Raw genomic sequence first — 41,143 nt, 5'->3', positions numbered from 1 at the left:
GACCTACACCACCCTCACCCGAGCAGCCTGATCAACAACACCTGACACATCTATCGGGACTTCCCCTTGACACATGTCTCGGGACACGACAGTCAGCGGCTGACGGAAAGTGTCCAAGATTTCGAAGCTTCGACGGGCGGGTGCCCGTCACTCCTTCTCGATGGTGACCTTGCTGGGCTTCGCGCTGCGCTCGTCGGTGGTCGGCTTGGTGGGACGTTTGCCGTTCTCGCCGGTGCTGGTGATCTTGGTGGGCTTGGCGTCCCGGCCACCCACCCCCGGTACGGCGGCCACTGTCGGCTCCCCGTCCACCCCGGCGCTCGCCGTGCCACCATCCACAGTGGTCACCGGCTCGGCCACCGGCCGCGTCGTGGACTGCCCGGACTCGTCCGCGGCGGCGTTCACCGGCTGCCGGGTGTCGGCGGGCTCCGTCTTCAGCCCGGTGCCCGCGCCCGACCCGGTGCCCGCGCCCGACCCGGTGCCCGCGCCCGACCCGGTGCCCGCGCCCGACCCGGTGCCCGCGCCCGACCCGGAGGCCGCGCCCGACCCGGAGGCCGCGCCGGCGGTAACGCTCGCGCCGTCGTCCCCACCACCGGCTACGCCTTCGCTCGCGCTGGCGTCTCCGGCCGGCGCGGTCGGGCCGTCGATCGGACCGGCGACACTCTGCAACCGCAGCTCGGACATCTGACGCTGGAGCTCGTCGGACTCCTGCCGGGCCTTCCACGTCTCCTGCCGCAGATCCGCCAACTGCTGCTGGGCCTGGGCGATCTCCAACATCACCTGGGCCAACTGCTGACGACCCGCCGCAGACTCCTGCTGGGTCGCCGCCAGGTGCTGCTGGGTGGTGGCCAGGTGCTGCTGCGTGGTGGCCGCGTACTCCTCGAACTGCCGGCGGGACGCCGCGACATGCTCGTCGGCCTTGCGGCGCTTGTCGCTGGCCTCGGCCTCGGCCCGGCTCAGCAGCTCGGCGGCCTCCGCCTCGGAGCGCTGGCGCAGCCCCGCCGCGTCCTGCTCGGCCGCCTGACGGATGCCGGCCGCGCCCTGCTCGATCTCGTTCTTGCGAGCCGTGTACTCGGTCTCCAGCTCGTTCTTCCGGGTGGAGTATTCGGTTTCCAGCTCGTCCCGTCGGGTGGTGAACCCGGTCTCCAGCTCCTGCTGACGGCTGGCGAGCCCGGCCTCCAGCTCCTGCTGGCGCGACGCGTGGTGCTTGTCCAACTCGTCGCGGCGCTTGGCGAACTCCTGCTCGGCCGCGGACCGTCGCTGCGCCAACTCCCGATCGGCCGCCTCCCGACGGGAGTTGACCTCCTGCTCCACCCCGGCCCGCCACGCGCCCAGCTCCTGCTGGGTCTGCGCGCGGGTGTGCTGCACGTACGCCTCGGTCTCGGTGCGCATTCGCTGTACGTACGCCTCGGTCTCGGCGCGGCTACGCTTCGCCGATTCGGTGGCCTGCGTCGTCAGCCGCTCGGCCTCCTGCTGCGCCTTGGCGCGGGTGGCCCGACCGGCCATCGACGCGTCGTCGATGATCTGCTTGGCCTCGTGCTGCGCCTTGGCGTGGGTGGCTCGCCCCGCTTCGGTCGCGGTGTCGGTGAGCCGCTTGGCCTCCTGGAGCGCCTTGGCGTGCACCTCCTTGGCGGCGTCGCGCAGATCGCTGGCTTCCTGCCGGGCGTTGGCCAGCGTCTCGCGGGCCGTCTCGCGCAGCTTGGTGGCCTCCTGCTGGGCCCGAGTGTGGATCTCCTTGGCGGAGTCCCGCAGTTGGGTGGCCTCCTGCTGGGCCTTCGCCAGAGCGTCCTGCGCGGCCTTGCGCAACTGCGCCGACTCGTCCTTCGCCGACCGCAGGGCGGCGTCCGCCTCGGCCCGCTGCGCGGCGCTGTGCCGCTCCTCCTCCGCCCGTCGGGCGGCGAGGGCGAGCTCGAAGTCCTTCAGTGCCCGGTCGGCCTGCTCGCGGGCCTCCTCGATGATGTGCTCGGCAGCGGCCCGCCGGGCCTCGATCTCGCCGTTCGCGTCGCCGAGAATCTCCTCCGCCTGCTCCTCGGCGAGAGCGAGGATCGACTCGACCCGCGGGCCGAGGTGCCGGAACGACGCCCTGTCGACCACGTTCATCTGCTTGCGCACCTGGGTCAGGTCGCGCTGGAGAACCTCGACCTGGCCGGCGAGCTTGTGGATCTGTGTGTACGCCTGTTCCCGTTCGGAGGCGAGGGTCGCGATCTCGTGCTCAGCACGTGCGACATAACGGTCGACCTGTTTCTTCTCGTACCCCCGCAGAGCGGACTCGAAGCTGGGCTCCGTCGTCACGTCCCCGCCGAGAGCGAACAGTTCCTCGCCGTGCGACATGCCCCCATCCTCACACGCAACGGGCCCTGCTGGGGCGATACGGACGGGCCATGTGGGAGCTACTTCACTCCGTCGCGGCCAGCTGATACCAGGGGTGAGGAAACGCATACGGCGCGAGGTGGCACCGGTTACCCGGTGTCACCTCGCGCCGTCGATGCCCCTACCTGACGCCTCGCGTCAGCCGGCGGTCTCCGCGGGCACCCGCTCCTGACCACCATCGGTCTTCTTTGCTGCTTCCGGCTTGGCAGCCGGAGCGGCCTGCGCCGGCATTCCCGGAACGATGCCGGCGAGACCGGAGAGCATCTGACCCAGCTGCGACGTGACAGCGTCCTTCTGCCGGGTGAGGTCCTCGACCTCGCGGCGGGCGGCCTGCGTGGTCAGCTCCGCCTCGGTGCGTGCCTCGGTGAGCAGGCGCTGCGACTCGGCCTTCGCATCGTTGAGGGTCTTCTCCGAGTGGGCCTTGGCCTTGTCGACGGTCTCGGCCGCGTTGCGCTCCGACTCGACCCGTCGAGCCTCGGCGCGCTGCTCGATCTCCTTGGCCCGCTCCTGCGCGGCCCGGGCACGCTGCTCGGCCTCGCTGACCATCTTCTGGGTCTGCGCGACCTGGGCGGCGTGCCGCTCGGACTCCTCGCGCTCGGCCTTCTCCCGCCGCTCGGCCAGCTGGAGCTCCAGGGCCTGCAGGTCCTTGTCGCGCTTGTCCCGCGCGTCGGTGAGCAGCTTGGTCGCCTCGGCGCGCTTCTCCTCAGCCTCGCGGGCGGCCTTCGCCCGCTGCTGGGTGATCTCCCGCTCGGCGGTGGCGCGCAGGGTGGCGACCTCCCGCTCGACTGTCGACTTCAGCTCGGCCACCTCGTGCGCGGTGACCGTACGCAGCTGCTTGGTCTCCCGGTCGGCGTCGGCGCGCAGCGTGTCGGCCTCGCGGCGAGCCTGCACCCGAACCTCGGCGGCCTCGCGCTCGGCGGCCGTGCGCAGGTTGCCCGCCTCGCGCTCGGCGCTCGCCTTCATGGCGGCGGCCTCGGCGCGGGCCTTGTCGGTGATCTCGCGGGCCTCGAGGCGGGCGGCGGAGAGGATGCCCTCCGACTCGCGCTTGGCCTCGTTGCGGTGGTCGTTCGCCTGCTCCTCGGCGAGCCGCAGGATCTGCTCGACGCGCGTGCCGAGCCCGGAGAGGGTGGGTCGGCTGTTCTCTTCGAGCTGCTTGTTCGTGTCGGTGAGCTTCTGCTCCAGCGCACTCATGCGCTGCTCGGCCTGGCGGAGCCGACGCTGGGCGTCGTTCATCCGCTGCTCGGCCTCGGCACGGGCCTGCTCGGACTGGGTCAGCGCGGCGGTCATCCGGCCGAGGAAGTCGTCGACCTGATGGGTGTTGTATCCGCGCAGGCCAACGGTGAAATCTGGCTGCGAGTTCGCGTTATCGAAGAACGCGAGAGGGGAGGACTGCTGCTGGGGCATTGGGACATACTGGCAGACGCCCCAGGGTGCTTCGCAAGAGCGGTGCGAAGCTTTCGTGCCCTCTTTACATGGTCAACACTCGCGACCGGCGAGGTTGGACCAATCGGCGATCTTGGCAGGTCCCGGCCTGTCGGACGCCACGCAGCGTGACGCGGAAAAGGGCCCCGGGGTTACCCCGAGGCCCTTTGTCGATCCGGGTGACTTATCCGCTAATGGGGGCGGAAGAACAATGAGCGATCAGCGCAATGGTCATCCGGCGTTCCACCGTCCGGCCGGGGCCGCCCCGGCGCTCCGGATGTCGGGAGGTCAGTGACCCCGGAACCGGTTGATCGCGTCCTCGTGCCGGGCACGCAACTCTCCGTCACGAACGCCCAGCCCGTCAGTGGGTGCGAGGCAGCGCACGCCCACCTTGCCCTGGTGGGCGTTGCGGTGCACCTCGTACGCGGCCTGGCCGGTCTGCTCCAGCGGATAGGTGCGGGACACCGTCGGGTGCACCTTGCCGAGCGCGACCAGGCGGTTGGCCTGCCACGCCTCGTGATAGTTGGCGAAGTGGCTGCCCACGATCCGCTTGAGGTGCATCCACAGGTAGCGGTTGTCGTACTGGTGCAGGAAGCCGCTCGTGGAGGCGCAGGTGACGATGGTTCCACCGCGTCGGGCCACGTAGACGCTGGCGCCGAACGTCTCCCGGCCCGGGTGCTCGAACACGATGTCCGGGTCCTCGCCGCCGGTCAGCTCGCGAATCCGTTCGCCGAAGCGCCGCCACTCGTCCGGGTCCTGGGTCTCCTCGTCCTTCCAGAAGCGGAAGCCCTCCGCGGCCCGGTCGATGACCAGATCCGCGCCCATCCGGCGGCACAGCTCGGCCTTCTCCGGAGAGGACACCACGCAGATCGGAATCGCGCCGCCGTTGAGCGCCATCTGGGTGGCGTACCCACCGAGGCCGCCGGAGGCGCCCCAGATCAGCACCACGTCACCCTGCTTCATGTTGGCGCCGTGATGCGAGACGAGCTGCCGGTACGCGGTGGAGTTGACCAGCCCGGGACTGGCCGCCTCCTCCCAGCTCAGGTGTCGCGGCTTGGGCATCAGCTGGTTGGCCTTGACCACCGCCAGCTCGGCCAGCCCGCCGAAGTTGGTCTCGAACCCCCAGATCCGCTGTTGCGGGTCGAGCATCGTGTCGTCGTGCCCGGCCGCGTCCTCCAGCTCGACGGAGAGGCAGTGAGCGACCACCTCGTCGCCGGGGGCCCAGCGGGTCACCCCGGGGCCGGTGCGCAGCACCACGCCCGCCGCGTCCGAGCCGACCACGTGGTACGGCAGGTCGTGCCGGCGGGTCAGCTCGGAGACCCGGCCGTAGCGCTCCAGGAACTTGAAGGTGCTCACCGGCTCGAAGATGCTGGTCCACACCGTGTTGTAGTTGATCGCGCTGGCCATCACCGCTATCAGCGCCTCGCCCGGGGCCAGCTCCGGCGTCGGCACCTCCTGCACGTGCAGCGCCTTGCGCGGGTCCTTGTCCCGGGTGGCCATGCCGTCGAACATCCGGGACTCCTCGGCGCGGACCACCACGCCCCGGTAGCTCTCCGGTACGGGCAGCCCGGCGACGCCGGCGAGTTCGCGGTCCGGATCGTTCGATTCCTCCGCCGCCATGATCGCTTCGAGGATGTCCTGCACGGTGACCTCCGGTTCTTCCGCACCCGCACGGGCCCGGGTGCTGCCATCGTCGGCGCCGGTGGGCACGACCGCCATGTCGGCATTCGACACATCCGGCACCGGTCGCGCTCCTGTGGGGCCGGACGTTACTGAACGGTAGCTAGGCCGGGAAGTCCTCTGTGAAAAACTGCATCCGCCGATGCGTGAAGGTGTCCAACCAACCCGCCAACCGCGCACTGACGTGCGCGCACCTCGGCCTCCAACGCTCGCCACCCCTAGTTGATCAAGAGCTTGCGGTCGTCTGCGCGGGGCGGTATGACGCAAACCTCTTGATCAACAGGGGTGGGGCGGGTCAGTGGGGGGTGGGGGCGGGTTGGACCAGTTCGACGAGGACGCCGCCGGCGTCCTTGGGGTGCACGAAGTTGATCCGGCTGTCGGCGGTGCCACGCCTCGGAGTCGCGTAGAGCAGGCGCATGCCGCGCTCGCGTAGCGCCGCGCAGGCCGCGTCGATGTCCACGACTGTGTACGCGACCTGCTGTACGCCCGGCCCGTTGCGATCCAGGAACTTCGCGATCGTCGACTCCGGGGTGAGCGGGGCGAGCAACTGCACGCAGCCGCCCTCGGTGGTCGGTCCCACGGCCAGCATCGCTTCCCGGACGCCCTGCTCGGTGTTGGTCTCCACGTGCACGCAGCGCATCCCGAACGTCCGCTGGTAGAAGTCGATCGCGGCGTCCAGGTCGGCCACGGCGATCCCGACGTGGTCAATCTTGCGAAGCCCGATGTCTGTGACGTAGTCCGCACCGGGCTCGACGGGGGAGTTCTCTGCCATGGCGCTAGTCTGGCCGAACAATCGTTAAGGCGTACAGCTCGGCACCCCTTCGGAGGCAGGCATGGCTTCGGTGATCGTCAGCGGCGCGCGGACCCCGATGGGCCGGCTGCTGGGCAACCTCAAGGACCTCCCGGCCACGAAGCTCGGCGGGATCGCCATCAAGGCCGCGCTGGAGCGTGCCGGCGTCAGCCCGGACCAGGTCCAGTACGTGATCATGGGGCAGGTGTTGCAGGCCGGCACCGGTCAGATCCCGGCTCGGCAGGCGGCGGTCGAGGCCGGTGTGCCGATGTCCGTGCCGGCGCTGACGATCAACAAGGTCTGCCTCTCCGGCCTGGACGCGATCGCCCTGGCCGACCAGCTGATCCGCGCCGGCGAGTTCGACATCGTGGTGGCCGGCGGCATGGAGTCGATGACCAACGCCCCGCACCTGCTGATGGGCCAGCGCACCGGCTACAAGTACGGCGACGTGGTGGTCAAGGACCACATGGCACACGACGGGCTCAGCGACGCCTGGGACTGCTGCTCGATGGGCGAGTCGACCGAGCGGCTCGGTGCCAGGCACGGCATCTCCCGCGCGGAGCAGGACGCCTTCGCCGCCGCCAGCCACCAACGGGCCGCCGCCGCCCAGAAGAACGGTCACTTCGCCGACGAGATCGCCCCGGTGGTCATCCCGCAGCGCAAGGGTGACCCACTGGTGATCACCGAGGACGAGGGCATCCGTCCGGACACCACGGTCGAGTCGCTGGCCAAGCTGCGCCCCGCCTTCGCCAAGGACGGCACCATCACCGCCGGCAGCTCGTCGCCGATCTCCGACGGCGCGGCCGCGGTGCTCGTGATGAGCAAGGCCAAGGCGAAGGAGCTGGGGCTGACCTGGCTGGCCGAGATCGGTGCGCACGGCAACGTGGCGGGCCCGGACAACTCCCTGCACTCGCAGCCGTCCAACGCGATCAACCACGCCCTGAAGAAGGGCGGCCTGAGCGTTGCGGACCTGGACCTCATCGAGATCAACGAGGCTTTCGCGCAGGTCGGTGTCCAGTCCACCCGTGACCTCGGGATCAGCCCGGACAAGGTCAACGTCAACGGCGGCGCGATCGCGCTGGGACACCCGATCGGCATGTCCGGAGCGCGTCTCGTCCTCACCCTCGCCCTGGAGCTGAAGCGGCGGGGCGGTGGCACCGGCGCGGCCGCGCTGTGTGGCGGCGGTGGCCAGGGCGACGCGCTGATCATCCACGTGCCGGGCAAGGCCGAGACGGACCAGTGAGCGAGACTGAGCACGTCCCGGCGGCGGGCACCACGTCGGTGCGCCGCAGCCGGGACGTACCGCTGCTGGTCGAACGGGCCCGCACGGGCGACCCCCGGGCGGTGGCTCGCCTGATCACGTTGGTGGAGAACGGTGACGCGCTGTTGCCGGAGATCGCCGCGGCGCTGGCACCGTACGCCGGGCAGGCCCAGGTGGTCGGGCTGACCGGTTCGCCCGGGGTGGGCAAGTCGACCACCACGAACGAGCTGGTCCGCGCGCTGCGGGCGCGCGGGCACCGGGTGGGCGTGCTGGCGGTCGACCCGTCCAGCCCGTTCACCGGCGGAGCGATCCTCGGTGACCGGGTGCGGATGCAGGACCACGCCACGGATCCGGGCGTCTACATCCGGTCGATGTCCAGCCGGGGGCACCTCGGCGGGCTGGCCGCGGCCACACCGCAGGCGGTCCGCGTGCTGGAGGGCGCCGGCTGCGACGTGGTGTTGGTGGAGACCGTCGGCGTCGGGCAGGCCGAGGTGGAGGTCGCCTCGCTCGCCGACACGACGCTGGTGCTGCTCGCACCCGGGATGGGCGACGCGATCCAGGCGGTCAAGGCCGGCATCCTGGAGATCGCCGACGTGTTCGTGGTCAACAAGGCGGACCGGGACGGCGTCGACGCCACCGTCCGTGACATCCAGGGCATGATCGCCCTCGGCGAGCGCGGGCCGGGGCAGTGGCGGCCCCAGGTGGTCCGCTCTGTCGCCGCGCGGGGCGAGGGCATCGACGACATCGCCGCCGCCATCGACAAGCACCGGGGCTGGCTGGTCGAGCACGGCGAGCTGCGCCGCCGCCAGGAGACGCGGGCCGCCGCCGAGATCGAGGCGATCGCGCTCGGCACCCTCCGCGCCCGGATCGGCTCACTTCGCGACGGTACGGAGTTGGCCACGCTCGCCACCAGGGTCGCCGAGGGCGCGACCGACCCGTACACGGCGGCGGACGAGTTGCTCGCCCAGCTCGCGCGCTGACCCGACGTCGCGCCGGCCGGTGCGTCCAGCCTGGACGAACCCGACCCGCACTGTCCGGTGCGGACCGACGTTGTCGCTCGGGTGGCCGGGCTTCACGCCCACAAGCGAAGGTCGCTCCGGTTTTAGTAGGCTCGCCGCGCGTGGCCGCGAGTGAGGCGCTACGCGGCGGGCTGACGAGACGGTCGGTCCACAATGCGTCGGACCAGGGGAGATGTGATCATGACGGACGCGGTGCAGAACGCCGGAGCGTCGCAGCCCGCGACGGGGGCGGCCCGGGGTGTCACAACGGTTTCCGACGAGGTCGTGGAGAAGATCGCCGGCGTGGCCGCTCGCGCGGTCCCGGGTGTGGCCGACCTCGGCGGTGACGTGGCCCGGTTCTTCAACAGCGTGCTCGACAAGGTCGGCCTCGACGAGGTGGGCGACGCTCGCCGGGGCGTCTCGGCCGACGTGAAGGGCAGCTCCGCCGTCATCAACGTGGTTCTGGTGATCGACGCCGGGCACGTGGTGGCCGACGTGACCGAGGCGGTGCGGGCCGCGGTGATCGAGGCCGTGGAGAAGTACGGCCTGACCGTCACGCAGGTGAACGTCACGGTGGACGACATCGAGCTGAACCAGCCGGGCGCGGCTGCCGGAGCCTGAGGCGTAGGTGCCCAACGGCCTGACGGCTGCCGGACCGCCCATTGGCTGTCCGCCAGGAAAATCCGGGGACGCATCGTCCCAGTAAGCTCACTCCGCGCCCGTCTTCACTGGGTGCCGGACGTGTCCAGACGTGGTGTGCGAGGAGCAGGGGCGACTGTGGACCTGGATGCAACGCAGGAGCTGACCAGGGCGTCGGTGCCGGCCGGCGGGACGACGCAGGTCGCCGACGAGGTGATCGAGAAGATCGCCGTCGCGGCGGCCCGCGCGGTGCCCGGGGTGGCCGACCTCGGAGGGGACGTCGCCCGGTTCTTCAACGCGGTTCTCGACCGGGTCGGGCTGGACCAGGTGGGTGACGCCCGACGGGGTTGCTCGGCCCACGTGACCGGGGAGGCCGCAGTGGTCAACCTGGTGTTGGTGATCCAGGCCGGTCGACAGGTGGCAGAGGTCAGCGGTCAGGTGCGCGCTCGAGTGACCGAAGCGGTCGAGACATTCGGGCTGCGGGTCGACGAGGTCAACATCCGGGTCGATGACCTGGCGATCAGCGAAATCCCCACCACACCCCCAGTCTGACCGCTCCGAGTCTCCCCGCCCCTCCCTCCGCCGATCATGCAGTCGTGGTGGCCGTTTTGGCGCTGGCTGGGGGATTTGCGCACCAGCACAACTCCATGATCGACGCAGGCGCCGCCGTTACCCGTGGGTACGGCCTGACTTAGCGATCGTTCAGGTAGGGGCCTTACACTCGACGTGCAGTCGAGGACCCGAGGAGGAGCCCTGCTCATGGACGCCGACGAGATCGACGCCGGACGGGCGCGCTGGCAGGCCCGGTACGACGCCGCGCGCAAGCGGGACGCGGACTTCACCACGCTCTCCGGCATGCCGGTGGAGCCGGTGTACGGCCCGCCCGAGGGCGCCACCTATCCGGGCTTCGAACGGATCGGATGGCCGGGCGAGTATCCGTACACCCGGGGTTTGTATCCGACCGGCTACCGCGGTCGGACCTGGACCATTCGCCAGTTCGCCGGCTTCGGCAACGCGCAGCAGACGAACGAGCGCTACAAGATGATCCTCGGCGCCGGTGGCGGCGGGCTCTCGGTGGCGTTCGACATGCCGACGCTGATGGGCCGCGACTCGGACGACCCGCAGGCGCTCGGCGAGGTCGGCCACTGCGGCGTCGCCATCGACACCGCCACCGACATGCAGGCGCTCTTCGACGGCATCGACCTGGCCGGCGTCACCACCTCGATGACCATCTCCGGCCCGGCCGTGCCGGTGTTCTGCATGTACCTGGTCGCCGCCGAGCGGCAGGGCGCCGACCTGTCCAAGCTGGACGGCACCCTGCAGACCGACATCTTCAAGGAGTACATCGCGCAGAAGGAGTGGCTCTTCGACCCGGAGCCGCACCTGCGCCTGATCGGCGACCTGATGGAATACTGCGCCGCCGAGATTCCGCGCTACAAGCCGCTGTCGGTCTCCGGCTACCACATCCGCGAGGCCGGCTCGACTGCGGCGCAGGAGCTGGCGTACACCCTGGCGGACGGCTTCGGCTACGTCGAGTTGGGTCTCTCGCGTGGGCTGGACGTGAACGTCTTCGCGCCGGGGCTGAGCTTCTTCTTCGACTCGCACCTCGACTTCTTCGAGGAGATCGCCAAGTTCCGCGCCGCCCGCCGGATCTGGGCCCGCTGGCTGCGTGACGTCTACGGCGCGACCAGCGAGAAGGCGCTGTGGCTGCGGTTCCACACGCAGACCGCCGGGGTGTCGCTGACCGCGCAGCAGCCGGTCAACAACGTCGTACGGACCGCCGTCGAGGCTCTCGCGGCGGTGCTCGGCGGCACGAATTCGCTGCACACCAACGCGCTCGACGAGACCCTGGCGCTGCCCACCGACGAGTCGGCCGAGATCGCCCTGCGTACCCAGCAGGTGTTGATGGAGGAGACCGGTGTGGTCAACGTTGCCGACCCGCTCGGCGGCTCCTGGTACGTCGAGGCGCTGACCGACAAGATCGAGGCCGAGGCGGAGGAGATCTTCGCCCGGATCCGGCAGCTCGGCGGAGACGGGCCACACCAGATCGGCCCGATGACCTCGGGCATCCTGCGCGGCATCGAGGACGGCTGGTTCACCGGGCACATCGCCGAGTCGGCCTTCGTCTACCAGCAGGCCCTCGAAAAGGGCGACAAGAAGATCGTCGGGGTCAACTGCCACACCGGGACGGTCGCCAAGGAGCTGGAGATCCTGCGCATCTCGCACGAGGTGGAGCTGGAGCAGCGCCGGGTGCTCGCCGAGCGCAAGAGCGGGCGGGACGAGGAGGCGGTGCGCGCCGCGGTCACCCGGATGATCGAGGCGAGCCGTACCGACGAGAACATGGTCCCCGCCATGCTCGACGCGGTGCGCGCCGAGGCCACGTTGGGCGAGATCTGCGACGCCCTGCGAGCCGAGTGGGGCACCTACCGGGAGCCAGCCCGCTTCTAACCCCAGCCCCGAACCCCCACCCGCGTCGATCTTGCATTTTCTGCGGTGCCATAAGGCATGAATGCGGCATAGCGGCGACAGAAAGTGCAAGATCGCGGGGGTGGGGCGTGGGGCGTGAGAGTTGCAACGTCGGGGTTGTGGGTGACCTGAGAATCCGGGCTCACGTGCGAGACTAGGTAACCATGAGCGACCCACGGATCACCTCGTCGATCTTCACCCGCGGCGCGGTCGACCTCAGCACGCTGCGTGGCCCCGCACCAGCAAGTACCCGCCCCGGCACGCCCCCGCAGGGCGGCCCGTCCAACGGCGCCCCAGGCGCGCCCACCGCCGGCGGTGACACCGCCATCGTGGACGTCACCGAGGCGACCATCCAGTCCGACGTGCTCGAACGCTCGATGGCCACGCCCGTCGTCGTGTTCTTCGGCGCGGCCGGCTTCCCGGAGAGCGACGAGTTCGCCCCGGTCCTGGAGCGGCTGAACGCCGAGGGCGGCGGCACCTGGGTGCTGGCCCGGGTCGACGTGCAGGAAAATCCCCGAATCGCCCAGATGTTCCGGGTGCAGGGCATCCCCATGGTCTACGCGGTCGTCGGCGGCCAGCCGGTCGACGCCTTCTCCGGAGTGGTGCCCGAGTCCCAGCTGCGGCAGTGGATCCAGGCAGTGCTCAAGGCCGGTGGCGTGGCAGTCGCCGAGCCGGAGGACCCCCGCCTCGACGAGGCGGACGACGCGCTGGTGAGCGGCGATCTGGACGCCGCCGAGCAGGCGTACAAGAAGATCCTGGCCGACGCGCCCGCGGACGCCGCAGCCACCGCGGGGCTGGCCCAGGTCGGGGTGGCCCGCCGGGTGGCCGGCGCAGACCCCGCCACCGCGCTGGCCGCCGCCGAGAGCGCCCCCGACGACGTCGCCGCCCAGCTGCTGGCCGCCGACATCGAGGTGCTCAGCGGCCTGGCCGAGCAGGCGTACGCCCGGCTCGTCGGTCTGGTCCGGCGCACCGCCGGTGAGGACCGTGAGACGGTTCGCCAGCACCTGGTCTCGCTCTTCTCCATTGCCGGCCCGGACGATCCGGCGGTCGCCTCGGCGCGTCGGGCTCTGGCCAGCGCCCTGTTCTGAGTTCGAAGCACGCCAGCGCGGGCCGGCGTTCCGGCCGGCCCGCCCGACCACCGAGGACGGGAGCTCACGATGCGCCGGATCGCCGTCCTCGACGCGCCGACAAATCTCGGTCTACGGCCGCCGACGCCCACGTCGGTCCCGGGTTGCGCCAAGGCGCCCGGGGCGCTGCGCGACCACGACCTGCTGGCCCGGCTCCGCGCCCGCGACGCCGGCTGCGTCACCCCCGCCCGGTACGACCCGGGCGACTGGCGGCCCGGCGACGGGGTGTGCCACGCCCGGGAGATCGCCGACTACTCGTTGGCCCTCGCCGAACGCATCGGCTCGATCATCGACAGGGGCGAGTTCCCGGTGGTGCTCGGCGGCGACTGTTCCGTGCTCCTCGGCTCGGCCCTGGCCATGCACCGCCTCGGCGAGGCCGTCGGCGGGCGGATCGGGCTGGTCTTCGTCGACGGGCACTCCGACTTCCGGCACCCCGGCAACGCCTCCTACGTCGGCGCCGCCGCAGGTGAGGACCTGGCTCTGGTCACCGGGCGAGGGCAGGCCGACCTGGCCGCGCTGGAGGGCCGCCGGCCCTACTTCCGCGACATCGACGTGGTGGTGCTCGGCATCCGGGCCCAGGACGAATACCGGCTCGACCTCCAGGCCGCCGGGATCACCACCCGACCGGTGCCGGCGCTGCGCGCCGAAGGCGCTGCCCGGACGGCCCAGTGGGCGCACGAGCAACTCGCCGACTGCGCGGGCTACTGGGTGCACATCGACGTGGACGTGCTCGACCCGGCGGTGATGCCCGCCGTGGACGCCCCCGACCCGGGTGGAATCGCCTTCGCCGAGTTGGAGATTCTGCTCGCCGGCCTGGTCGACACCCCGCACTGCCTCGGCGTGGAGCTGACCGTCTTCGACCCCGACTACGACCCGGACGGCTCGTACGCGGCCGAGATCGTCAACACAGTGGTCGCCGGTCTGGCGCCGGTGACCGCCCCGGAAGCCGTGCCGCCCCGACTGCTGTCGGCCCGGCCCACGCCCTCCCCGCGACGCGGCAACGGCCGGACCGCGACCACCACCGATCGCTCCGACCGTGCCGAGCGGCTCGACCGTGCCGAGCGTCCCAACCGGGCCGAGCGGCTCGACGGGCTGGTTCGGCTTGACGGGCACGACGGCGTTGAGCGGGTTGCGAGGCTTGAATTCCCCGCTGACATCGACCCTGCGGACATCGACCCCGCGGACATCGACCCCGCCGATGTCGGGCCTGCTGCTCTCGGGCCGGCCGGTGTCGGTGCCCCCGGCGTCGGTCCGTCGGTGAGCACGGTGCCGTACGACGTCCCGGCCGAGGGGGAGTCACCAGGCACCGGCGGACGGGCTCACCCCGAGCCATCGGGCGTCGCGGCCAGTGTCGCGCCCCTGGTCGAACGCGAACCGGTCGGCCCGCCGGCGTCGGCCGGCCCAGGTCTTCTCCGACGGACCACCCCGTCGACCCAGAACACGCCCGAACGGCACGAGGCCGACACCGCCTGACCCGGCCCTCGGCCGCGGGGCCTTGATCGACTCGGTTTCAGGGAATCCGGGGTGTCCGAGTGGCTCGGACACCGCAGTTTTAGCGAAACCGAGTGGATCAAGGCCAGGCGCCGGACGATGGCCCGGCGCCCGGCGGGGCCTCCAGGGGGTGGGGTCAGGGGGTGGGGAGAGCGCGGAGGAAACGCTCGGCCATGGGGACGGCCGAGGCGGTGCTGGCCCCGCCCTTCTCCACGAAGACGGCGAACGCCACGTCGCCCCGCCAGCCGACGAACCAGGCGTGGGTGTGCGCCGGGTTGTCGTCGTACTCGGCGGTGCCGGTCTTGCCGTACACCTCGCCCGGCACGTCCTTGAGCGCGCTGCCGGTGCCGGCGGTGACCACCTCGCGCATCATCGTGCGCAGCGCCGCGACCGACTCCGGCTTGAGCTGCTCGCCCGCCGGGGCCGGCTTGGCCGGTGCCGGGTCGGTCAGCAGCTTCGGTTGCTCGAAGCGGCCGCGGGCGACGGCGGCGGTGGCACCAGCCATGGCGAGCGGGCTGACCAACGTGGTGCCCTGCCCGAACGACGCGGCGGCCTGCTCGGCGAGGCTGCCGCCCGTCGAGACCTTGCCGGTGAAGGCGTCCGTGCCGAGGTCCCACTGACCCTCCAGGCCCAGCGAGCGACCGGCGGCGGCCAGCCCGTCGCCGCCGAGCTTCGGGGCCAGCGCGGCGAACGCCGTGTTGCAGGACTTGGCAAAGTCGGTACGGAACGGCACCGAGCCGAGCTCGAAGTTGTCCGAGTTCTTGAAGGACCTGCCGTCCACGGTGAAGGTCTTCTTGCAGTCCACCGGCCCGTCCAGCGTGACCGCTCCCCGGTCCAGCAGGCCCAGCGTGCTGACCATCTTGAAGGTGGAGCCGGGAGGCACCTGGGCGTCGAAGGCCAGGTTCTGCCCGGCCGGACCGGGGCCGTTCGCGGCGGCGAGCACGGCGCCGTCGCTGATCCGGAGCGCCACCAGGGCGGAGCGGCGCGGCTCGGCGCGCAGTGCCCCGTCGGCCGCGTTCTGGACGGCGACGTCCAGCGTGGTCTTCAGCGCCTGCCCGGGTTGCGGCTCCCGGCGGAACAGCTCGGCGCCGGTGGGTTCGAGTTTGCCGCCCTCGGCCGGACGCTCGACCACCACGGTCAGCCCGGGACCGCCGCGCAGTCGCTCGTCGTAGCGGCCCTGGAGACCGCCGTGCCCGACCAGGTCGCCGACGACGTACCGGTCGGGATGCGCGGCGAGGTCGTCGGCCTGCGCCGGGTCGACGGTGCCGAGCAGCGCACGGGCGAACTCGCGGGTCGGTGCCAGGTCGAGCTTGTCAGTGACGAACTTGGTGCCGGGCAGGTCGTAGATCCGGGGCTTGATCTGCCGGTACGCCTCCTCGCGCAGCGACACCACCTCGACGAAGGCACCCGGCTCGGCCTTGGCCACCCGCTCGGGCAGATCGGCCAGGTCGACGCCGGGGACCAGAGCCGGGCGAATGGCCTTGAACGCCGCGTCGAGGTCCTTGACGAGCTTCTTCAGGTCGGCGACCTCGTTGGGCTGCACACCTACCCGGATCACAGTGCGCGGGGTCACGAGGGGCTTCCCGGCGTTGTCCAGCACGGCGGCGCGGGCACCGGCGTCGCGACGCAGCGCCAACCGGTCACCCTTGGTGAGCTGCTCGTGCACCACCGTCGGCTCCCAGATCACCTGCCACTGGTCGTCGTCGCCGTGGGCGAGCCGGACCTCCCGGTCGTACGCCCAGCGGGTCTGACCGGGCAGGGCCCACTCCACCTGGACGGTGGTGGTCGCGATGTCCTTCGTGATCTTCGGCTCGCCGCGACGCGTCAGCGTGGGCGGGGTGGCCGCCAGCTCACCGGAGAGCTCCTTGATCTCACGTGCGACGTCCGCCGACGGCAGTTTCGAGCCGAGCGGGTCGATCAGACCGACGGCCTGGAGGTCGCCGCTGCGCCAGCCCGCGAGGAAGGCGTCGACGGTGCGTTGCGGCCCGTCGTCACCGGAACAACCGACGAGGACACCCGCCGCGAGCAGCGCCGTGGTGACGCCGGCGGCGAGCCGGCGGGCGGGGTTCGGCCGGTGGGGCCGGGGGTACGACAAGGGCATGAAGCTGGTCCTTCCGATCTCGGACTGCCCTCGCACGGTAGTACGGGAACGCCGTCCCCAACGTCCCGCAGGTGCTCGGCCGCGCTCAAAGACGAGCCGTACCCGTGTGATGAACATCGCGTGGCGGGGTATCCCGCAGCCGGCCAACCTCGGACCCGCAACGGGTGAAAGGACAAAGTCCCGATCCGGACGTCTGGCCAGTGGTCCGCCGACGAAGGCGCACAACGGCAGGGCCTAGGCTGGGCGGCAGAGTGACCCACAACGCGGTGGGTCGAGGGGAGTGGCACCGATGGACCGGCGTCCGGCGATCAAACCGGAACCCGACCTCCGGCAGGATGACTCCGGCCGGGACGATGACAGCTTCGATTCGGCGACCGACGGGGACGGCTACGGCCGACTCGACACGGGAGTCACCGGGCTGACCGGGTCGAGCATCGACACCATCTACGATCTGGGTCTGCCAGCCGAGGCGCTGGCCGACGACGTGGAGGACGCCGAGCTCGACGAACCCGTTCCCAACGCGGAGCGCCTGGTGGCCCAGGCCGTCGCGCTCGCCGGGGACGACCACGACGCGGCGACACTTGTCGGCCGTTTCTGGCGGTTCGCCCCGGACGAGGAGCTGGTCGGCTTCACGGCGGAAGAGATGCTCGACGCGGCCCGGGCACACCGGGATCTCGCCCAGCAGCGGGTGCCGGGCGAGTTGAAGCTGCGGATCCACGAACCGCACGCCGACCAGCACCACACGGTCGTCGAGATCGTCACCGACGACATGCCGTTCCTGGTCGACTCGGTGACGGCGTTGCTCAACTCGTACCACCTCGACGTGCACCTGCTGGTGCACCCGTTGGTGGTGGTGCGGCGGGAGCCGCTGGGCCGGCTCACCGAGGTCTCCGCGGATGTGGAACCGGACGACGCGATCGCCGGCGACATCATCGAGAGCTGGATGCGGATCGAGATCGACCCGGTCCGGGACGCGGCCGAACGGGACCGGTTGCGCCGCGAGTTGCAGCGGGTGCTCACCGACGTGCGGGAGGCGGTCGAGGACTGGCCGAAGATGCGTCAGCGTGCCCTCGCGCTCGCCGACGAGCTGGCGTCCGCCCGTACCTCCGACAACCGCCCACCGGTGCCGGAGAAGGACATCACCGACTCGGTGGAGCTGCTGCGGTGGCTCGCCCAGGACCACTTCACCTTCCTCGGCTACCGCGAGTACCGGTTGGTGGACGCCGACGGCGGCGACGCCGCCGACCCGGTCGACGGCAAGGCGTTGGAGGCGGTGCTCGGCACCGGTCTGGGCATCCTGCGCTCCGATTCGCCGGATGCGCGGTCGCTGTCCTCGATGACGCCCGAGGCGCACGAGAAGGTGCTGGAGAAGCGCCTGTTGATCATCACCAAGGCGAACTCCCGGGCCACCGTGCACCGCTCGGCGTACCTGGACTACATCGGCTTCAAGATCTTCAACTCCGACGGCGACGTGATCGGTGAGCGGCGCTTCCTCGGGCTGTTCTCGACGGCCGCCTACCGGACCAGCGTCCGCGAGCTGCCTGTGGTCCGCCGCAAGGTGGCCGAGGTGCTGGACCGCTCCGGTCTGAGCCAGCGCAGCCACTCGGGCAAGGATCTGATCCAGATCCTGGAGACCTACCCGCGCGACGAGCTGTTCCAGATCAAGACCGACGACCTGTACCACGCGGTGGTCGGCGTGCTGCGGATGGCCGGCCGCCGGCAGCTGCGCGTGTTCCTGCGCCGGGACGCGTACGGGCGGTTCATCTCCTGCCTGATCTACCTTCCCCGGGACCGGTTCACCACCCAGAACCGGCTGCGCATGCAGGACATCCTGCTGCGTGAGCTGAACGGTGTCGGGGTGGACTACACCACCCGGGTCACCGAGTCGATGCTGGCTCGGGTGCACTTCATCGTCCGTACCGACCCGACGCGGCCACCCGGCGACATCGACGCCGACCTGCTCGCCGAGGAGTTGGCCGACGCCACCCGACTGTGGGACGACGACTACCGGTTGGTGCTGGAGCGCAAGCTCGGCGACGAGCAGGCCAAGCACCTGTTCACCCGGTACGCCGACGCGTTCCCGGAGGGCTACAAGGACGGGCACACGCCGTACGAGGCGATGAAGGACCTGGCGAAGCTGGAGCTGCTGGAGGAGCCCGGCCAGCTGGAGATGCACCTGTTCCGCAAGCAGTTGGCGCCGCGGCCGGGCACCCGGGTGCCGGGAGCCGACCTGGCCGAGGCGATGGACGTCCGGTTCAAGGTCTACCGGTACGGCGAGCCGATGATGCTCTCCGCAGTGCTGCCGGTCCTGCACTCGCTCGGCGTACGGGTGGTCGACGAGCACCCGTACGAGGTGGACCGGATCGACGGTCGGGTCTATCTGTACGACTTCGGCCTCATGCTGCCCGAGGGGCATCACGAGCTGGCCGAGGTGCGCCCGCACGTGGAGAACGCCTTCGCGGCCGCCTGGCGCGGCGAGGCCGAGGTGGACCGGTTCAACGAGCTGGTGCTGCGCGGCGGGCTGACCTGGCGGCAGGTGGTGGTGCTGCGGGCGTACGCGAAGTACCTGCGGCAGGCCGGCACGGTCTTCTCGCAGGACTACATGGAGCAGACCTTCATCGCGTACCCGAAGCTCGCCGCGTTGCTGGTGGAGCTCTTCGAGACCCGGTTCGCGCCGGGCGAGTTGAGCGCCGAGCAGCGCCAGCAGCGCAGCGGTGAGCTGGTGGAGACGATCCGGGGCGCGCTGGACGACGTGGCGAGCCTGGACCAGGACCGGATCCTGCGCTCGTACCTGACGCTGATCGAGGCGACCCTGCGGACCAGCTTCTACCAGAAGCGCGCCGGCGGGCGGCCGAAGGCGTACGTGGCGTTCAAGCTCGACCCGCAGGCCATTCCGGACCTGCCCGCGCCGCGACCGAAGTTCGAGATCTTCGTCTACTCGCCGCGGTTCGAGGGTGTGCACCTGCGGTTCGGGCCGGTGGCCCGGGGCGGGTTGCGGTGGTCCGACCGTCGGGAGGACTTCCGGACCGAGGTGCTGGGCCTGGTCAAGGCGCAGATGGTGAAGAACACCGTGATCGTGCCGGTCGGCGCCAAGGGCGGCTTCGTGTTGAAGCAGAAGCCGGGCGACCGCGACGAGGCGGTCGCCTGCTACCAGGAGTTCGTCGGCGCGATGCTGGACGTCACCGACAACATCGTCAGCGGGCAGATCGTGCCGCCCGAGGACGTGGTCCGGCACGACAGCGACGATCCGTACCTGGTCGTGGCGGCCGACAAGGGCACCGCGACGTTCTCCGACATCGCCAACGAGATCTCCAAGGCCCACAACTTCTGGATGGGCGACGCGTTCGCGTCCGGCGGATCCGCCGGCTACGACCACAAGAAGATGGGCATCACCGCCCGGGGCGCCTGGGAGTCGGTCAAGCGCCACTTCCGTGAGCTGGGTCTGGACACCCAGGCCCAGGACTTCACTGTGGTCGGCGTCGGCGACATGTCCGGCGACGTGTTCGGAAACGGGATGCTGCTCTCCGAGCACATCCGGCTGGTGGCCGCCTTCGACCACCGGCACATCTTCCTCGACCCGGAGCCGGACGCCGCCACCTCGTACACGGAGCGTCGACGGCTGTTCGACCTGCCCCGCTCCTCCTGGGAGGACTACAACCCGGAGCTGATCTCGGCAGGTGGCGGCATCTTCCCGCGTACCGCGAAGTCCATCCCGATCACGCCGCAGGTCCGGGCGGCGATCGGCCTGGACGACGACGTCACGCAGTTGTCGCCGCAGGACCTGATGAAGGCGATCGTCACCGCTCCGGTGGACCTGTTCTGGAACGGCGGCATCGGCACCTACGTCAAGGCCTCCACGCAGACCAACGCCGAGGTGGGCGACAAGTCCAACGACGCGATCCGGGTGGACGGGCGCAGCCTGCGCTGCCGGGTGGCGGGCGAGGGCGGCAACCTGGGCTGGACCCAGCTCGGCCGGATCGAGTACGCGTTGACCGGTGGCCGGATCTACACGGACTTCATCGACAACGCGGCCGGGGTGGACACCTCCGACCACGAGGTGAACATCAAGATCCTGCTCAACACGGCGGTGGCCGATGGTGAGCTGACCATGGCCGACCGGGACGAGTTGCTGGCCGGGATGACCGACGAGGTCGCGGAGCTGGTGCTGCGCGACAACTACGACCAGGCTCGGGCGATCAACAACGCCCAGGCCCAGGCCGCCTCGCTGCTCCCGGTGCACCGTCGGATGATCAACGAGCTGGAGCGTTCGGGCGGATTGGACCGCGCGTTGGAGGCGCTGCCGCCGGACGAGGAACTGGCGGTCCGCAGCGAGTCCGGGCTGACCGCGCCGGAGTTCGCCGTGCTGCTCGCGTACGTGAAGATCGTCCTTGAGCGGGAGATCCTCACCGACGGGCTGGCCGACGAGGAGTGGACGACCGACGTTCTGGTCAACTACTTCCCGACGCCGATGCGCGAGCGGTTCGCCGACCGGATGGGCCGGCACCGGCTGCGCCGGGACATCGTCACCACGGTGCTGGTCAACGAGGCGATCAACCGGGGTGGCATCTCGTTCATCTTCCGGGTGGTCGAGGAGACGGCGGCCAGCGCGGCCGACGTGATCCGGGCGTACGTGGTGGTCAGCGAGGTGTTCGGCCTGCGCGACCTGTGGGACGAGGTCGAGGCGCTGGACAACAAGGTGGCGCCGGAGCTGCAGACCAGCGTCTACCTGGACACCCGTCGACTGCTCGACCGCGCGGTGCGGTGGTTGGTCTCCAACCGGCGCTCGCCGATCGACGTACCGGCCGAGATCGCCCGGCTGCGCGACGGGGTCACCCGGCTGCTGCCAGGGCTGGAGGAGCTGTTCTACGGCAACGAGCGCCAGGGCATCGCCGCGCACATGGACTCGATGACCGAGCGTGGGCTACCCCGCGAGCTGGCGGAGCGGGCCACCCGGTTGATGTACAGCTTCGGTCTGATGGACGTGGTGGAGACCGCGAACGCCAGTGGGCGGGACGTCAGCGAGGTGGCCTCGGTCTACTTCGTGCTGTCCGACCTGTTCCGGGTGGACTCGCTGCTGTCGAAGATCTCCCTGTTGCCGCGGGAGGACCGCTGGCAGACCCTTGCGCGAATGGCGCTGCGGTACGACCTGTACGCCGCGCTCGCCGCGCTCACCGCGGAGGTGCTCGACTCCACCCCGGGCGACCTGCCGCCGCACGAGCGGGTGCAGCAGTGGGAGCAGTCGAACGCCACCTCCATCCACCGCGCCCGACGGGCCATGGGTGAGTTCGACGAGTCGCGGGCGGATCTCGCCGCCCTGTCGGTGCTGCTGCGCCAGATCCGCACCCTGGTGCGGACCTCCGCGGCAGCCTGAGTCAGGTACGCCGGACGCGGTCCGGCCGGTCGGGTCACCCCGACCGGCCGGACCGCGTTCGTTCGTCGTCGGTCAGGCCGCCAGGGTGGCGAAGACGACGATGTTGTCCGGGTAGCTCTTCGCGGCCTGATCGAACTGGCCGCCGCAGGTGACCACCCGCAGGCTGGGCCGGTCACTCGGTCCGTAGACCAACTCGGTGGGGAAGGCCGTCTTCGGGTACGACTTCACCGAGTCGACAGTGAAGGTGGCCGGCACCCCGTCGGCGCGGCGCACTGTGACGGTGTCGCCGGGGGTCAGAGCGCCGAGGTCGAAGAAGACGGCCGGGCCCAGCACCGCCGAGTCCACGTGCCCGACGATGACCGCGTTACCCGTCTCGCCCGGGCTCGCACCGGGCTCGTACCACCCGGCCTGGTCGGCCTTGTCCAGCGGAGGGACCTGGACGGTGCCGTCCGGGTTGGTGCCCAACGACATGATCGTCGCGTTGACGCCGATCCGGGGGATCTCGATGCTCGTCGGTGCCGACCGGGCCAACCCGACGGCCGACTGACCGACCGGCTGCCCGTCGACCGGCTGCCCGTCGACCGGAGGGGCATCGTCGGCGGTGCTCGCCGGGGCGGTCGGCTCGGGGCCGGCCTGGGCCAGCGGCTGTGGCGGCCGGGGAGTGGGCGTGGTCTTCAGGGAGGCGCCGATCATGCCGGCGCCGATCATGGCCATGGTGACGACGACGGCCGTGCCGGCGGCACGCCACGGTCTCCCGCGGCGGCCGCCGGCCGGTGTCGTCGTCACGTCAGACGAGCGAACCATCGGTCCGCCGACGACGCATCAACACGATCCCGCCCAGCGCGGCGGCGCCGAGCACGCCCGCCCCGCCGGTGGCCAGGCCGCGGTCGGTGCCGGTGCTGGCGCCACCGTCACCACCGTCGACGCCGCCGTGCGGCAGCACGACGAGCTCGCCCTCGCCGCAGGAGCCCTTGAGCTCGTAGCGACCCGGCTTGGCGTCCTTGTCCACCTTGGCTTCGCCGTAGTAGACGAACTCGCGCTCGTTGTCCCAGTCACGCTCGTCCGAGCCGCGCTCGTCCTTGCCGTAACCGCCACGCTCGTCCGAGCCGTGCTCGTCCTTGTTCTCCCAGCCCTTGTCGGAGCCGTACTCGGAGCCGTGCTCGTCCTTGTTCTCCCAGCCCTTGTCGGAGCCGTGCTCGGAGCCGTGCTCGTCCTTGTTCTCCCAGCCCTTGTCGGAGCCGTACTCGGAGCCGTGCTCGTCCTTGTTCTCCCAGCCCTTGTCGGAGCCGTACTCGGAGCCGTGCTCGTCCTTGTTCTCCCAGCCCTTGTCCGAGCCGTAGTCCGAGCCGTGCTCGTCCTTGGACTCCCAGTCCTTCTTGTCTTCGTCCTTGGAGTCCGAGTCCTTCTTGTCACGGCCTTCTTCGGCGTCCTGGCCGTGCTCCTCGCCCTTCCAGTCCTTGCTGCCCTCGTCGCCGTAGGCGTCGGCGGCAGCGCCGCCACCCTGGCCGCCCTTGCCGTTCTCGTCCTTGCCCTTGTCGTCCTTGCCGTGCTCGTCCTTGCCGTTGTCGTCCTTGCCGCTCTCGTCCTTGCCTTCGTGGTCCTTGCCCTTGTCGTCCTTGCCCTTGTCGTCCTTGCCGTTCTCGTCCTTGCCGTGTTCGTCCTTGCCCTTGTCGTGGTCGGAGGAGTCCTCCTCCTCACGCCACTCGCGGTCCTCGCCCCGGTCTTCATCCGCCGGCTTGAGCTTGACCTTGCCGGTGACCTTGGACCACACGTACGCGTGCTCCTGCCGATCCGGGCAGATCTCGAGGAGCTTGACCTCGTCGCCAGCCTTGACGACGTGCGGCTTGGCGTAGACCTTGCCGTCGTCGTGGCCGTCGGCGAACGCGATCCCCGGTGCGAACACCAGCAGCGACGCGCCGCCGAGCGCGGCGCCCGCAACGACTTTCCCGAGCATCTTCTTAGCCATGACCTGCGTCACTCCATCCCTGTTGTCCTGAGCTCGGCGACAACCGAGCTAAGACCGACGTTAGACCGTTTCATGACTTATGAAGTGAAAGATTCGCGTTTTACCTTTGATCCAAGTAAGAGGTGAAGGGGTGGTACGCGGCTTTCGCCGCGCTGAGTGTCGTGTCAGGTGTGCCGGGGGTCTCTGCGTGTGCCACGGTGTTCCGCGCTCCCCGTGCCTGGCCTGCCCCGGCATCCGATAGCTGCGGCTCCGGGCGGCGCGTGCCGGTCCGGCGTGCTCGGAGGTATCGTCCGAAGCGGCTCCGGCAACGCATCGAGCCATTGCCATGGAAGCGCTCCCATGCAAGAATCGGCGAACGCGGTTCTGAGAGCCACACCGTGCAGGCAGGGAGTCGAGGGCACCCGGTTTCACCGGGCGACGCACCCGCCGCCGATCGACCGGCCGACGCATCGGTCGGGCACCACCACCACTATCGCCCGTCCGGGTCGGGCGCCCCCCAAAGAATCCCGTGGCGCCGACGGCCGTCCGTGCAGGACGCCCATCGGGCCGTCCCGCCGGGCCGTACGTGGGCCCGGTCTCGCCCAAGGAGATCAGTGGCATGAATGTGTGGAGAAGGTTAACCGGCCCACGCCGGGCCCTCGCGCTCGCCGGCGCGGGTGCCCTGGTCGCCGGTGGGCTCGTAACGATTCCGGGTACCGCGGCGCAGGCCGCGACGCAGTGCGACATCGCGTACACGAGTAACGACTGGCAGGGCGGCTTCACCGCGAACATCACCATCAAGAACGTCGGCGACCCGCTGAACGGCTGGACGCTCGGCTGGACCTTCCCCAACTCCAGCCAGCGGGTGCAGCAGGGCTGGTCGGCCACGTACACCCAGTCCGGCAGCCAGGTCACCGCCCGGAGCATGTCCTACAACGGCACCCTGGCCACCGGCGCGTCGACGAACATCGGCTTCAACGGCGCGTGGAGCGGCAGCAACCCGAAGCCGACCTCGTTCACCCTCAACGGCGTGGCCTGCAACGGTGGCACCACCCCGCCGACGACGTCCCCGCCGACCGACCCGCCCACCGACCCGCCGACGGACCCGCCGACCGATCCGCCGACCACGCCGCCGCCCGGCACGAAGGTCGACAACCCGTACGTCGGGGTCCGCGGTTACGTGAACCCGGAGTGGAAGGCCAAGGCGGACGCCGAGGCCGGCGGAAGCCGGGTTTCCAACAACCCCACCGCCGTCTGGCTGGACCGGATCGCCGCGATCAACGGCACGCCGAACAGCAGCTCCAACGGCGCCTTCGGGGTGAAGGAGCACCTGGACGAGGCGCTGCGCCAGGGTGCCGGCTACATCCAGTTCGTGATCTACAACCTGCCCGGCCGGGACTGCTCGGCGCTCGCCTCCAACGGTGAGCTGGGTCCGGACGAGCTGCCGAAGTACAAGGCCCAGTACATCGACCCGATCGCCGCGATCCAGAGTCAGTCGAAGTACAGCAGCCTGCGGATCATCAACATCATCGAGATCGACTCGCTGCCGAACCTGGTGACCAACACCTCCGGCCAGCCTGGCGGCACGGTCATGTGCGACACGGTCAAGGCAAACGGCGCCTACGTCAACGGCGTCGGCTACGCCCTGGCCAAGCTTGGCGCGATCGGCAACGTCTACAACTACATCGACTCCGGCCACCACGGCTGGCTCGGTTGGGACAGCAACTTCAACCCGAGCGCCGAAATCCTGAAGACCGCCGCGGTCGCCTCCGGCAGCACGGTCAACAACGTGCACGGATTCATCACCAACACCGCGAACTACTCGGCGCTCCAGGAGCCGTACTTCAAGGTCACCGACAACGTGAACGGCCAGACGGTGCGGCAGTCCAAGTGGGTCGACTGGAACTACTACGTCGACGAGCTGTCGTTCGCCCAGGCGTTCCGGACCAAGCTGGTCTCGTTGGGCTTCAACTCGAACATCGGCATGCTCATCGACACCTCCCGCAACGGTTGGGGCGGTTCCGCCCGGCCCACCGGTCCGGGTGCCATGACCAGCGTCGACACGTACGTCAACGGTGGCCGCATCGACCGCCGGGCGCACCTCGGCAACTGGTGCAACCAGGCCGGTGCCGGTCTCGGTGAGCGGCCCCGGGCGAACCCGGCGACGGGCATCGACGCCTACGTCTGGGTGAAGCCGCCGGGCGAGTCGGACGGCTCCAGCAGCGAGATCCCGAACAACGAGGGCAAGGGCTTCGACCGGATGTGTGACCCGACGTACGGCGGCAACGCCCGCAACGGCAACAACCCGTCGGGGGCTCTGGGCAACGCGCCGATCTCCGGTGCCTGGTTCTCCGCCCAGTTCCAGGAGCTCATGCGCAACGCCTACCCGGCGCTCTGATCGGGTAGCTCACGCACCAACCCGCTGCCAGTGGTTGGTGAGGCACTGCTGGCAGCAGGTTCCCCCCGGGTCCCCGGCTCGACCGTCACAGGTCGGGCCGGGGACCCCCCCTTCTTTGTCGGCCCGATCAGGGCACTGTGCGTTCGATCGCCGCCTGGCCCTGCTCGGCCAGGTCACGGCGGGCCTTTTCCAGGTTCTCCGGTGTCAGATCCTGCCCGCGGGCCATCACCAGGTCCTCCGGCTCCCAGGGCTGCTCGCCCCCGGTGCGGATGTTGTCCCCGCCGGCACCGGTGCCCGTCCCGGTCGCTCCGGTGCCGGCGGCGTACGGGTCGCCGATCAGCTCGTCGGTGTCGGGTGCGAGGTCGCCCGGTCGACTGCGGGGTTCGGCGAAGCCCGGCGTGTCCCGGTCCGGGCCACCTCCGGTCCGCAGTTGCGGCACGGTGGCGTCATCGTCCACCGCCGAGGCCACCTCGGGGCTGTCCTCCAGCGGCGGTTGGCCATCGCGATCGGTCATGGTGCTGCCTCCTGGGTCCGACACGGTGCCTGATTCCCCCGCGTACCCCTTCGTGCCGCGCTCATGCCGCACCGCCCGGCGGTCGGGGCGGGCCGTGCCATCGCAGTGCGGTCAGGCGTCGGGCTGCTGCTCGTTCGGCTCCGGCGCCTCCGCTGGGCGCCACCACTGCCAGAGCAGCATGAGCAGACCGAACACGAGCATCGCCAGCCCGGCCCACAGGTTGATCCGTACGCCTTCGGCCTTGTCGATCTCGGCTCGGCTGTCGAAGATGCCGATCAGCGTGACGATGACCCCGTACGCGACGAAGAGGCCACCGATCACCCGGCGGATGTCGAACAACCGGGCCGCGGCCGAGCGCCGCTGCTCCGCCTGTGCCTCGTCGATCAGTGGGTCCTGTGCCGGCTGGCCGTCGTTGCTCATCTGCCGACCCCTTTCCTCAGAAGACCGGGATGTAGAAGAGGGCGGCCAGCGCGACCGCGATCAGACCGAGCAGCACCGGGGAGCGGTACCAGGCGGCGTCCCCGGCGAGCACGTCGCCCTTCAGGTCGACGCCGCCCATTCCGTACACCAACCCGCGCAACTCCTCGTCCCGCTTGGGTGCGGTGAGCGGGGTGACGATCGCGGCGACCACCACCGCCGTGACGAACGCCAGACCGGCGCCCCAGAAGCTTTCCTCCAGGTCGGAGTTGAAATCGATCACCCCGCCCTTGTAGAGCAGGTAGAGGCTCAGCGACACCAGGGTGCCCAGCAGCAGCGACCAGAAGCCGGCCAGCGCGCTCATCCGCTTCCAGAACATGCCGATGATGAAGGTGGCGAACAGCGGCGCGTTGAAGACGGAGAAGAGCGCCTGGATGTAGTTCATGATGTTGCTGAACCCGGCCGCGATGAACGCGGTGCCGATCCCGATCACCACGGCGGCGACCGTCGCCCACCGGCCGACGCGCAGGTAGTACTCGTCCGACCGGTCACGGCGGATGTACGCCTGCCAGATGTCGTAGGTGAAGACGGTGTTGAAGCCGCTCACGTTGGCCGCCATGCCGGCCATGAACGAGGCGAGCAGGCCGGTGACCGCGACCCCGAGCACGCCGTTGGGGAGCAGGTCGCGCATCAGCAGCGGGATGGCGTTGTTGTACTGCAGGTCGCCGCTCTCCGCGCCGAGGCCCTTCACAGTGACCAGGGCCACCAGGCCGGGGATGATCGTGACCAGGGGGATGAACAGCTTCGGGTACGCGGCGATGATCGGCGTACGCCGGGCGGCGCTCATGTTCTTGGCCGAGAGGGCCCGCTGCACCTCGGCGAAGTTCGTCGTCCAGTAGCCGAACGACAGCACGAAGCCGAGGCCGAAGACGATGCCGATCCAGTGCGCGCCCAGCGGGTTGGCCGTGCTGCCGGTGTCCTGCCACGCGTGCAGGCCGGCCTCGCCGAGCTTGGTGTCGCCGACCGCGTCCATCAGGCCGTTCCACCCGCCGACCTTGACCAGGCCGATCACGGTGACCGGGATGAGGCCGGCCAGGATGACGAAGAACTGGAGTACCTCGTTGTAGATCGCCCCGGACAGGCCGCCGATGGTGATGTACGCCAGCACGATCGCCGCGCCGACCACGATCGCCGTCCAGAGCGGCCAGCCGAGCAGCGCCTGCATGACGAGCGCCAGCGCGTACAGGTTCACGCCGGCGATCAGCACCTGGGCGACGGCGAAGCTGATCGCGTTGAGCAGGTGGGTGGGGCGGTTGAAGCGCAGCCGCAGGTACTCCGGCACGCTGCGGACCTTGGAGCCGTAGTAGAAGGGCATCATCACGATTCCCAGGAACACCATCGCCGGGACCGCGCCGATCCAGTAGTAGTGGACCGTCATGACGCCGTACTGGGCCCCGTTGGCGGCCATTCCGATGATCTCCAACGCGCCCAGGTTCGCCGAGACGAAGGCGAGACCGGTCACCCAGGCCGGCAGGGAGCGGCCGGAGAGGAAGAAGTCGACGCTGGTCCGGATGGCCCGGCGCGCGGCGAAACCGACCCCGAGGACGGTGACGAAGTACAGCGCCAGGATCAGGTAGTCCAGGCCGTTCATGTTGAGCCGGAGACCGTCGCCGTCCATCCCGTCACCCCTCGTCGGACGTCCGCGCTGCCTAGTTCGCGCGCGCCCTATTACCCCGTCCGCGCGGTTTCACTCCCCGAGGTCGCGCCCGGGCGTGTCTGGGCCGTTCGGTCGGTCTGGCTGGATCGGTACGCAGAAGGGCGCCCCGGCCGTTTCGGCCGGGGCGCCAGTGTCGCTCGGGCGGACTCAGCGACCGAGTACGCGGTCCAGGAAGTCCCGGTAGTTGCGGACCGCCATCCGCAGTTGCTCGGTGTCAGCCGAGCCGGCGTCCTGCCACCCGCCCAGCGTGCTCTTCTGGGCGGCCAGCGCTGAGGAGAGGGCCTGGATGGCCTCCTCCACCAGTGACTGCGCCTCACCGGCAGCAGCCTGCGGGTCGTCGACGAAACGCAGTTGCACGTCCCGCCAGCGGTCCCGGAAGCCCTGCGCGGTGTCCGTGTCGAGGAGCGTGGCCGCCTCGGTGGCGACTGTCGACCCGGCGGATCGGGACGTTCCGGCGGACTCCAGCGTGGGGCTGGTGTCGTCGCCGGGAACCGGTTCGCCGTCCGCGTCCGGGTCGACCATCTCGGGTGTCGCGCTGCCGTAGCCGGCCGCGCCCGCCGTGGCGGCGTCCCGGTCGCCGGTCAGGTCGCCGCGCCGCTCAGGGTCGCCGTCGGTGCTCCCCGGCGCGACGACGGTGCGCGCGGACGTGTCCGAGTCGTCCCGGTCGTCCAGGTCGGTGCGGTCGTCCAGGTTGGTGCGGTCGTCCAGGTCCGTGCGGTCGTCGACGTCCGTGCGGTCGTCGACGTACGCGTCGCGGCGGTGCAGCTCGGCGGTGGGGTCGGCGCGCAGGCCCTCCCGCTCACCGTCCTCGGCGCCGTCGCCCGGCTGGGCGGTCCGCTCGGCCCTCGGGTCCGGCTGATCCTGCGGGTGCGGGCTGGCCAGCGCGGAGGCGGCCACCGCGTCGGCCACCGTGGTGGCGCCGAACGTCGTCGGCAGCGGCCCCGGCTCGTGGAAACCGCCCTCGTCGGTGGACAGGCCGTCGCGCCGGTGGCGCGGGTCGGAGTCGTCGGTCAGCTCGTCCTCGGCCGGGTCGTACGCGGCGTCCCGGTCGGTGTCGTCGGCCCGCTCGTGGGCGGCGGTCTGGTCGTCGAAGGTGCCCCGGTCGTCGAGGGCGTCCTCCGGGACGTCGGAGCGGTCGGCCCGGTCGCCGGCCGGGGGTACCGGCACGGGCGCGGAGCGGACGGCCTCCGGGTGATCGTTGCTCACCTGCTGCTGCTCTTCCTGGCGCATCGGTGGCCTCCTCAGCGGCTCGTGGCGTCGTGGTCCGGGTGGTGGCGCTGTTCGGGCGTGCGGTGGCCGACCGGCTCCTCGCCCAGCAGGTCGGCGAAGAGTGCGCGGTAGTGCACGACCGCCTGCCGCAGCTCCTCGGTGCTGGCCTCGCCCCGGGAGTTGCGCAGGTGGATCTCGTGCGCGTCCCGGTAGTTGGTCAGAGTGCGGGCGTGTTCGACGGAGAGGTGGGCGATCTGGTCGGAGAAGTCACCGGTCGGGTAGCCCTGCTCCTCGATGAGCCGGGTGACCAGAACGTCTGCGTCGCCCACCGTCTCGCCGGGGGAGTCGATGAAGCGGACCTGGAGTTCCTCCCAGGCCGCGGCGTAGCGAGCCCGGGACTCCGGGGTGAGTGGGGTGAGCGTGAGCTCGGCATGCCGGCGTTCCCGGTCGCGCAGTTCGCGCTCCGCGGCGGACCGGCTGTCCTGTTCCGCCACCACCCGGTCGTACTCCGGCCCGAACCGGTTGCGCAGGGCCCGGCGGTTGTTGAGCGAGCGGGCGGCCACGGCCAGCACCGCGACGATCACCAGCACGACGAGCACGATGACGACTATCTGCGTGGGCGACATGGGCTCCTCCTTCGCCCTCTGCTATTCCCTCCGCGCAGTGATCGCCAATCCCGATCCGAGACACTTTCCTGACGAGGGGCGCAACCACTCACCAGCCGAGGCCTGATTCATCCCGGAAGCGGCGCTTGGGCGGTGACGACACGGGCGGTAGTGAAACAGCCTCCGATTACGTATCCTGCCCAAGGCGCCCGCGCCGGTGCCCGGCGACGCGGCCGGGCGCGCAGCCGGCAGGCGCGGTGCCCGGCGGTGCCGGCACCCCTCCTGCCACCCTGTACGGGCGAGGTCTGATGAAAACCCGCGACTGGCCGATCCGCTCGAAGCTGACCGCGTTGGTCGTCGCGCCGGTGACCGCGCTCCTGGCGCTGTGGATCTTCGCGACCACGCTGACCTTCGGTCCCGCCCTGAACCTTCTCTCCGCCCGCACCCTGTTGTACGACCTGGGTCGCCCCGGCGAGACGGTGGTCACCGAGCTGCAACGGGAACGCCGACTCTCGGTGGTGCAGCTCGCCGGCGACACCGAGTTGCCCGCCCTCGCCGAGCAGCGCGGGCGCACCGACCGGGCGGTCGCCGAGCTGCGCCGCCGGGTGGACGGGGAACCGCTGCGCGACGCCGCCGACGACCTGCTGGAAACCCGGGTCGACCAGCTGGTCAACTCCCTGGCGGCGCTACCCGACGGGCGGAGGTTCATCGACGAGCGCAAGGTGGACCGGGCCGGTGCGATCGGCCTCTACAGCGGCATGGTCGCCGCGGCCTTCCAGGCGTTCGCCGGCATGGCGACCCTCACCGACCCGGACATCAACCGGCAGGCGTTGGCGCTCACCGCGCTGGGTCGCTCCCGGGAACTGCTCGGCCAGAGCGACGCGCTGCTGGCCGGCGCGCTGACCGCCGGACGGTTCGCCGAGGGGGAGCACACGCAGCTCGTCCAGGCCATCGGCAACCAACGGTGGCTCACCGAGAGCGCCGTGGCAGACCTGCCCGAGAGCAGCCGGGTCGCGTACCAGCGGTTGACCGAGAGCGAGGCGTTCACCCGGCTGCGCAGCATGCAGGACGCCCTGGTCGTGCCCAACCGGTCCGGCCGGCCGACTATCGACGCCGCGGCCTGGCAGGCCAGCCAGGACGCGGTACAGCAGCAGTTGCGGGACTTCGAACTGTCCGAGGCCGACGCTCTCGCCGACCGTTCGGTGCCGATGGCGGTCCGCATCCTGGTGCGGCTGGCCGCCGCCGGCGTACTCGGGCTCGTCGCAGTCGTCGTCTCGGTGCTGGTGGCGTTGCGGGTCGGCCGCACCCTGGTCCGCCGGCTCAGCGGCGTCCGCACCGCGGCGCTGGAGCTGGCCGAGCACCGGCTGCCCGACGTGGTGGCCCGGCTGCGCCGTGGCGAGCAGGTCGACGTCGCCCGGGAGGCACCGCCACTGGAGTACGGCCACGACGAGATCGGGGAGGTCGGGCGCGCCTTCACCGAGGTGCAGCGCACCGCCGTCCAGGCCGCGGTGGACGAGGTCACCCTGCGTCGCGGGCTCAACGAGGTCTTCCTCAACATCGCCCGACGCAGCCAGAGCCTGGTGCACCGTCAGTTGCACCTGCTGGACCGGATGGAGCGGCGTAGCGAGGACCCGGACGAACTGGCCGAGCTGTTCCAGGTCGACCACCTGGCCACCCGGCTGCGCCGGCACGCCGAGGATCTGGTCATCCTCGCCGGCTCCGCGCCCGGTCGGGGTTGGCGGAACCCGGTCGCGATGGTCGACGTGATCCGTGGCGCGATCTCCGAGGTCGAGGCGTACGAACGGGTGGACGTCAAGGCCGTGCAGCCGGCCGGCGTGCTCGGGCGGGCGGTCGGCGACGTCATCCACCTGCTCGCCGAGCTGTTCGAGAACGCCACCGCCTTCTCCCCGCCGGACACCCGGGTCACCGTCACCGGGGCGCAGGTGGCCGACGGGTACGCCTTGGAGATCACCGACCAGGGGCTGGGCATGTCCGTCGCGGCACTGGAGACCGCCAACACCCGACTGGCCAGCTCGCCCGAGTTCGACCCGGCGCAGAGCGCCCGACTCGGCCTGTTCGTGGTCGCCCGGCTGGCGGCCCGGCACGGAGTACGGGTGCTGTTGCGCCCGTCCGGGGAGGGGGGCGTGACCGCCGTCGTGCTGGTCCCCGGCGACCTGGTCACCACCGAGCCGCCGGCCGGCCCCGACCCCGCCACGCTCGACACCGCGTCGGCCGACCCGAGCCGGCGGCTGGCCCGGACGGCGCGCCGGGGCGCCGTGACCCGTCCCCGTACCCGCCCGCCGACGGCCCCGTCCGCCAGCACGGCCCCGCCCGCCGGAGCGCCGACCTCTACCGTCGCACCCGCCGAGGGGTCGGCCACCCCCGACGAGCCGGACGACGAGCTGGATGGTCTGCCCCGCCGGGTGCGACGTCGTACCCCCGCCGCCCAGCCCCGCTCGACCGTCACCGACATGCCGTCGCCCCGCTCGCCGGAGGAGGTCCGCCAGGTGATGGCGGCGCTCCAGGCCGGCACGGCGCGCGGACGCGCCACCGCCATCACCCCGCCAGCGCCGACCGGCCCGCCAGCGCCGACCGGCCCGGCTGCATCGACCGGCCCAGCGCCGACCGGCCCGGCTGCATCGACCGGCCCGGCTGCGTCGACCGGCCCGGCTGTGTCGACCGGCACGGCGGTCCAGGCGGCCTCCACCGACCCGCCGACGACCCCCGAACCCCCGACCGCGACTGAGAGGGACGCCTAGTGCGGCATTCGACGAAGCAGAGCGCCGGCCTGGACTGGTTGCTCGACGAACTGGTGCAACGGGTACCCGCCGCCCGCGAGGCGGTGGTGCTTTCCGCCGACGGCCTGCTGCTCGGCTGCTCGGCCGAGCTGGAGCGCTCCGACGCCGAGCACCTCTGTGCGCTCGCCGCCGGCTTCTCCAGCCTCGCCCGAGGCGCCAGCCGGCACGTGGACGGCGGCCCGGTCCGGCAGACAGTGGTGGAGATGGAGGAGGCGTACCTCTTCGTCACCGCCGCCGGGCAGGGTGCCTGCCTGGCCGTGGTGAGCGACGCCGACGCGGACATCGGGCTGGTCGCGTACGAGATGGCGATGCTGGTGATCCGCGTGGGAGAGAGCCTCGCCGCGCCAGCCCGATCGGCGGCGGGTGCCGGAGATGCGGACTGAACCGCCCGGGCCGCAGCACGAGTGGCTGGACGGTGAAGCCGGCCCGGTGATGCGCCCGTACACCCTCACCGGAGGCCGAGTACGCCCCGCCGTCGACGGATTCAACCTGGTCGCGTTCGTGTTGGCCGGTTCGGACGTCGACGCGACAAGCCATTCGCATCTGCTGCCGGAGCATCGACGGCTGGTCACGTTGGCCCACCGGCCGGTGTCGGTGGCCGAACTGGCAGCCGAGCTGGACCTCGCGGTCGGCGTGGTCCGGGTACTGCTCGGTGATCTCCTCGCCGAGGGCCTGGTCGCGGTGCACGAGCCGCCGGCCGCCGGCATCCTTCCCGACGACGACATCCTCAAGGCGGTGGTCAGTGGACTCCGTGCGCTATGACCAGGTGGGCACCAGCACCACCATCCCGCTGGCACTGAAGATCCTCATCGCGGGAGGCTTCGGAGCTGGCAAGACGACCTTGGTGAGCGCCCTGAGCGAGGTCCGTCCGTTGCAGACCGAGGAGGTGCTCACCGGTGCCGGGATCGGCACCGACGACCTCTCCGGCGTGGAGGGCAAGTCCACCACCACTGTGGCGATGGACTTCGGCCGCATCACCATCAACGAGGACCTTCAGGTCTACCTGTTCGGCACGCCGGGTCAGGACCGGTTCTGGTTCCTCTGGGACGAGCTGGCCTTCGGCGCGCTCGGCGCCGTGGTGCTCGCCGACACCCGGCGGTTGGCCGACTGCTTTCCTTCCATCGACTACTTCGAGCAGCGGGGAATCCCGTTCGTGGTGGGCGTGAACTGTTTCGACGACTCCCGCCGGTTCAACCTGGAGACCGTACGCCGAGCGCTCGACCTGGACCCGGACGTACCGATGGTGCTCTGCGACGCCCGGGACCGGCAGTCCGGGAAGATGGTTCTGATCTCTCTGGTGGAGCACGTCGCCCGACAGCGCGGCGAGCCGGTGCCGGCGGCCTGAGATCCGGGCCGGAAACCCGGTTAACGGGCGGGCAACGCGGGCAGCCTCTGGTTGGATCAACGAAGGTTGCCGGCGGAGGAGTTGGGCGTGAGCGGTCAGGGTGAGGTCGTCCACATCGGGGGTTACACCGCGCAGAGCGGCGGGCGGGGCAGCGGCATCGTCGCCGCGCGTCGCGACCCGAGGACCGGGGCGCTGACCCCGCTCGGCACGGTGGCGGTCACCCCGTCCCCCTCCTTCCTGGTGCGGCACCCCACCCAGCCGGTGCTCTACGCGGTCAACGAGCTGACGGACGGCGAGATCAGCGCCTGGCAGGTCGGTGCGGACGGCGCGCTGGACCCGCTCGGCAGTCGGTCGACCGGCGGCGCGGAGCCCTGCCACCTGGCTGTGCTGCCCGGTGGCGGTCACCTGCTGGCGGCCAACTACGGCAGCGGCAGCATCGCGGTCTTCCCGCTCGACCCGCAGGGCGTGCCCGGCGAGCGCACCGACCTGGTGGTGCACGAGGGGCACGGCCCCGACCCGGAGCGCCAGGACCACGCTCACGCCCACATGGTCTCGCCCGGTGCGGGCCAGGGGCCGATCTTCGGCGTGGATCTCGGCACCGACTCGGTCTACCGGTACGACCTGGACGAGGCGACCGGACGACTGGTGCCGCGCGCGCCCCGGATGCGGACGAAGCCCGGCACCGGCCCCCGGCACCTGGCCCGGCACCCGGACGGACGGCGCTGCTACGTCGTCGGTGAGCTGGACGCGTCGGTCACCGCCTACGAGCTGACCGACGACGGCGCGTTGCACCAGCGCGGGCGGGTCGAGGCGAGCGAGCGCGCGGGTCACGTCCAGCCGTCGGAGGTCGCGGTCGCCCCGGACGGGCGGTTCCTCTACGTCGCCAACCGTGGGGTGGGGACGCTGGCGGTCTTCGCGGTGGCCGGGGAGTTGCCCGAGCTGGTGGCCGAAGTGGACACCGGAGGGGAGTGGCCCCGACACTTCGCCCTCATCGGGGAGCACCTCTACGTCGCCGACGAGCGGGCGGACATGGTGCGGGTGTTCCGTCGCGACGCCGACACCGGCGTCCTGGAGGCGGCCGGCGAGCCGGTGCCGGTGCCGAGCCCGACGTGCGTCCTGCCCTGAACGCTCGCTAAGAAGACGTGAGGGTGGCACTGGTTTGGCAACGCCGCGAGGCTGCCCCGTCACTCTGTGTTGCAAAAAAGTAGTCAACTGTTTCTCCTCCGTAACTTTAGTCCGAACGGATGTGGCAGAGACGGCACCTAGTACGCAAGATGGTCACCGTGTCAGCAGGCCGCCATCGCATGCGTTCGAAACTCCACCTAGCCGCCGCCGCCGCAACGGCGGGTGTGCTCGTCGTGACGACGGGCGCGTGGTTCGGTTACCAGGAGTTGATCCAGCCCAGCTGCTCGGGAGAGATCCGACTAGCCGTGGCGGTCGCCTCCGAACTCGCGCCAGCGGTGGACGCTGCCGCGTCCCAGTGGGTGAAGGACGGCGCGGCGGTGGGCCCGACCTGCATCCGCGTCGACGTGTCCGCGTCCGACCCGGTCGACGTGGCGGCCGTGGTGGCGGCCAAGCATGGGGCCCTGCTGGCCGGTGTGGGGCAGGCCAGTGGCACCGCCGTCAGCCCGGACGTCTGGGTGCCCGACTCCTCGACCTGGCTGCTGCGGCTGAAGAAGGACGCGACGGCGTTCGCTCCGACCAACGGCCAGTCCATCGCGCGCAGCCCGATCGTCGTCGCGATGCCCGAGCCGATCGCCACCCGACTGGGCTGGCCGGACAAGAAGTTCAACTGGACCGACCTGCTCAAGCAGGTCAACAACACCAGCTCTCCGCTGCGGACCGGGATCGTCGAGCCGACCCGCGACGCTGCGGGTCTGTCCGGTCTTCTCTCGCTGACCGCCGCGGCGAACGGCGCCGGCGGCGACGCCCAGCGCAACACCGTCGGGGCGCTCCGCGCACTGGCCACCGGGCGTTCCTCGCTCCGCAACGACCTGCTGGCCCGCTTCCCCACGGCCAACGACTCGACGTCCATCGCGAGCGGTCTCGGCGCGGCGGCTCTGTCCGAAGAAGACGTGATCGCGTACAACAGCAAGAAGCCGCCGGTGCCGCTGGCCGCGCTCTACATGGAGCCGGCGCCGATGCCGCTGGACTACCCGTACGCGGTCCTGCCCGGCATCGAGCCGAGCAAGGCGTCGGCGGCCAAGGTGCTCTACGAGCTGCTCACCAGCCCGACCTTCCGTAACCGGCTCGCCGCGCAGTCGCTGCGCGCGCCGGACGGCAACTGGGGAGATGGTTTCAAGGCGCCACAGGGTGCTCCGAGCCCGTCCGGCGGCGCGCCGACCGCACCGGCGAACGGCGGCACCGCGGCGGGTGGCCTCGACCCGGCCGCCATCCAGCGGGTCGTCTCCAGCTGGTCGATCGCCACCCAGTCCGGTCGGATGCTCGCCGTCATCGACGTCTCCGGCTCGATGAAGGACCCGGTGCCCAGCGCCAACAACCGCAGCCGGGAAGAGGTGACCGTCGACGCGGCCCGTCGCGGCCTCGGCCTCTTCGACGACTCCTGGTCGATCGGCCTGTGGACCTTCTCCACCAGGCTCGTCGGCAACCGGGACTACCGGGAGCTGGTCCCGATCGGGCCGCTCTCCGGTCAGCGGGCCCAGTTGGAGGGCGCGCTCGCCACCGTCAAGCCTTCCAGCGGTGACACCGGCCTCTACGACACCATGCTGGCCGCGTACCAGGCGGTGCAGGAAAACTGGCAGCCGGGCCGGGTCAACTCGATCGTGCTGTTCACCGACGGCAAGAACGAGGACGACAACGGCCTCAACCAGCAGCAGCTGCTCAGCAAGCTCAAGCAGATCGCCGACCCGGAGCGGCCGGTCCAGGTCATCATGATCGGTATCGGCGAGGGCGTCAGCAAGGCAGAGCTGGAGTCGATCACCAAGGTGACCGGTGGCGACGTCTTCGTCACGAAGGACCCGAGCGAGATCGGCAGCATCTTCCTCAGCGCCATCGCACGGCGTCCGCCAGCGCCGCGCTGATCCGACGCTCAGACGTCCAGGGGCCTGCCGTACCGTCGATTCGGTGTGGCAGGCCCCTTTTCGGCCACCAGGTTGTTGAAGAAAAGTGACGGCAATACGTCGGAAGCAATCGGCAGTCATAGTTGTCAAGGCAGGATGTCGACTGTTCCGGCATAGTCGGTCCGCCTCCGGACCGACCCGTCGGCCGGGGCCATCCTGTACAGAGTGGGAGGGCCGGTGAGCGTGGCGACACTGTTGACCCCCGCCACGTCGGCGGAGCCGGACGATCGACGCGCCGGGCTGGTGGCGCGCGCCGACGAACGGTCCTACGTCCGCGTTCTGGTGGTGCTGGACACCACCATCCTCATCATCGCGTTGCTGATCGGGTACGTCGCCCGTTTCGGTGACGACGAGCCGACCGGCTCGGAAATCCCGTACGTGCTGGTCGCCCCCGGGTTGGTGCTGGCCTGGCTGATCTCGCTCAAGGCGCTCGGCTGCTACGACGACCGGGTGATCGGCTACGGGGCGGACGAGTACCGGCGGGTCAGCTCAGCCAGCCTGCGCCTGGCCGGGGCGATCGCCATCATCGGCTACATCGCCGATGTCGGCGTCTCCCGGGGTTTCCTGGGCATCTCCTTCGCGGTGGGCACCGTCGGGCTGGAGGTGGCGCGGTTCGCCGCCCGTAAGCGGCTGCACCGGGCCCGCTCGCTGGGTGCCGGCTGGTCCCGCAAGGTGCTGGTGGTCGGCGACACCGCTCACGTGTTGGAGTTGGTCCACACGCTGCGCCGCGAGCCGTACGCCGGCTACCAGGTGGTGGGCGCCTGCATCCCGGACGCGCTGCTCGCGCCGGTGGCGCAGCGGCTGGGTGACGTGCCGGTGGTGGGGTCCTTCCGGGGCATCCCGGAGGCCGCCACCGCCATCGGCGCGGACACGGTCGCGGTGACCGCCTCCGGTGAGCTGACCGCGGCCCGGCTGCGCCGACTCGGCTGGCAGTTGGAGGGGACCGGCATCGACCTGGTCGTGGCACCCGCGCTGACCGACGTCGCCGGCCCGCGCATCCACACCCGCCCGGTCGCCGGCCTGCCGCTGATCCACGTCGAGGCGCCCGAGTTCCGCGGGGTGCGCAAGCTGGTGAAGGGTTTCGTCGACCGGTCCGTCTCGTCGTTGGCGCTGGCGGTGCTGCTGCCGCTGATCGCGTTCATCGCGCTGGCCATCAAACTGGACAGCCGGGGCCCGGTGCTGTTCCGGCAGGTCCGGGTCGGCCGGGGCGGGCAGGAGTTCGGCGTGTTCAAGTTCCGCACCATGGTGGTGAACGCGGACGCGCTGCTCGCCGAGCTGACCGCGCGCAACGAGACCGACGGCCTGATGTTCAAGATGCGCCAGGACCCCCGGGTGACCCGCGTCGGCCGGCTGCTGCGCAAATGGTCACTGGACGAGCTGCCGCAGTTGGTCAACGTGCTGCTCGGGCAGATGAGCCTGGTCGGGCCCCGCCCGCCGCTGCCCTCGGAGGTGGCCCGTTACGACGGTGACGTGGCCCGACGGCTGCTGGTCAAGCCCGGAATGACCGGCCTGTGGCAGGTCAGTGGCCGCTCCGATCTGAGCTGGGAGGACGGCATCCGGCTGGACCTCTACTACGTGGAGAACTGGTCCCTCGCCGCCGACCTCACCATCCTCTGGAAGACCTTCGGCGCGGTGCTGAACGGCCGCGGCGCGTACTGACCACCGGTCACGGCTGCGGGCCGGTCCAGTCCAGGCAGACGACCACCGCGTCGTCGACCAGGTCACCCGACACGAACGCGCGCAGATCACCGATCAGCGACCGGACGGCGTCCAGGGGGGCCATCGGCCCGGTCCGGCGCAGGAACCGGTCCAGTGCCGTCTCGCCGTAGCGCATGTGCTGACCGGTGGCCTCCACCACCCCGTCGCTGACCACGAAGACCCGGTCGCCGCGCTGCAGCGGGAACTTCTGCTCGTGGTAGTCGGTCGCCTCGAACATGCCCAGCGGGAACTGCGCCTCCAGTGGCTGCTCGGTGACGTCCCCGTCGCGGAGCAGGACCAGCCGGGGTGAGCCGGCATCCACCACCGTCATCATCCCGGAGCGAAGGTCCAACTCCATCAGCAACGCGGAGAGGTGCTGCTCGCCCCGGTACAGGTCGTAGATGGCCTGGTCGGCGAGGGCGGCCTGGTCGGCCAGGCTCAGCCCGGCCCGACGCGCGTTGCGCAGCGCGTGGGTGGCCAGCGAGGTGAGCAGGGACGCGGCCACCCCCTCACCGGTGCCGTTGATGGTGGACAACCAGACCCGTTCCCCGTCGTCGGACCAGTCGAAGCTGTCGCCGCGCACCGCGTACGCCGGCTCCAACTGCCCGGCCAGGCTGAACGAGGGTCGGATCCGGCTGCGGCCGGGGAGCAGGTCCCACTGCATCTCGGCGGCCAGGGTGAGGCGTTGGGTGCGCTTGGCCGCCAGATAGACGTCGGTGCCGGCGGAGACCGCCGCCACCTCGTGGGCGAGCGCGGTGGCGATCTCGGCCAGCGCGGCGACGACGTCCCGGTCGTCCGGAACGGGTGACAGGCGCAGCACCCCTCGACGTTCGCCACGCATGGTGACCGGGATCCAGGCAGTGCCGTCGGCCAGTATCGGCGACTGGTGGTCGAAGGCGCGCCAGGCCGGGTGCCCGGGGCTGGTGATCGAGTCGTCCTCGCCGAGTGGCAGCAGCTCCGCGATCCGGTAGTCGACCTGGTAGAGCTCGACGTCGGTGATCCCGTACGACTGGGCGAGCACGTCCCCGATGCCACCGACGAGCCGGTCAGCTGGTGTCTCGTTCAAGGCACGTCGTGCCCGATTGACCGGTTCGCTCATCGTCAGTCCTTCACTGAAAGCTCGACCACCAGGAGGTTCGGAGTACTCTCGGGCCACCATGGCCGAACTGAACCGTCCGACGGACCCTGAGACGAGTATGGCTGCCGCACTGGATGTGACAGCCGCTGCCCTGCTGGGCATCTGGGAGTCTGCTCGGGAGGGGACCGCCAACCGCGTGTCCGGAGCCCAGTTGCGGGCGGTGATGGTGGTGGAGCAGTACGACGGAATCAACCTGCGTCGGCTCGCCACCCGACTCGACATGCTGCTCAGCTCCGCCAGCCGTCTCTGCGACCGGCTGGTCGCCGCCGGCATGCTGGAGCGTGAGCCGGGCCGCTTCGACCGGCGGGAGATCTCGCTGCACCTCACCCCGGAGGCTCGCCGGCTCGTCGCCGAGCTGCGGGCCGACCGCCAGGGCCAACTCGCCGCCGTGCTGGCCGGGATGAGCCGGGAGGGCCGCGACGCGCTGCTGCGCGGGATGCGGGAGTTCGACGAGACCGCCCGCCGCCAGCAGGCGAAGCACGCGCCGGCGTCGGATGAGTCGACGGACCAGGGGGACTGGCCGGACGGCCCGGACCGGCCCGGTGGGCGGTCGGGGGACTGGTCGG

Annotated in this window: 29 protein-coding genes and 1 pseudogene (1 of these 30 running past the window's edge); 17 read left to right on the top strand and 13 right to left on the bottom strand. The window is 70.8% G+C overall.

Annotation, left to right across the window (positions count from 1 at the left end; all coding sequences use genetic code 11):
- Positions 1 to 147: 147 nt before the first annotated feature.
- The 4 genes from ACFYPG_RS30415 to mce form a co-directional block, all read right to left on the bottom strand.
- Positions 148 to 2,328 carry a hypothetical protein gene (locus ACFYPG_RS30415; RefSeq protein WP_387354627.1) on the bottom strand — a complete coding sequence of 727 codons (2,181 nt, stop codon included), beginning with the start codon at positions 2,326 to 2,328 and terminating at the stop codon, positions 148 to 150.
- A 177-nt stretch (positions 2,329 to 2,505) separates the two neighbouring features.
- Positions 2,506 to 3,771: a DivIVA domain-containing protein gene (locus tag ACFYPG_RS30410; protein ID WP_387354626.1), complete on the bottom strand. Its 1,266-nt coding sequence runs from the start codon at positions 3,769 to 3,771 to the stop codon at positions 2,506 to 2,508.
- A gap of 306 nt (positions 3,772 to 4,077) precedes the next feature.
- Positions 4,078 to 5,433, bottom strand: coding sequence for a crotonyl-CoA carboxylase/reductase (gene ccrA / locus ACFYPG_RS30405; protein ID WP_355009016.1), 1,356 nt, complete (start codon positions 5,431 to 5,433; stop codon positions 4,078 to 4,080).
- Positions 5,434 to 5,764: 331 nt separating this feature from the next.
- The gene (gene mce, locus ACFYPG_RS30400; RefSeq protein ID WP_355008997.1) at positions 5,765 to 6,241 is read right to left on the bottom strand and encodes a methylmalonyl-CoA epimerase; all 477 of its coding nucleotides are present in this window, start codon (positions 6,239 to 6,241) and stop codon (positions 5,765 to 5,767) included.
- Between the two features lie 61 nt (positions 6,242 to 6,302).
- On the opposite strand from mce, the gene ACFYPG_RS30395 reads away from it, so the two are divergent.
- The 7 genes and pseudogenes from ACFYPG_RS30395 to ACFYPG_RS30365 all read left to right on the top strand — a co-directional run.
- Positions 6,303 to 7,502, top strand: a complete 1,200-nt coding sequence (locus ACFYPG_RS30395; protein ID WP_357224161.1) for an acetyl-CoA C-acetyltransferase — start codon at positions 6,303 to 6,305, stop codon at positions 7,500 to 7,502.
- Entirely contained in the window at positions 7,499 to 8,500 is a 1,002-nt protein-coding gene (gene meaB, locus ACFYPG_RS30390; protein ID WP_355008995.1) for a methylmalonyl Co-A mutase-associated GTPase MeaB, read from the top strand. The genes ACFYPG_RS30395 and meaB overlap by 4 nt, the downstream gene beginning before the upstream one ends.
- Before the next feature lie 219 nt (positions 8,501 to 8,719).
- Positions 8,720 to 9,139 carry an Asp23/Gls24 family envelope stress response protein gene (locus tag ACFYPG_RS30385; RefSeq protein ID WP_355008994.1) on the top strand — a complete coding sequence of 140 codons (420 nt, stop codon included), beginning with the start codon at positions 8,720 to 8,722 and terminating at the stop codon, positions 9,137 to 9,139.
- A gap of 156 nt (positions 9,140 to 9,295) precedes the next feature.
- Positions 9,296 to 9,709, top strand: coding sequence for an Asp23/Gls24 family envelope stress response protein (locus tag ACFYPG_RS30380; protein WP_355008993.1), 414 nt, complete (start codon positions 9,296 to 9,298; stop codon positions 9,707 to 9,709).
- A 207-nt stretch (positions 9,710 to 9,916) separates the two neighbouring features.
- Positions 9,917 to 11,605, top strand: a complete 1,689-nt coding sequence (locus tag ACFYPG_RS30375) for a methylmalonyl-CoA mutase family protein (protein WP_355008992.1) — start codon at positions 9,917 to 9,919, stop codon at positions 11,603 to 11,605.
- A gap of 182 nt (positions 11,606 to 11,787) precedes the next feature.
- Positions 11,788 to 12,711 carry a tetratricopeptide repeat protein gene (locus ACFYPG_RS30370; RefSeq protein WP_387354623.1) on the top strand — a complete coding sequence of 308 codons (924 nt, stop codon included), beginning with the start codon at positions 11,788 to 11,790 and terminating at the stop codon, positions 12,709 to 12,711.
- A gap of 69 nt (positions 12,712 to 12,780) precedes the next feature.
- Positions 12,781 to 13,744, top strand: a pseudogene (locus ACFYPG_RS30365) (arginase family protein); the annotation flags it as partial.
- Positions 13,745 to 14,377: 633 nt separating this feature from the next.
- On the opposite strand, the gene ACFYPG_RS30360 reads toward ACFYPG_RS30365, so the two are convergent.
- Positions 14,378 to 16,342 (bottom strand): penicillin-binding transpeptidase domain-containing protein, encoded by a 1,965-nt coding sequence (locus ACFYPG_RS30360; protein WP_387354621.1) that lies wholly within the window; start codon positions 16,340 to 16,342, stop codon positions 14,378 to 14,380.
- A 289-nt stretch (positions 16,343 to 16,631) separates the two neighbouring features.
- Here ACFYPG_RS30360 and ACFYPG_RS30355 point away from each other — a divergent pair, with 289 nt between their 5' ends.
- The gene (locus ACFYPG_RS30355) at positions 16,632 to 21,713 is read left to right on the top strand and encodes an NAD-glutamate dehydrogenase (protein ID WP_355008988.1); all 5,082 of its coding nucleotides are present in this window, start codon (positions 16,632 to 16,634) and stop codon (positions 21,711 to 21,713) included.
- A 72-nt stretch (positions 21,714 to 21,785) separates the two neighbouring features.
- Here ACFYPG_RS30355 and ACFYPG_RS30350 read toward each other — a convergent pair whose 3' ends face one another.
- Both ACFYPG_RS30350 and ACFYPG_RS30345 read right to left on the bottom strand, forming a co-directional pair.
- Positions 21,786 to 22,499: a class F sortase gene (locus ACFYPG_RS30350; RefSeq protein WP_387354620.1), complete on the bottom strand. Its 714-nt coding sequence runs from the start codon at positions 22,497 to 22,499 to the stop codon at positions 21,786 to 21,788.
- A 1-nt stretch (position 22,500) separates the two neighbouring features.
- A complete protein-coding gene (locus ACFYPG_RS30345) occupies positions 22,501 to 23,679 on the bottom strand; it encodes a hypothetical protein (RefSeq protein ID WP_387354619.1) in 1,179 nt (392 codons plus the stop codon).
- 598 nt (positions 23,680 to 24,277) lie between these two features.
- Between ACFYPG_RS30345 and ACFYPG_RS30340 the strand changes: the two genes are divergently transcribed.
- On the top strand, positions 24,278 to 26,056 hold the full coding sequence (locus tag ACFYPG_RS30340; protein WP_387354617.1) for a glycoside hydrolase family 6 protein: 1,779 nt from the start codon (positions 24,278 to 24,280) through the stop codon (positions 26,054 to 26,056).
- A gap of 127 nt (positions 26,057 to 26,183) precedes the next feature.
- Here the strand turns inward: ACFYPG_RS30340 and ACFYPG_RS30335 are convergent, their stop codons facing one another.
- The 5 genes from ACFYPG_RS30335 to ACFYPG_RS30315 all read right to left on the bottom strand — a co-directional run bounded on the left by ACFYPG_RS30335 (position 26,184) and on the right by ACFYPG_RS30315 (position 30,539).
- The gene (locus ACFYPG_RS30335; RefSeq protein ID WP_355008984.1) at positions 26,184 to 26,570 is read right to left on the bottom strand and encodes a hypothetical protein; all 387 of its coding nucleotides are present in this window, start codon (positions 26,568 to 26,570) and stop codon (positions 26,184 to 26,186) included.
- 111 nt (positions 26,571 to 26,681) lie between these two features.
- A complete protein-coding gene (locus tag ACFYPG_RS30330) occupies positions 26,682 to 26,990 on the bottom strand; it encodes a hypothetical protein (protein ID WP_355008983.1) in 309 nt (102 codons plus the stop codon).
- Positions 26,991 to 27,006: 16 nt separating this feature from the next.
- A complete protein-coding gene (locus tag ACFYPG_RS30325) occupies positions 27,007 to 28,665 on the bottom strand; it encodes a sodium:solute symporter family protein (RefSeq protein WP_355008982.1) in 1,659 nt (552 codons plus the stop codon).
- Between the two features lie 186 nt (positions 28,666 to 28,851).
- Positions 28,852 to 29,934 (bottom strand): hypothetical protein, encoded by a 1,083-nt coding sequence (locus ACFYPG_RS30320; protein ID WP_387354615.1) that lies wholly within the window; start codon positions 29,932 to 29,934, stop codon positions 28,852 to 28,854.
- A gap of 11 nt (positions 29,935 to 29,945) precedes the next feature.
- On the bottom strand, positions 29,946 to 30,539 hold the full coding sequence (locus tag ACFYPG_RS30315; protein WP_355008981.1) for a hypothetical protein: 594 nt from the start codon (positions 30,537 to 30,539) through the stop codon (positions 29,946 to 29,948).
- A 287-nt stretch (positions 30,540 to 30,826) separates the two neighbouring features.
- Here ACFYPG_RS30315 and ACFYPG_RS30310 point away from each other — a divergent pair, with 287 nt between their 5' ends.
- The 7 genes from ACFYPG_RS30310 (at position 30,827) to ACFYPG_RS30280 (ending at position 39,400) form a co-directional block, all read left to right on the top strand.
- The gene (locus ACFYPG_RS30310) at positions 30,827 to 33,277 is read left to right on the top strand and encodes a nitrate- and nitrite sensing domain-containing protein (protein ID WP_387354614.1); all 2,451 of its coding nucleotides are present in this window, start codon (positions 30,827 to 30,829) and stop codon (positions 33,275 to 33,277) included.
- A complete protein-coding gene (locus ACFYPG_RS30305) occupies positions 33,277 to 33,699 on the top strand; it encodes a roadblock/LC7 domain-containing protein (protein WP_355008979.1) in 423 nt (140 codons plus the stop codon). Before ACFYPG_RS30310 ends, ACFYPG_RS30305 begins: the two co-directional genes overlap by 1 nt.
- Positions 33,689 to 34,078: a DUF742 domain-containing protein gene (locus tag ACFYPG_RS30300; RefSeq protein WP_355008978.1), complete on the top strand. Its 390-nt coding sequence runs from the start codon at positions 33,689 to 33,691 to the stop codon at positions 34,076 to 34,078. Before ACFYPG_RS30305 ends, ACFYPG_RS30300 begins: the two co-directional genes overlap by 11 nt.
- Positions 34,059 to 34,661, top strand: coding sequence for an ATP/GTP-binding protein (locus tag ACFYPG_RS30295; protein ID WP_355008977.1), 603 nt, complete (start codon positions 34,059 to 34,061; stop codon positions 34,659 to 34,661). The genes ACFYPG_RS30300 and ACFYPG_RS30295 overlap by 20 nt, the downstream gene beginning before the upstream one ends.
- A gap of 87 nt (positions 34,662 to 34,748) precedes the next feature.
- Complete coding sequence (locus ACFYPG_RS30290) at positions 34,749 to 35,786, top strand: lactonase family protein (protein WP_387354613.1); 1,038 nt, start codon at positions 34,749 to 34,751, stop codon at positions 35,784 to 35,786.
- 158 nt (positions 35,787 to 35,944) lie between these two features.
- A complete protein-coding gene (locus ACFYPG_RS30285) occupies positions 35,945 to 37,702 on the top strand; it encodes a substrate-binding domain-containing protein (protein WP_355008975.1) in 1,758 nt (585 codons plus the stop codon).
- 216 nt (positions 37,703 to 37,918) lie between these two features.
- Positions 37,919 to 39,400 carry a sugar transferase gene (locus ACFYPG_RS30280; protein ID WP_387354612.1) on the top strand — a complete coding sequence of 494 codons (1,482 nt, stop codon included), beginning with the start codon at positions 37,919 to 37,921 and terminating at the stop codon, positions 39,398 to 39,400.
- A 7-nt stretch (positions 39,401 to 39,407) separates the two neighbouring features.
- Here ACFYPG_RS30280 and ACFYPG_RS30275 read toward each other — a convergent pair whose 3' ends face one another.
- On the bottom strand, positions 39,408 to 40,538 hold the full coding sequence (locus ACFYPG_RS30275) for a PP2C family protein-serine/threonine phosphatase (protein WP_355008974.1): 1,131 nt from the start codon (positions 40,536 to 40,538) through the stop codon (positions 39,408 to 39,410).
- Positions 40,539 to 40,635: 97 nt separating this feature from the next.
- Here ACFYPG_RS30275 and ACFYPG_RS30270 point away from each other — a divergent pair, with 97 nt between their 5' ends.
- A protein-coding gene (locus ACFYPG_RS30270; RefSeq protein WP_387354611.1) for a MarR family winged helix-turn-helix transcriptional regulator crosses the window boundary here: on the top strand, positions 40,636 to 41,143 show its 5' portion. Its footprint extends 119 nt past the window's final position; only the first 508 of its 627 coding nucleotides appear in the window; its start codon is at positions 40,636 to 40,638; its stop codon lies off the right edge, out of view.

Source organism: Micromonospora sp. NPDC005553 (genome assembly GCF_042871765.1).
Classification (GTDB): Bacteria; Actinomycetota; Actinomycetes; order Mycobacteriales; family Micromonosporaceae; genus Micromonospora.
Note: the sequence above shows the minus strand (reverse complement) of the source record. Positions and strands in the feature narration are given on the sequence as shown.

Bases quoted from the DNA above. Each gene is read 5' to 3' on its own strand.
- ACFYPG_RS30415 (WP_387354627.1), bottom strand. From the start codon at position 2,328: ATGTCGCACGGCGAGGAACTGTTCGCTCTCGGCGGGGACGTGACGACG.
- ACFYPG_RS30410 (WP_387354626.1), bottom strand. From the start codon at position 3,771: ATGCCCCAGCAGCAGTCCTCCCCTCTCGCGTTCTTCGATAACGCGAAC.
- mce (WP_355008997.1), bottom strand. From the start codon at position 6,241: ATGGCAGAGAACTCCCCCGTCGAGCCCGGTGCGGACTACGTCACAGAC.
- ACFYPG_RS30395 (WP_357224161.1), top strand. From the start codon at position 6,303: ATGGCTTCGGTGATCGTCAGCGGCGCGCGGACCCCGATGGGCCGGCTG.
- ACFYPG_RS30385 (WP_355008994.1), top strand. From the start codon at position 8,720: ATGACGGACGCGGTGCAGAACGCCGGAGCGTCGCAGCCCGCGACGGGG.
- ACFYPG_RS30375 (WP_355008992.1), top strand. From the start codon at position 9,917: ATGGACGCCGACGAGATCGACGCCGGACGGGCGCGCTGGCAGGCCCGG.
- ACFYPG_RS30370 (WP_387354623.1), top strand. From the start codon at position 11,788: ATGAGCGACCCACGGATCACCTCGTCGATCTTCACCCGCGGCGCGGTC.
- ACFYPG_RS30360 (WP_387354621.1), bottom strand. From the start codon at position 16,342: ATGCCCTTGTCGTACCCCCGGCCCCACCGGCCGAACCCCGCCCGCCGG.
- ACFYPG_RS30355 (WP_355008988.1), top strand. From the start codon at position 16,632: ATGGACCGGCGTCCGGCGATCAAACCGGAACCCGACCTCCGGCAGGAT.
- ACFYPG_RS30345 (WP_387354619.1), bottom strand. From the start codon at position 23,679: ATGGCTAAGAAGATGCTCGGGAAAGTCGTTGCGGGCGCCGCGCTCGGC.
- ACFYPG_RS30340 (WP_387354617.1), top strand. From the start codon at position 24,278: ATGAATGTGTGGAGAAGGTTAACCGGCCCACGCCGGGCCCTCGCGCTC.
- ACFYPG_RS30335 (WP_355008984.1), bottom strand. From the start codon at position 26,570: ATGACCGATCGCGATGGCCAACCGCCGCTGGAGGACAGCCCCGAGGTG.
- ACFYPG_RS30330 (WP_355008983.1), bottom strand. From the start codon at position 26,990: ATGAGCAACGACGGCCAGCCGGCACAGGACCCACTGATCGACGAGGCA.
- ACFYPG_RS30325 (WP_355008982.1), bottom strand. From the start codon at position 28,665: ATGGACGGCGACGGTCTCCGGCTCAACATGAACGGCCTGGACTACCTG.
- ACFYPG_RS30320 (WP_387354615.1), bottom strand. From the start codon at position 29,934: ATGCGCCAGGAAGAGCAGCAGCAGGTGAGCAACGATCACCCGGAGGCC.
- ACFYPG_RS30315 (WP_355008981.1), bottom strand. From the start codon at position 30,539: ATGTCGCCCACGCAGATAGTCGTCATCGTGCTCGTCGTGCTGGTGATC.
- ACFYPG_RS30310 (WP_387354614.1), top strand. From the start codon at position 30,827: ATGAAAACCCGCGACTGGCCGATCCGCTCGAAGCTGACCGCGTTGGTC.
- ACFYPG_RS30300 (WP_355008978.1), top strand. From the start codon at position 33,689: ATGCGGACTGAACCGCCCGGGCCGCAGCACGAGTGGCTGGACGGTGAA.
- ACFYPG_RS30275 (WP_355008974.1), bottom strand. From the start codon at position 40,538: ATGAGCGAACCGGTCAATCGGGCACGACGTGCCTTGAACGAGACACCA.